The sequence below is a fragment of the Streptomyces sp. MZ04 genome, assembly GCF_004684775.1.
GTDB lineage: Bacteria > Actinomycetota > Actinomycetes > Streptomycetales > Streptomycetaceae > Streptomyces.
The window spans coordinates 1-55,967 of sequence record NZ_SRIC01000020.1 but is presented as its reverse complement, the minus strand read 5'-3'; the positions used below and the strand labels follow the sequence as shown (position 1 = coordinate 55,967).

Here is a 55,967-nt window from a genome sequence, read left to right as displayed (position 1 = left end):
ACGGCGCTCCTGACCACGGCCTGGCCACTTGGGGCCGTAGGTGTGTGCCGTACCCTCGTCCCCAGTCAGGTACCTAGGTTGAGGGACTCACGTGGCAGAGGCGGAGCGCATCATCGGTACGCCGGATATTCCTGAGGCGGCTGGGGCCGAGCCGGAGCAGTCCGACTCGGGCTCCGACGAGGCGGCGGGTCAGGACGCGCGGAGCGAGCGTGCCTCGCAGGAGGAGCAGGCTCAGGACGAGCGGGCTCCGCAGGCCTCGGAGGACGAGCAGGCCCCGGAGGACGAGCCGCGCCCCAAGGGCAAGCGGAAGATCCTGGTGCTGTTCGCGGTGGCCGTGCTCGCGTACGTCCTGGACCTCGTCAGCAAGATGATCGTCGTCGCGAAGCTCGAACACCACGAGCCGATCGAGATCATCGGCGACTGGCTCCGCTTCAACGCCATCCGGAACCCGGGCGCCGCCTTCGGGATGGGCGAGGCGTTCACCGTGATCTTCACCTGCATCGCGGCCGCCGTCATCGTCGTGATCGTCCGCCTGGCCCGCAAGCTCTACAGCCTGCCGTGGGCGATCGCGCTCGGCATGCTGCTCGGCGGGGCCCTCGGCAACCTCACCGACCGGATCTTCCGTTCCCCCGGTGTCTTCGAGGGCGCCGTGGTCGACTTCATCGCCCCGAAGGGCTTCGCGGTGTTCAACCTCGCGGACTCGGCGATCGTGTGCGGCGGCTTCCTGATCGTGATCCTGTCCTTCCGCGGCCTGGACCCGGACGGGACCGTCCACAAGGACTGATCCCCCGGGGCCTCCCGCGGGAGGCTTTGGTGCGGGAGTGTCGGTGGGCTCCTGCATACTCAATGGGTGAGCACGATTCCCGAGGTCCGCACCCTGCCCGTACCCGACGGCCTGGAGGGCGAGCGCGTCGACGCCGCCATCTCACGCATGTTCGGGTTCTCCCGCACGAAGGCCGCCGAGCTTGCGGCGGCAGGCAAGGTGCTGGTCGACGGCAGCGTGGTCGGCAAGTCCGAGCGTGTGCACGGCGGCGCCTGGCTTGAGGTCGAGATGCCGCAGGCGCCCGCCCCGGTGCAGATCGTCGCCGAGCCCGTCGAGGGCATGGAGATCATCCATGACGACGACGACATCGTGGTGATCGTCAAGCCGGTGGGCGTGGCCGCGCACCCGAGCCCGGGCTGGACCGGGACGACCGTGATCGGCGGCCTCGCGGCGGCGGGCTACCGGATCTCCACCTCCGGCGCCGCCGAGCGCCAGGGCATCGTGCACCGCCTGGACGTCGGCACGTCCGGCCTGATGGCGGTCGCCAAGTCCGAGCGGGCGTACACGTCCCTGAAGCGCCAGTTCAAGGAGCGCACGGTCGACAAGCGCTACAACGCGCTGGTGCAGGGCCACCCCGACCCGATGAGCGGCACCATCGACGCCCCCATCGGCCGCCACCCGAACCACGACTACAAGTGGGCGGTCACGGCCGAGGGCAAGCCCTCCGTGACGCACTACGACCTCATCGAGGCCTTCCGCGCGGCCTCGCTGCTCGACATCAAGCTGGAGACGGGGCGCACGCACCAGATCCGCGTCCACATGGCGGCCCATCGGCACCCGTGCGTGGGCGACCTGACGTACGGCGCGGACCCCACGATCGCCAAGCGGCTCGGACTGACCCGCCAGTGGCTGCACGCGGTGCGACTCGGTTTCGAGCACCCCGGGAACGGCCAGTGGGTCGAGTTCGAGAGCCAGTACCCCGACGACCTCCAGCAGGCGCTCGACCGCGTGCGGGCCGAGAGCTCGTGACCGCCGGGGCCGCGTTCGTCTGCCGGGTCGCCGTGGAACCCGGTGACCTGGAGGCCTGTTTCGCGGTCCGCAAGGAAGTCTTCGTCGTCGAGCAGCAGGTCCCCGAAGACCTCGAGTACGACGAGTACGACGCCGGGGCGGCGCATGTCATCGCGGTCCGCGCGGACGGACTGCCGCTGGGCACCGGCCGTCTGCTGAGCGGCGCGGCGGCCGCGGCGAAGAACGGCGGCGATGCCCGGGTGGGCGCGCTCGGCCGGCTCGCGGTGACCAAGGCGGCCCGTGGCCTCGGTGTCGGGGCGGCCCTGGTGCGGGCGATCGAGGACGCGGCACGCGCGCGTGGCCTCACCGCCGTCGACCTGCACGCGCAGACGCATGCGCTGGGGTTCTACGAACGGCTCGGTTATGTGGTGTACGGCCCGGAGTTCCCCGACGCGGGGATTCCGCACCGGGCGATGCGGAAGGCGCTGGGCTAGCGGGGAACAGGCACCCCCGCCGGTCTTGTCCGGTTCGGGCGGAATGCGTGGCAGGGTTGGGGCTTGATCGTCCGACTCGCCACCCGCCGGAGGGCACACCGTGGACCAACTGGCGCTGCTGCTCATTCTGTTGCTCGGCGCCGTGGTGACGGTGCCGCTGGGGGAGCGGCTCGGGCTGCCCGCGCCTGTTCTGATGACCCTGGCCGGGATCGTCCTCGCCTTTGTGAGCTGGGTGCCGAACGTCGAGATCCCGCCGGACTTCATCCTTCCGCTGGTGCTTCCGCCGTTGCTGTACGCGTCCGTCCAGCGCACCTCCTGGCGGCAGTTCGCGGCCAACAGACGCCCCATCTTCCTGCTAGCCGTGGCGCTCGTCTTCGTGACGACCGCGGCGGTCGCGGCGGTCGCGGGCTCGGTCGTTCCCGGGCTTCCGATCGCCGCGGCCGTCGCGCTCGGGGCGCTCGTCGCGCCGCCCGACCCGGTCGCCGCGACCGCCGTCGCCGGGTCGCTCGGGCTGCCCCGGCGGCTCGTGTCGATCCTGGAGGGGGAGGGGCTCTTCAACGACGTCACGGCGATCGTGCTGTACCACGTGGCGATCGCGGCGGCGGTCAGCGGAACGTTCTCCTGGCCGTCGGCGGTGGGGCAGTTGGTGCTCTCCGGGGTGGTCGCCGTCGCCGTGGGGCTCGCGCTCGGCTGGCTCACCAACAAGCTGATGGGTCTCCTCGGCGAAGCCACCCTGCAGACCGGCCTGACGCTGCTCGTGCCCTTCGTCAGCTATGTGCTGGCCGAGGAACTTCTTGGCTCGGGCGTGCTTGCCGTGCTGACCACCGCGCTCTACCTCGCGGAGCACGCCGCGGACGCCGACGACGTACAAGGGAGGATCACCGGGCAGGCGTTCTGGCAGATCGTCGACACCCTGGTCACCGGTGTCGCGTTCGGGCTCATCGGGCTCGAACTGCACAACGTCTTCGGCACGTCGGAGGGCCGCGAGCTCCAGATGTTCGGCTGGGGCGCGACGGTCGTGGCGGTCGTCGTCGGCGTACGACTGGTGTGGCTGCTGCCCGCGACGTGGGTCGCCAAGAAGCTGCACAAGCGCAGGGACTACGACGAGGACATTCCCACGACGTGGCGCGAGACCGTCGTGATGTGGTGGTCGGGGATGCGTGGCGTGGCGTCGGTCGCGCTGGCGCTCGCCATCCCCCTGAAGACGGACAGCGGGGATCCCTTCCCGGCCCGCGACGAGATCATCTTCATCGCCTTCTGCGTCATCATGGCGACCCTCGTGGTCCAGGGGCTCACCCTGCCCTGGCTGGTGAGGAGGCTCGGCGTGCGGGCGGACACCGACGCGGAGCGGGCCGTCGAGCGGGAGCTCGCCGTCCGCGCGGCCGGGGCGGCCAAGCGCAGGCTCAAGGAGATCGAGGAGGTCGAGGAGCTGCCGGAGGACGTCCAGGAGCGGCTGCACCGCGGGGCGTTCGACATCGGCGCCAGAATCAGCCCCGACATCGTCGACGACGAGCGGCGGGAGCGGTACGCCAAGCGCGTCGACCGGCTCAAGGCGGTCCAGCGCATCCAGCGCGAGATGATGTCCGCCGCCCGCCATGAGGTCCTCGCGGCGCGCAGCGAGCCCGGCGCCGACCCCGAGATCGTCGACCGCGTCCTGCACCACCTCGACGTACGCAGTCTGCGGTCCTGAGGCCGGCCTCCGGACGGGGTGTCAGCCCCGGCCCGTGCGCGGGACGATCGGCTGGGACGGATGCGGACGGTCGTCGTCCGGCGGCAGTTCGGCCCAGGCCGTGTTGACCCGCGGCAGCGCGTAGGGATGCTCCTCGGTCAGCCAGCGGATCAGCTGCTCGCGCACCGTGACCCGCACCGTCCAGATGTCGTCCGCGTCCTTGGCGGTGACCAGGGCGCGCACCTGGATCGTGTTCGGCGTCGTGTCCGTGACCGCGAGGCCCCAGTCCCTGCCGTCCCAGGCACCGCACTCGCGCAGCACGTCCCGGAGCTTCTCGCGCATCTCCTGCACGGGCGCGGTGTGGTCGAGCTGGAAGAAGACCGTGCCGGTCATCTGGGAGCCGCCGCGCGACCAGTTCTCGAAGGGCTTCGAGGTGAAGTACGACACCGGCATCGTGATCCGGCGTTCGTCCCAGGTCCGCACGGTCAGGAAGGTCAGCGTGATCTCGTCGATGGTGCCGCACTCCCCGTCCACCACCACCGTGTCCCCGAGCCGCACCATGTCGCCGAAGGCGATCTGCAGGCCCGCGAAGAGATTGCCGAGCGTGGACTGCGCGGCGACGCCCGCGACGATGCCGAGCACGCCCGCCGACGCGAGCAGCGACGTCCCGGCCGCCTGCATCGCGGGGAAGGTCAGCAGCATCGCGCCGATGGCCACCACACAGACGATCGCGGTGACCACCCGCTGGATGAGCGTGACCTGCGTCCGCACCCGGCGCACCCGGGCCGGGTCGTGGTGGGAGGCGGCGTAACGCGCGTACGAGGCTTCCACGACGGCCGCCGCGATGCGGACGAGCAGCCACGCCATGGACCCGATGAGCACCAGCGTGAGCGTTCTGCCGATGCCCGCCGAATGGTCCTCGGCGATCTGCGCCTGGTCGTACGAGCCGCGCAGCAGGGCGACGCACAGGACGACTTGGAGCGGCAGCCGGCAGCGGCGCAGGAGGCCCCACACCGGGGCGTCGGGGTGCCGTGCGTCGGCCCGGCGCAGCAGCACGTCGGCCAGCCACCCGACGGCCAGCGTGAGCACGACCGAGCCGCCGACCACGATCAACGGACGCAGTACGTTCTCCATGCCTCAGAGGGTAGGTGGCACGATGGCCCCATGAACATCATGCTTTTCCATTCGACGTACGGGCTGCGGCCCGCGGTGCACGCGGCGGCCGACCGGCTGCGCGCGGCGGGGCACCAGGTGTGGACCCCCGATCTCTTCGACGGGCGCACCTTCGACACCGTCGAGGAAGGCATGGCCTTCAAGGAAGAGCTCGGCAAGGACGAGCTCCTGAAGCGGGCCATCCTGGCCGCGGCGCCCTACTCCGAGCGGGGTCTCGTCTACGCCGGGTTCTCCTTCGGCGCGGCCACCGCGCAGACGCTCGCGCTCGGCGACGACAAGGCGCGCGGCCTTCTGCTCCTGCACGGCACCTCCGACATCGCGGAGAGCGCCACGGCGGACGAGCTGCCGGTGCAGCTGCACGTCGCCGAGCCCGACCCGTTCGAGACGGACGACTGGCTGAGCGCGTGGTACCTGCAGATGGGGCGGGCCGGGGCCGACGTGGAGGTCTACCGCTACGCGGGCGCCGGGCACCTGTACACCGACCCCGACCTGGACGACTACGACGCCGAGGCCGCGGAGTCGACCTGGCGGACGGCGATCGGCTTCCTGGAGACCCTCTAGCCGCGCCCGCCCGCCGAGCGTTCACGCGCGCGTGCAGCGCCCCACCGGTGCGCTCACGGGCGGCTTGCACAGCAGGCCGGAGTCGCCGCCGCTGGAGCTGAGATACCGCCCGATGCACGCGTCGCCGTCGGCCCTGCCGCGCTCGGCACAGAACCGCAGGGCGGCCCGGCCGTCCGCGAAGGGCCCGGGAGCGTAGATCACCCAGAAGCCCGGCCGCAGTGATGCGTACGCGTCGCTGCGCACATACGACGCCTCCGGAACGTCCTTGCGCACCGCCGCGAGCCTGCGGTCGCGGGCGGCCTCGCCCGAGCCGACGGGCTCGGAGAAGAGCTGGGCGATCCAGGTGCCCGAGGCGGGTGGGGCCTTGGGGGAGGACGCCGGTGGCGTGGTCGGGCCGGGGCTCTCGCCGCCCTTGTCCGCCTGCCGGCCGTGCCCGCCCGTATCACCCCCGCCCCGCAGCGCGAGCACCAGCGCGCCACCGGCGACCAGGGCGAGCGCCACGGCAGCCGCCGCGACGATCACGGGTGTACGTGTACGTGTACGTGTACGCGTTCGGGGCTCGGCGGGCGGCGGTCCCGCGGCGACGGCGGGCGGCGGTCCCACGCTGTCGGCGGGCCGCTCCGAAGTCGCCGTCGGCTGCCAGGTGATGCCGTTCTCGACCGCCGCGAGCATCGCGTCGAGCCGGTCCGCGTCCGGGCGCAGCGCCGGATCCCGCACCAGGAGGGCGCCGAGGACCGGCGCGAGCGGCCCGGAGCGGACCGGCGACGGCACCGGCTCGTCGAGCACGGCGGCGAGCGTCGCCAGGCTCGTGGCGCGGCGCAGCGGACTGACGCCCTCCACGGCCACGTACAGGACCAGACCCAGCGACCACAGGTCGCCCGCCGGGCCCTCGCCGGTGCCGCGGATCCGCTCGGGCGCGATGTACTCCGGAGAGCCGATCAGGTCGCCCGTGGCGGTGAGTTGCGTGGAGCCGCTCAGCGAGGCGATGCCGAAGTCGGTCAGGACCACGGAGGGGGCGCCTCCCGCGTCCTGCGGCGATCGCTCCCGCAGCAGGACGTTGGCCGGCTTGATGTCGCGGTGCAGGATGCCCGCGGCGTGCGCGACCCGCAGGGCCGACAGCAGCTCGCGGCCGATGCGCGCCGCTTCGCGCGGCGTCAGCGTGCCCTCCTCCAGGAGGTCCTGGAGGGTGCGCCCCGGCAGCAGCTCCATCACGAGCCAGGGGTGCGGAGACGTGGGAATGTCGACGATCTGATGGATCGTCACCACATGGGGATGATTGAGCCGGGCCAGCGCGCGGGCCTCGCGCAGCACCCTCTCCCGCAGGACGCGCGACTGCTCGGCCGTCAGCTCGGGCCCCGCGGGCCGCACCTCCTTGATCGCCACCTCGCGGTGCAGCACGGTGTCGCGCGCCCGCCACACCGTGCCCATGCCTCCGCTGCCGAGCCGCTCCAGCAGCTCGAAGCGCCCGTCGATCACGTCCCCCTGGCCACTCATGCCGCAAGAGTAAAGGGCGCCGGAAACACGCGTGATCCGGGTCAGCGCACCGGGGCGGCCACCCGCTCGACCTTCTGGGTGCCGCTGAGCGTGCGGTACGAACGGGCCCACGACGAGGTCGCCTCGGGGTCCTTGCGGTCGGACACTACGTAGTAGTCCATCTGCGAGCGCTCGGCCGTCACGTCCAGGACGCCGTAGCCGTGCGAGTCCATGTCCAGCCACTTCACATGGCGGTTGGCGGCCTTGATCGCGCCGACGGCGACCAGCGAGAGGGTGTGCGGGGCGACGTGCAGCATGTCGTCCACGTTGTCGGAGGTCACGGACGTGACCACGAACTCCGTGGCCGCGGACGGCGATCCGGGGTACGTGGCGGCCTTGACCGGCACGTCGTTCGCCCAGGCCATGTGGATGTCGCCGGTGAGGAAGACCGTGTTGCGCACGGCCTTGTCGACCAGGTGGGCGATGAGTTCCTTGCGGTCGTCGGTGTAGCCGTCCCACTGGTCGGCGTTGATGGCCAGGCCCTCCTTGGGCAGGCCGAGCAACTCCGCGAGGGGGCCGAGCAGATGGGCCGGTACGGACCCGAAGGCGACCGGCGAGATCATCACTGAGGTGCCGACCAGCTTCCAGGAGGCGTCCGAAGTGGCCAGGCCCGCCTTCAGCCAGTCGAGCTGGGCGCGGCCCGTGATCGTACGGTCCGGGTCGTCGACGTCACCGCTGCCGAAGCCCGCCTGCTCGGAGCGGAACGAGCGCAGGTCGAGCAGGTGCAGATCGGCCAGCTTGCCGAAGCGCAGGCGGCGGTAGACGGTGCCTTCAGTAGAAGGGCGTACGGGCATCCACTCGAAGTAGGCCTGCTTGGCGGCCGCCATGCGCTGCGCCCAGTCGCCCTCGGTCTCGGGGGAGTGGTTCACCGCGCCGCCCGACCAGGTGTTGTCGGCGAACTCGTGGTCGTCCCAGATGGCGATCACGGGGTGCGTCGCGTGCATCGCCTGCGCGTCGGCGTCGGTCTTGTGGACGCCGTGCCGGGTGCGGTAGTCGGCGAGCGTGATGATCTCGTGCTTCGGCTCGTGCGGGCGTACGACGTACTTGGCGGCCGGGTACTCGCCGCTCGGGTACTCGTAGACGTAGTCGCCGAGGTGCAGGACCGCGTCGAGTTCGGTGCGGGCCGCGAGATGGCGGTACGCGGAGAAGTAGCCGGCCTCCCAGTTGGCGCAGGAGACCACGCCGAAGCGGACGCCGGGAGCCGCCGCGTCGTGCGCGGGGGTGGTGCGGGTGCGGCCCACGGGGGAGTGCGTGTCGCCCGCGGAGAAGCGGAAGTAATAGGTGGTGGCAGGGCGCAAGCCCCTTACGTCTGCCTTGACCGTGTGGTCGGACGCGGCCCGCGCGGTGGTGCTGCCGCGGCCGACTGTCCGGTCGAAGCCCTTGTCCTCGGCTATCTCCCAACTCACCTCGGTGTCAGGCCCCTTGCCGGACCCCGGGACGGCCTCCGGCACCGGCGTCACGCGGGTCCACAGCAGCACACCGTCGGGCAGCGGGTCGCCGGAGGCCACCCCGTGGTGGAACGCGGGCCCCGAGGCGGCGTGTGCGAGGGGAGCGACGGCGAGCGGGGCCGCGAGGGCGGCGGTGGCGGCAGCGGCCTTGACGACCGTGCGGCGGCGCGGGGCCGAGGAGTTCAGAGGCGACTTGGCGCCGGTTCGACTGGTCACGGGCGATTACCTTACTGATCAGTAATCGCGAAGAGCGGGCGACTTGGAAAAAGTTCGCCCGCTCTTCCGCCATCAGCCGCTCAGCGTGCGGCTTTTGCGCTGGTTCAGCCCTTGGTCAGCCCTTGAGCGCCGCGTCGACGGCCTTCTTGTACTCCTCGACCGACGAGGGCGCGTTCTTCGGGTCGGCGCCGGTCAGCTTCTTGCCGTCCATGACGAAGGAGGGCGTTCCGTCGACCTTGTCCTTGTTGTCGTCGAACTTCTTCGACATCTCGATGGCCCAGCGGTCGTACGTGCCGTCCTTGACGTCCTTCTTGAAGGAGGCGCTCTTCTTGAGCTCGGGGACCTCATTGGCGATCTTCAGGAGGTACGAGTCCTCCTTGAACTTGTCGGTGGTCTCCTCGGGGTGGTTCTCCTTGGAGAACATCGCCTTCTTGTAGTCGAGGAACGCCTGGTCGCTCACGTTCAGGGCGGCGCCGAGCGCGCTGAGCGCGTTCTTGGAGCCCTCACCGGTGAGGTTGCGGTCGAGGAACGAGGCGCCGATGAACTGGATCTTGTACTTGCCGTCCTCGAGGTCCTTCTCGACGGTCGGGCCGACCGTCTGCTCGAACGCCGCGCAGACCGGGCAGCGCGGGTCCTCGTAGACCTTGAGGGTCTTCTTGGCGCTGTCCTTGCCGATGACGACCGTCGTGCCGTCCGTGCCCGTGGAGTTCGCGGGCTTGACCAGCTTCTCGTCCTTGGCGGCGTCCCAGTGGCCGGGCTTGTTGGCCTGCATGACGGCGTAGCCGACGCCTCCCGCGATCGCCAGGACCGCGACGATGGAGATGCCGACGATCGTCTGCCGCTTGCGCTGCTCGCGCTTGCGCTCGGCTTCCTGCTGGGCGCGGATCCGCTCGCGGGCCGCCGACTTGGCCGCCTGGCTGTTGCGCTTGCTCATGATGGTGTTCTCCGTAGGGGGTTACGTACGTGGGGACGGTCGTGCTCAGGCGAAGGCGGCCGAGCACGGCGGTCCACGCCGTCCCACGAAGTGCACGAGCAGCCGCGTACGCACGGCCGTGACCCGGCGTGCCGGGCGCGGCAGGCGGCGTACGGGGCGCGGCCGGATGCCCACCGCGGCGACCGCGATCAGCAGCGGCCGGAAGGTGGCGGCGGCCACCGCGCGAAGCAGCTGGGCCAGGGCGCGCTCGCCGCGCCGCAGCCAGGCCGCCGCGAGCAGGCCGACTCCGATGTGCGCGCCGAGCAGCAGCCAGGCGGTGCGCGGATCGGCGTCGGTGAGCAGGACCGCGGCGCGGTGCCCCTCGCCGCCGGCCATCCGGGCCAGTGGGGTGCCGACGCTGCCGCCGCACAGCACGTCGAGGCCGACGGTGCGCAGCGGGCCCGCGACGGGGCCGCCCGCCTGGCCGTAGCAGACGTGCTGTCCGGTGGTGAAGACCGTGTCGGCGGCGAGCTCCAGCGGGATCAGCAGCGCGGCGATGCGTACGTAGCCGCGCTCACGCCCCGCGAGCGCGTACGCGATGACGAAGACACCCGCGGCGATCGCGGCGACCGTGGCCAGCGGCAGCGGGGCGCGGGACAGCAGGACGTGCGACGCGGCGGAGAGCATCACGACCAGCGCCGTGAAGAGCGCCGCGCGCACGGCTCTGAAGTGGGTCCCGGATATGTCCATCGCGCAAGCGAGTGTGCCATGTGCTCCTGTAAGACAGCCCTAAAGGGTGTCTATGAGTTGCACGGGGGCGCATCACCCGGGGGCCTACAGGCCGGGGATCCGGCCGTTGCGGAACAGGTCCACGAAGATCTGGTGGTCGCGCCGCGCCCGTGCGCCGTACTCGTGCGCGAAGTCCACGAGCAGATCCCCGAAGCCGTCCTCGTCGGCCGCGATGGCGGCGTCGATCGCGCGCTCCGTGGAGAACGGCACCAGGTCGGAGTGGCCGCTCTCGTCGTCCGCCGCCGCGTGCATCGTGGCCGTGGCGCGGCCCAGGTCGGCGACGACCGCGGCGATCTCGTCCAGGTCGTCGATGTCCGACCAGTCCAGGTCCACCGCGTACGGCGAGACCTCGGCCACCAGCTGACCCGCGCCGTCCAGCTCGGTCCAGCCGAGCCACGGGTCGGCGTGCGCCTGCAGCGCGCGCTGCGAGATGACCGTGCGGTGGCCCTCGTGCTGGAAGTAGTCACGGATCGCGGCGTCGGTGATGTGCCGCGACACGGCAGGCGTCTGGGCCTGCTTGAGGTAGATCACGACGTCGTTCTCCAGCGCGTCGCTGTTGCCCTCCAGAAGGATGTTGTACGAGGGCAGGCCCGCCGAGCCGATGCCGATGCCGCGGCGGCCGACGACGTCCTTCACGCGGTAGGAGTCGGGGCGGGTGAGCGAGGAATCGGGCAGCGTCTCCAGATAGCCGTCGAAGGCGGCAAGGACCTTGTACCGGGTCGCGGCGTCCAGCTCGATGGAACCGCCGCCGGAGGCGAAGCGGCGCTCGAAGTCGCGGATCTCCGTCATCGACTCCAGGAGCCCGAAGCGGGTCAGCGAGCGCGCGTCGCGCAGCGCGTCCAGGAGCGGGCCCTGGGCGGTGTCCAGGGTGAAGGGCGGCACCTCGTCGCTCTTGGCGCCCGTAGCGAGGTCGTGGATCCGCTCGCGGTACGCCGCGGCGTAGATCCGCACCAGGTCGGTGATCTGCTCGTCGCTCAGCGCCTTCGTGTAGCCGATCAGCGCCACGGAGGCGGCGAAGCGCTTCAGGTCCCAGGTGAAGGGGCCGACGTACGCCTCGTCGAAGTCGTTCACGTTGAAGATCAGGCGCCCCTGGGCGTCCATGTACGTGCCGAAGTTCTCCGCGTGCAGGTCGCCGTGGATCCACACCCGGCCCGTGCGGTCGTCAAGGAACGGCCCACCGTGCTGCTCGCGCTCCAGGTCGGCGTAGAAGAGGCAGGCCGTGCCGCGGTAGAACGCGAAGGCGGAGGCGGCCATCTTCCGGAACTTCACCCGGAACGCGGCGGGGTCCGCGGCGAGCAGCTCACCGAACGCGGTGTCGAAGACGGAGAGGATCTGCTCGCCGCGCTGCTCAGCGGTGGCCTGCGGGTCCGACATCGCGGGGTGCCTCCATGTAACAGGTGGTGCCAGGTGGTGCATGACATGTGGGACAGGTGTTCCGTCCTGTCCAACGCACGACGGTACCCCTGAGTGCCCACCGGTTGTCAGTGCCGCGGATTAGACTTCCACGCTGTCCCCCCAGACTGTCCGCAGCCTGTCGCCCACCGTTCTCCGGAGGCCTCGAACCGTGACCAAGCCGCCCTTCACGCACCTGCACGTCCACACTCAGTACTCGCTCCTGGACGGTGCCGCGCGGCTCAAGGACATGTTCAATGCCTGCAATGAGATGGGCATGACGCATATCGCCATGTCCGACCACGGCAATCTGCACGGGGCGTACGACTTCTTCCACTCCGCGCAGAAGGCGGGCGTCACGCCGATCATCGGCATCGAGGCGTACGTGGCGCCGGAGTCCCGGCGCAACAAGCGGAAGATCCAGTGGGGCCAGCCGCACCAGAAGCGCGACGACGTCTCCGGTTCGGGTGGTTACACCCACAAGACGATCTGGGCGGCGAACAGGACCGGCCTGCACAACCTCTTCCGGCTCTCCTCCGACGCGTACGCCGAAGGCTGGCTCCAGAAGTGGCCGCGCATGGACAAGGAGACGATCTCCCAGTGGTCGGAGGGCCTGATCGCCTCCACCGGCTGCCCCTCCGGTGAGCTGCAGACCCGGCTGCGCCTGGGCCAGTTCGACGAGGCGGTGAAGGCCGCCGCCGAGTACCAGGACATCTTCGGCAAGGACCGGTACTTCCTGGAGCTGATGGACCACGGCATCGACATCGAGCGCCGGGTCCGCGACGACCTGCTCCGGGTCGGCAAGAAGCTCGGCATTCCGCCGCTGGTGACGAACGACTCGCACTACACGTACGCGCACGAGTCCGTCGCCCACGACGCCCTGCTCTGCATCCAGACCGGCAAGAACCTCTCGGACCCGGACCGCTTCCGCTTCGACGGCACGGGTTACTACCTGAAGACCACGGACGAGATGTACGCCATCGACTCCTCGGACGCCTGGCAGGAAGGCTGCCGGAACACGCTCCTGGTCGCCGAGCAGATCGACACCACCGGGATGTTCGAGAAGCGCGACCTGATGCCCAAGTTCGAGATCCCGGAGGGCTTCACCGAAGTCACCTGGTTCCAGGAGGAGGTCCGGGTCGGCATGAACCGCCGCTACCCGGCGGGTGTCCCCGAAGACCGCCAGAAGCAGGCGGAGTACGAGATGGACATCATCATCCAGATGGGGTTCCCGGGGTACTTCCTGGTGGTCGCCGACTTCATCATGTGGGCGAAGAACAACGGCATCGCGGTCGGTCCCGGCCGAGGCTCCGCGGCCGGTTCGATCGTGGCGTACGCGATGGGCATCACCGACCTCGACCCGATCACGCACGGCCTGATCTTCGAGCGGTTCCTCAACCCCGAGCGTGTCTCCATGCCCGATGTCGACATCGACTTCGACGAGCGCAGGCGCGTCGAAGTCATCCGGTACGTGACGGAGAAGTACGGCGCCGACAAGGTCGCCATGATCGGCACGTACGGAAAGATCAAGGCGAAGAATGCCATCAAGGACTCCGCGCGCGTGCTCGGATATCCGTACGCGATGGGCGACCGCCTCACCAAGGCGATGCCCGCCGACGTCCTCGGCAAGGGCATCGACCTCTCCGGCATCACCGACCCCAAGCACCCGCGCTACAGCGAGGCGGGCGAGATCCGGGGGATGTACGAGAACGAGCCGGACGTCAAGAAGGTCATCGACACCGCCAAGGGCGTCGAGGGCCTGGTCCGGCAGATGGGTGTGCACGCGGCCGGCGTGATCATGTCCAGCGAGCCGATCGTGGACCACGCGCCGATCTGGGTGCGGCACACCGACGGCGTGACCATCACGCAGTGGGACTACCCCCAGTGCGAGTCGCTCGGCCTCCTGAAGATGGACTTCCTGGGCCTGCGCAACCTGACCATCATGGACGACGCCGTCAAGATGGTCCGGGCCAACAAGGGCATCGACCTGGAGATGCTCGCTCTCGAACTGGACGACCCGAAGACCTTCGAACTGCTCTGCCGGGGTGACACGCTCGGCGTCTTCCAGTTCGACGGCGGCCCCATGCGCTCGCTGCTCCGCCAGATGCAGCCCGACAACTTCGAGGACATTTCCGCCGTCTCGGCCCTGTACCGGCCGGGCCCGATGGGCATGAACTCGCACACGAACTACGCGGAGCGCAAGAACGGCCGCCAGGAGATCACGCCGATCCACCCGGAGCTCGAAGAGCCCTTGAAGGAGACGCTGGGCCTCACCTACGGCCTGATCGTGTACCAGGAGCAGGTGCAGAAGGCCGCGCAGATCGTCGCCGGCTACTCGCTCGGCGAAGCCGACATCCTGCGCCGCGTGATGGGCAAGAAGAAGCCCGAGGAACTGGCGAAGAACTTCGTCCTCTTCCAGGAGGGCGCGAAGAAGAACGGCTACTCCGACGCCGCGATCCAGGCCCTGTGGGACGTCCTGGTCCCCTTCGCCGGCTACGCGTTCAACAAGGCGCACTCCTCGGCGTACGGCCTGGTCACCTACTGGACCGCCTACCTGAAGGCGAACTACCCGGCCGAGTACATGGCCGCGCTGCTCACCTCGGTGAAGGACGACAAGGACAAGTCGGCCGTCTACCTCAACGAGTGCCGCCGCATGGGCATCAAGGTGCTCCCGCCGAACGTGAACGAGTCCGTGCACAACTTCGCCGCCCAGGGCGACGACGTGATCCTCTTCGGCCTGGAGGCGGTCCGCAACGTCGGCACGAACGTGGTCGAGTCGATCATCCGCTCGCGCAAGGCGAAGGGGAAGTACACCTCCTTCCCCGACTACCTCGACAAGGTAGAGGCCACCGCCTGCAACAAGCGCACCACGGAGTCGCTGATCAAGGCGGGCGCCTTCGACACGATGGGCCACACCCGCAAGGGCCTCACCGCGCAGTACGAGCCCATGATCGACAACGTGGTGCAGGTCAAGCGCAAGGAAGCGGAAGGCCAGTTCGACCTCTTCGGAGGGATGGGCGACGAGGCCGCCGGGGACGAGCCGGGCTTCGGGCTCGACGTGGAGTTCTCCACGGACGAGTGGGAGAAGACGTATCTGCTCGCCCAGGAGCGGGAGATGCTCGGTCTGTATGTCTCCGACCACCCGCTCTTCGGCCTGGAGCACGTGCTGTCCGACAAGGCCGACGCGGGCATCGGGCAGCTCACCGGCGGTGACTACTCGGACGGTTCGATCGTCACCATCGGCGGCATCATCTCCGGCCTCCAGCGCAAGATGACCAAGCAGGGCAACGCCTGGGCGATCGCCACCGTCGAGGACCTCGCGGGCTCCATCGAGTGCATGTTCTTCCCGGCGACGTATCAGCTCGTCTCGACCCAACTCGTCGAGGACGCCGTGGTGTTCGTCAAGGGCCGCCTCGACAAGCGCGAGGACGTGCCGCGTCTGGTCGCGATGGAGCTCCAGGTCCCCGACCTGTCGAACGCGGGCACCAACGCGCCCGTCCTGATCACCATCCCGACGGTGAAGGTGACCCCGCCGATGGTCAGCCGCCTCGGTGAGATCCTCAGCCACCACCGGGGCAACAGCGAGGTGCGGATCAAGCTCCAGGGGGCGCAGAAGACGACGGTGCTGCGGCTCGACCGGCACCGCGTGCAGCCCGATCCAGCCCTTTTCGGTGATCTGAAGGTGCTGCTCGGCCCGTCCTGCCTGGCGGGGTAGTACCCGGCCCACCGCATGAAGGCCCACCGCATGTAGGCCCACCGCATGAAGGCCCACCGCATGAAGGCCCACCGCATGAAGGCCCACCGCATGAAGGGGCGCACCCGGAAGCCCGGGTGCGCCCCTTCATGCGGTGCCTGCGTGTACGTCAGTTGTGGCCGAAGCGGCGCTGGTGCTTGCGGGCGACCTCGGCGGGGCTGCCCTGCCCCTGCACGGCCTCCTTCATCCTCGACTCGGCCTGCTCCGCGGACGTCTTCGACTGCTCCTGCGCCTGCTCGGCGGACGAAACGCGACCCCGGTCCGAGACGCCGGTCTTGCGGTGCTGTTTCTTGGCCATTGTGATCTTCCTCCTGAGGGGGATCTGGGGGCCAGGACGCGACCAGATTCACATATACAAGTAAACCGCGCATTTCGGAGAATTACCGTGCGTAACAAGGGTTCTCGGGGTGCGAAGTCGAGACACGCCACGCCGAAGATCGAGTTCCGGCCGTTAACCTCCGCCGGGTCGGGCAGACTCGAAGGAAACCCGAAGCTTTACTTCCAGGGAATCTCCAGGGAAAGAGGGTGGATCGCGTGGACCGCTGCATCGTCCTGGTGGACGCCGGGTATCTGCTGGGTGCCGCCGCGAGTCTCCTCGCGGGCGAGCCGTCCCGGTCCCGGATCACCGTCGATCACGCCGCCCTGATCCAGGGCATCCGAGAGCGTGCCGAGTCCGACACCGAGCGCCCCCTGCTGCGTATCTACTGGTTCGACGGCGCCCCCGACCGCGTCCCGCAGCCGGAGCACCGAAGGCTGCGCGTCATGCCGCGCGTGACGGTCCGCCTGGGCGCGCTGACCCGCAGCGACGGGCGGTGGGCACAGAAGGGCGTGGACGCCGCCATGCACGCCGAGCTGACGGAGCTGGCCCGCAACCGCGCCTGCTCGGACGTCGTGCTCGTCACCGGCGACGGGGACCTGCTGCCCGGCATGATGGCCGCCAAGGAGCACGGCGTCGCCGTCCACCTGTGGGCCGTGCAGGCCGCCGACGGGGACTACAACCAGTCCGAGGACCTGGTCGCCGAGGCCGACGAGCGCCGCGTCCTCGACCGGGCCTGGATCACCAAGGCCGTACGCGCCAAGGAGCTCAGCGGCGCCTGCCCGCCGCCGCCCGCGCCCCGCCCGGAGATCGCCGCGATCCTCTCCGCGCCCCTTCCCGAGTCCGCGCTCGCGGCCAGCGCCCAGCGGGCCGCCGAGGAGGCCGCCGGGGTGCAGCACGCGGAGACCCCGGCCAACGGCGACAGCGGCGCCCCCCACCACATCCCCGCGGGCAAGGGCGTCCCCACCCCCAAGGACCTGGCCGCCCTGCGCGGCCCCGGCGCCCCGGCCGCCGCACAGCACCCCACCAACGCGACGCTGCGGTGGTCCTCCGACAAGGGCTGGGTCGAGCGGCCCGGCGGTGCCGCCGAGAGCGCGGAGGCCGCGGCGCTGCCGACGCTGGCCCAGCTGACCACGGCCGAGCAGCGCTGGGCCGACCGCGAGGAGGACATCACCACCGTCGGCGGTGACCCCTTCGAGGTGGGCCAGGTGTTCGCGCGCCGCTGGATGGCACGCCTGCCCGAGCAGCACAACCTGCAGAAGCTCTCGACGATGTACCCGCGCATCCCGCACCGCGTCGACGGCGAGCTGCTGCGGTACGCGGCCCGGTTCGGCCTGCTCGCCCACAAGGACGACCAGATCGACGAGCACGACCGGTACGCGATCCGGGCGGGCTTCTGGCGCGAGATCGACGTCCACACGGCGGTCGAACACGCGCCGGTGGGCGACCGTGCGGGGGAGTGACACAGGCGTACGGAGATGACCGATACAGGGCGTACGGGGCGCCCCGGGCGTCGCGGCGGGCACCGGACCCCGTACCCTCGTCCTTCGTGAGTACGCGCTCGGCACAGGGGGTCCGCCAAGGGCTCCGACAGGGTTACGGCAGCGATGCCGTCTGCGCGGTGCGCGACCTCGTCAAGACGTATCCCGCCGCCCGTGGCCGGCGCGGCACCCCCGCGACACCCGAAGTGCGCGCCACCGACGGCATCAGCCTCGACGTCGTGCGCGGCGAGATCTTCGGCCTGCTCGGGCCCAACGGCGCCGGCAAGTCCACCCTCGTCCGCCAGCTGACCGGCCTGATGCGGCCCGACAGCGGCGGCGTCGAGATCCTCGGCCACGACATCCTGCGCCACCCCGAGCGGGCCGCGCGGATCCTCGCCTACCTGGGGCAGGAGTCCACCGCGCTCGACGAGCTGACCGTCTCACTCGCCGTCGAGACGACCGCACGCCTTCGCGGCCTCGACGTGCGCCGGGCGCGGGCCGAGCGGGACGACGTACTCGAAGAGCTCGCGCTCATCCCGCTCGCGTCGCGGCCGCTGAAGAAGCTCTCCGGCGGGCAGCGCAGGCTCGCCTGCTTCGCCACCGCGCTGGTGGGGGAGCGGCCGCTGCTCGTGCTCGACGAGCCGACGACCGGCATGGACCCCATCGCGCGGCGCGCCGTCTGGGGCGCCGTCGACCGGCGCCGGGCCGAGCGCGGCACGACGGTCCTGCTCGTCACCCACAACGTCATCGAGGCCGAGACGGTCCTGGACCGCGTCGCCGTCCTCGACCACGGCAAGGTCATCGCCTGCGACACCCCGGCCGGGCTCAAGGAGCAGGTCGCGGGCGAGGTGCGGGTCGAGCTTGTCTGGCGGGAGCGGGCGCCGCTGGATGTCCCCGAGGTGGCGGCGCTGCGCTCGTCCGCGGTGGAATCCGGGCGGCGGTGGTCGCTGCGGCTCGCCCCCGACGAGGCGCGGGCCGCGGTCGGGGCGATCACCGGCGGGGCCGCGTTCGCCTCGCTCGACGACTTCACCCTGGCCACGCCCAGCCTGGAGGACGTCTACCTCGCCCTGGGCGGGAATGCCAAGGGGCTGGTAAAGGCGTGATTTCTGCCGGCGGGCGACGAGACAGGCACATGATCAGGAGGGGCGTCCGATGAGTGCGGTTCCTTTGGAAGCCGCGGTGCGGGCCGGGGACGACCACGAGCGGCAGGCGGCCGACGCCCCCGCGCCCCTCGGGCCCCGCGCGCGGCTGTTCCCCGCGCTCTCGGCCGTCTATCGCGCGCAGCTCTCCCGGGCGCGGGTGGCCCGCATCCCCCTGCTCTTCGTGGCGACCTTCCAGTCCGTCGGGATCATGATCCTGATGCGGGGCGTGGTCGACGGGGGCGGCGAGGCGCGTGCCGTCGTCGCCGGGTCCTCCGTGCTCGTCGTCGCGTTCGTCGCGCTCAACCTGCTCGCGCAGTACTTCGGGCAGCTGCGCTCCGACGGCGGGCTCGACCACTACGCCACGCTGCCCGTGCCGCCCGCCGCGGTGGTCCTGGGCGCCGCGGCCGCCTACGCCTCGTTCACCGTGCCGGGCACCTTCGTCACCGCGATCGTCGGATGCGGCCTCTTCGGGCTGCCCCTCACCCACCTGTGGGTGCTCGTCGCGGTGATCCCGCTGGCGGGCGCCGCGCTCGCGGGGCTCGGCGCGGCCCTCGGACTGCTCGCGCCGCGGCCCGAACTGGCCACATTGCTCGGCCAGTTGGGCATGTCGGCGGCGCTGCTGCTCGGTGTGCTTCCGGCCGAGCGGATGCCGGAGATCCTGCAGTACGCGCGTGACCTGCTGCCCTCGACGTACGGAGTCGAGGCGCTCGCCCGCACCTTCGGGCCCGATCCGGACTGGGCGGCCGTCGGCTTCGACCTGGCGGTGTGCGCGGGGGTCGGCGTCGCCTCGCTCGCGCTCGCGACCTGGGCGTACCGCCGGGCGGCTGTGCGGTGACGCGGTCCGTGGGCACTACTGGCACCATGTGTGGGTGACTGCACCGCTGACGCCTTCCCAACCGCCCCACGGCGAGCCCCCGCACGACCCCTGGCAGCAAGCCGCCAAGCCGTCCGGAGACGTTCCCCCGTCGGCTCACGAGGAGGACGGCCCCGGCATGAAGACCGAAGTGCGGCAGGCCGCGGTCATCGCGGTCGCGTTGGCCGTCTGCGGCGTCCTGCTCGGGCTGCTGTGGCTGTGGCTCGCGCCGCGCGTGCCGCTGGTCGCGGACAGCGACGCGGTGTACCTCAAGGACACCGAGAGTGAGCAGGCGATCGGGGTCGACGGAACGTTCACTCTGCTCGCGCTCGCCTTCGGCGCGGTGAGCGGGATCGTCGTCTTCCTGCTGCGCAAGCGGGGCGGAATCCCGCTGGTCGCCGGCCTGACGGCCGGGGGACTCCTCGGCGCGGTGCTCGCCTGGCGGCTCGGGATCTTCGTCGGGCCCGAGACGGATGTCGTCGCGCACGCGAAGGCGGTGGGCAAGGGCGTGGCGTTCGACGCGCCCCTGGAGCTCAAGGCCAAGGGCGCGCTCCTGGCGTGGCCCGTCGCGGCGCTGCTGGTGCACCTGGGTCTTACCGCGCTGTTCGGGCCGCGGGATCCCGAGCCGTACCCCCTCGCCTACGGGGATCCGGCTCGGCCCGAGGACAGCCCGAACCATTAGAGGGCAGCCCGAACCACTAGAGGGCAGCCAGAACCATTAGGCGGGGCGCCTCCCGTGGTTCGCCTTGCCCTTCCTCACCCGCCACTTCCTCTTGCGCGTCTTCTTCGACATGAGGGTGGTACTAGTCGAGGACAGGGCCCGCGTCGAGGGCGCTTTCACGCCTGATGCCGGGGGCTATTCGCGCCCGATCGGGGCCAGCACCGCGCCGGTCAGCGTCGCCAGGTCGGCCGGGGCGAGTTCCACCTCCAGGCCGCGGCGGCCCGCCGAGACACAGATCGTGGTGTGGCCCGACGCCGAGTCGTCCAGGACCGTACGCAGCTTCTTGCGCTGGCCGAGCGGGGAGATGCCGCCCCGGACGTACCCGGTGGTGCGCTCGGCGGCCGCCGGGTCGGCCATCACCGCGCGCTTGCCCGAGACAGCGGCGGCCAGGGCCTTCAGGTTCAAGGTGCCCGCCACAGGGACCACGGCCACCGTCAGTTCGCCGTCCACCTCGGCCACCAGGGTCTTGAAGACCCGGTCCGGGGAGACGCCCGTGGCCTCGGCCGCCTCGTCGCCGTACGAGGGGTGCGCGGGGTCGTGCTCGTAGGCGTGGACGGTGTAGCTGGTGCCCGCCGCGGTGAGGGCGACCGTCGCCGGGGTGCCGCCCGTGCCCGGCTGCTTCTGCTGTTTCTTCTGCTTCTTCGCCAAAGCGCTCGCGCCTTACGTCAGTTGAGGCTTGTGGTGCCGCGCGTGAGGTCCGTCGCGGGCAACGACGGCAGATTACGGATGATCGCGGTCTCCGCGCGAAGGAGTTTCAGCTCCTCGCGCAGGCGCGCCGCGGTGTCCGCGGACTCGAGCAGCCGCTGCTTGGTGGGGGTGTCGAGGACCGCTGCCGCCGCGACCAGGTACGACACCACGGACGGGTCGTCCGGCAGCTCGGCGCCGGTCGACAGGGACCGCTCGCGCGCCCCGGCGAGCCGCTTCTGGTAGGCGCGGAACGCCCGCAGGACGCCCGCGGCCAGCGTGCCCGCCTCCTCGCCCGGCTCCTCGGGCAGCTCCTCGACCTCGGCGGTCAGGAAGGCACCCGACGCGTCCACCGAGTGCACGCGCACCCGGCTCGTGCCGGTGGCCAGGACCTCGAAGCCGCCGTCGGCGCGCTCCCGGATCGTCGCCGCGTCCGCCACACAGCCCACCGCGTGGAAGGCCTTGAGCGGGTCGGCGCCGAAGCCCGCGGCGGGCCCCTGCTCGGGCTGCGAGGTCGGGTCCGGGAGGCCCGGGGCGCTCGGCGCCACTTCGAGGCCGTCGCGGATCGCGACGACGGCGAAGAGCCGCTGCTCCTCGTCGGGAGTCTTGAGCAGGGTGCGCAGCATGGCGCGATAACGCTCCTCGAACACGTTCAGCGGGAGCACGAGCCCCGGGAACAGCACCGAGTTGAGCGGGAAGAGCGGAAGCCGGACGGTGGTCACAAGCCAAAAGCCTAATGGTCGCCGCGGTGCGGACGTCCGCGCCCGGTGCGCAGCGGGGTCGTGGACGCCACTTCGATGCGTACGCCGTCGCGCAGTTCGAGGAACTGGCCGAGCGGATCGTCGGCGAGACGGTCCCACGGGAAGGACGTCGCGTACGGCCCGATGAGGCGCAGTTGCTCGAGGGCGTCGTGCCAGCGTTCCAGGCGGACCAGGATGTATACGAGGAGGTTGCGGACCTCGGCGGGCCAGGGGTCCCCGGCCTCGTACTCGTCGGACAGGGCGATGCCCAGGTCGGCCGCCGCGTCCAGGCGCTCTCGGGGCACGTTCCCCGACGCGCTGGTCAGATAGGCGAAGGCGGCGCGTGCGGGCAGCGCCTGGATCAGCGAACCGGGCAGCGCGTCCCGGGCCGCGCGCTCGGCGAAGTCGAAGCACTGGCGGTGCGAGCCGTACCAGGCCGCCGAGAGGTACTGCAGGGCCGAGGCATGGCAGCCGTAGTGGTGCGAGGAGCGGCGCACCGCCTCGGCCCACACCTCGTCGAAGACCGTCTGCGACGCGTGCGTGCCGCGGGCGTGGTCCAGGGCGATCCGCCAGGGCACGGGGTCGCGCGGGTCGGCCTCGGCGGCCGCGGTGAGCAGCGGTGCCGTCTCGCGGAGGAGTTCGGCGCGGGCGGGCGACTCCCAGCCGCGTACGACCGCGAGCTCGGCCTTGACGAGGAGCGCGTCCGGGTCGTGCGGGGCGGCGGACTGCCAGTCGTCGAACCACTCGGAGCGGGAGCGGGCGAAGGCGGCGAGGCGGGTGGTGTAGCGGTCGCGGTTCTCCCACTCGGCGGCCTCGCGGGTCATGGCGAGCAGCTTGGCGGCGGGGCCGTGATCGCCGCGTCCCGCGGCGACGAGCGCAGGGCCGAGCCGGTCGTCGGGCACGTCGAGGAGCACCTCGTCGTCGGGGGTCAGGCCGGCGGCGAGGAGCGGGGTGTGCTTGACCATCCGGGTGGTGCGGATCAGAGCGCGCAGCAAGTGCATGGTGTGGGTATTGAAAACCGCAGGTGGGAGCAGTACCAGGGGGTAGTTGGTGACGCTTTCGTATCGGTCGATCGGTTGCCTGGGGCCTGGTCAAGGGCAGGTAAAATCTGGAGCCCCGTGGGCCCGTCGGCGCCCCCTGGAGCCCTCCTCAGTTCCGGCGCAGCAGCCGTGTCGCCCCCGCCGCGACCGTCGTCGCGAGCACCCAGCCGAGCAGGATGAGGATCGCCGCGAACCACTGCCAGCCGCCGCGCAGCTGCCAGTAGCTGTCCTGGCCGAGGTCGATGACCGGGAGCAGCAGGTCGAGGGAGAACAGCGCCGGGTTCCAGTTCGGGTGCTCGCCCGGCTTGATCGCCGGATGGTCGGCGCGCGAGAAGGCCACCGCGCTCACCGCCCACAGCACCGCCATCCAGAGCGCCGCCCGGCCCGGCCGGTAGCCGTAGGCGACCGTCCAGTCCTGGGCGAAGCCCCAGAGCTTCGCCGCGAGCGGCAGGGTCTCGCGGCGTCTGCGCTGCTTGGCGAGCAGCACCTCGCGGGCGTCGGCGTCCTCGCCGCCGTTGCGCAGCACGGTGGCCAGCTTCTCGTACGGCTCGGGGTTGTACTCGGCGGTCGCGGCCGCCACCCAGCTCAGCCGCCGGGAGAGCGGGAAGCTGCCCTGCGGGACGAGGTTCTCGTAGGTGAAACCGCCCATCTGGAGTCCGCCGGGGCCGGGCCAGCTGGTCGACTTGTCGATGAGGTTGACGACCTTCGCGCCGGACAGGACGACCTTGCCGCGCTGCGGGGCCTCGCCGAGGAAGCGCAGCTCGGGGGTCTGGACGCGGCGCAGCGACACCTCCTGCTCGTTCTCCAGGGTGAAGCGCGCCTGCGCCAGGTCGATGGCGTCCCCGAACCGCCCGTCGTCGAGGCGCAGACCGCCCTGGCACTCGAAGCGCTGGACGCGGGTGCCGCGCGCGGGGGTCTGGCCGCTGCTCGTGATCGGGTCACCCGGCGAGGCGGGCGTCATGTAGAGCGTGCGCTCTACGGTCATCTGCGGGGCGTTGAGCGCACGGGGACCGTAGGGATTGGCGAGCTTGCTGCCGCGCAGGCTGAAGGAGACGCCGACTTTCGCGCCGCGCAGGCTCAGCTGGCCGTGCGACTCCATCAGCTCGGCCTGCAGGTCCTGCCCGACCGAGAGCCCGTCGCCCATGATCGATTTGCCCCGCCGGTCGCGGTAGATCACCGCCTGGTTGAGCAGCAGGTCGGTGCCGATCTGGGCGTCCGTGAGGCGCATGCCGTTGTGGATCCGGCAGCGCGGCAGATGCAGATCGCCCTCGGTGTGCAGGCGGGCCGCCTCCACCCGCGGGATCGAGCAGTTGACCAGGCGCAGGGTGGTGAACTTGGCCTCGGGGATGAGCAGTTCCTTCTCGAAGCGGCAGTGCTTCAGCTCGGTGTAGGGGAGGATCTCGCCGCCCGCGAGATCGAGTACGTCGGTGATCTGCAGGCCCGAGAGCTTCAGCGACGAGACCCGGCCGGAGAGCGCGGGAGGCCCGTCGAGCAGCAGCATGCACACGATGCGCGCGCGTACGCTGCGTTCCGGACTCCAGGGATGGCCGCCGTGCGGATCGTCCGCCATCGGATCTCCCGACCGGAGGTCGTAGACGCTGCCGTTGCGGAAGGCCTGCCACATGCCGATCTCGGCGGCGGTCAGCCAATCCGGCGGCTCTCCGGTGTCGGTGCCGTCGACCACTGCTGTTGTCCTCCCCGTGCTGCGATTCCGTGCCGCGCTGCGTTTGTGCCTCGTACGCCTGTTTAATGCCCGCTCAGTGAGCAGCTGAACGCTAGTGGTGAACGTGAGCTCCCGGGATCTATATCAGCCAGTGATACGGGCGTCCGGCGAAGAATGTGGGTCTGAGAGAATTGGCCATGTGATCTCTCGAATCGATCTGCGCGGCGACGCCCTCCCCGAGGGCCCCGCCCTGCGCGCCCTGCTGCCCCGTGCCGACTTCGACGTCGCGGCCGCCCTGGAGAAGGTGCGGCCCATCTGCGAGGCCGTGCATCATCGGGGCGACGCGGCGCTGATCGACTACGCGGAGAAGTTCGACGGCGTACGGCTCGAGCAGGTCCGCGTCCCCGCTGCCGCGCTCGCCGAGGCCCTCGCGGGTCTCGAGCCCGCCGTGCGCGAGGCGCTCGAGGAGTCGATCCGGCGCGCCCGCATCGTCCACCGCGAGCAGCGCCGCGCCCCGCACACCACGCAGGTCGTGCCCGGCGGCACGGTCACCGAGAAGTGGGTGCCGGTCGAGCGCGTCGGCCTCTACGCGCCGGGCGGCCGCTCCGTCTACCCGTCCTCCGTGATCATGAACGCGGTCCCGGCGCAGGAGGCCGGCGTCGCGTCGATGGCGCTCGCGTCCCCGCCGCAGAAGCCACGTTTTGAAGGAGACACAGCCGGCGGCCTTCCGCACCCCACCATCCTCGCCGCCTGCGCGCTCCTCGACATCGACGAGGTCTACGCCGTCGGCGGCGCCCAGGCCGTCGCGATGTTCGCGTACGGCACCGAGACCTGCGCCCCGGCCAACATGGTCACCGGGCCCGGCAACATCTGGGTCGCGGCCGCCAAGCGGTACTTCACCGGACGCATCGGCATCGACACCGAAGCGGGCCCCACCGAGATCGCGGTCCTCGCGGACGACACGGCCGACGCGGCGCACGTCGCGTCCGACCTGATCAGCCAGGCCGAGCACGACCCGCTCGCGGCCGCCGTACTCGTCACCGACTCCGTGGACCTGGCCGACGCGGTCGCCAAGGAGCTGGAACCGCAGGTCGCCGCGACCAAGCACGTCGAGGACCGGATCGTCCCCGCGCTCGCGGGCCGCCAGTCCGCGATCGTCCTGGTCGACGGCCTGGACGAGGGCCTGCGCGTCGTCGACGCGTACGGCGCCGAGCACCTGGAGATCCAGACCGCGGACGCCGCCGCCGTCGCGGAGCGCGTGAAGAACGCGGGCGCGATCTTCGTCGGCCCCTGGGCGCCCGTCTCCCTCGGCGACTACTGCGCGGGCTCCAACCACGTCCTGCCGACCGGCGGCTGCGCCTGCCACTCCTCGGGGCTCAGCGTCCAGTCGTTCCTGCGCGGCATCCACATCGTCGACTACACCCGCGAGGCGCTCGCCGACGTCGCGCACCACGTGGTGACGCTGGCGGAGGCCGAGGACCTGCCCGCGCACGGTGCGGCGATCAAGGCGCGTTTTGCCGAGGGTGAACAAAACTGGCACAGCGGATGGAAGGTGCCCACCAAGTGACGATCCGGATCGACGACCTCCCCGTACGCGACGAACTGCGCGGCAAGTCCCCCTACGGGGCGCCCCAGCTCGACGTACCCGTGCGCCTGAACACCAACGAGAACCCCTACTCGCTCCCCGAGCCGCTCGTCGAGCGCATCGCCGAGCGGGTCCGCGAGGCCGCCCGCGACCTCAACCGCTACCCCGACCGGGACGCGGTCGAGCTGCGCACCGAGCTCGCGCGCTACCTCACCCGCACCGGCGGCCACGAGGTCACCCTCGCCAACGTGTGGGCGGCCAACGGCTCCAACGAGGTCATCCAGCAGCTCCTGCAGACCTTCGGCGGGCCAGGACGCACCGCGATCGGCTTCGAGCCCTCGTACTCGATGCACGGCCTCATCGCGCGCGGCACCGGCACGAGCTGGATCTCCGGCCCCCGCGGCGACGACTTCACGATCGACGTCGAAGCGGCGACGAAGGCCATCGCCGAGAACCAGCCCGACGTCGTCTTCATCACCACGCCCAACAACCCCACGGGAAACGCCGTCTCGGCCGAGACGGTCCTCGCGCTCTACGAAGCCGCGCAGGCCGCCAAGCCGTCGATGGTCGTGGTCGACGAGGCGTACGTCGAGTTCAGCCATGGAGACTCGCTCCTCCCCCTGATCGAGGGACGGCCGCATCTGGTCGTCTCGCGCACCATGTCGAAGGCCTTCGGCGCGGCCGGACTTCGCCTCGGCTATCTGGCCGCCGCCCCGGCGGTCGTCGACGCCGTACAGCTCGTACGCCTGCCGTACCACCTGTCGGCCGTCACCCAGGCCACCGCGCTCGCCGCCCTGGAGCACACCGACACGCTCCTGAAGTACGTCGAGCAGCTCAAGGCCGAGCGCGACCGGCTCGTCACCGAGCTGCGTGCGATCGGCTACGAAGTGACCGATTCGGACGCCAACTTCGTGCAGTTCGGGCGGTTCGAAGACGCCCACACGGTCTGGCAGCGGATCCTCGACCGGGGCGTCCTGGTCCGGGACAACGGAGTGCCCGGATGGCTGCGGGTCAGCGCCGGAACCCCCGAAGAGAACGACGCGTTCCTCGATGCGGTACGCGAACTGAAGAAGGAGCAGCAGGCATGAGCCGCGTTGGACGGGTCGAACGCACCACGAAGGAGACGTCGGTCCTCGTCGAGATCGATCTCGACGGCACCGGCAAGGTCGAGGTGTCGACGGGTGTCGGCTTCTACGACCACATGCTCGACCAGCTCGGCCGCCACGGCCTCTTCGACCTCACGGTCAAGACCGAGGGCGACCTGCACATCGACACCCACCACACCATCGAGGACACCGCCCTCGCGCTCGGCGCCGCCTTCAAGCAGGCGCTCGGCGACAAGGTCGGCATCTACCGCTTCGGCAACTGCACGGTCCCGCTCGACGAGTCGCTCGCCCAGGTGACCGTCGACCTCAGCGGCCGCCCCTACCTCGTGCACACCGAGCCCGAGACCATGGCGCCGATGATCGGCACGTACGACACGACGATGACCCGGCACATCCTGGAGTCCTTCGTCGCGCAGGCCCAGATCGCCCTGCACGTGCACGTGCCGTACGGCCGCAACGCCCACCACATCGTGGAGTGCCAGTTCAAGGCCCTGGCCCGCGCCCTGCGTTACGCCTCCGAGCGTGACCCGCGCGCCGCCGGGATCCTCCCCTCCACGAAGGGCGCGCTGTAAAACCATGACCGGTCTCAACACCATCCTCATCGTCGTCGGCCTCTTCCTGATCGGCGGCATCATCTCCTTCGTCAAGCAGGGGATGCCGAAGAGCCTGATCACGCTCCTGTCCATCGGCGCCGCCATGTGCCTGGCCGCGGGCGTCCTGCGGCTCGACTACTGGAACTGAGGAGGACGCAGCGATCATGAGCACTCCCCAGAATCCTCAGAAGCCCCAGAAGAAGGTCGTCGTCTTCGACTACGGCTTCGGGAACGTCCGTTCCGCCGAGCGCGCCCTCGCGCGCGCGGGAGCCGACGTCGAGATCACCCGTGACTACGACAAGGCCATGAACGCCGACGGCCTGCTCGTCCCCGGCGTCGGCGCCTTCGCCGCCTGCATGCAGGGGCTCAAGGAGGCGCGCGGCGACTGGATCGTGGGCCGCAGGCTCGCGGGCGGCCGCCCGGTGATGGGCATCTGCGTCGGCATGCAGATCCTCTTCGCGCGCGGCATCGAGCACGGCGTCGAGACCGAGGGTCTCGACGAGTGGCCCGGCACCGTCGAGCCGCTCAAGGCCGACATCGTGCCGCACATGGGCTGGAACACGGTCGAGGCGCCCGAGGACTCCCAGCTCTTCGCGGGCCTCGACGCCGACGCCCGCTACTACTTCGTGCACTCGTACGCCGTGCACGACTGGGACTTCGAGGTCGGCAACCCCGCCTTCCGCGCCCCCAAGGTCGCCTGGACCACGCACGGCGAGCCGTTCGTGGCCGCCGTCGAGAACGGCGCGCTGTGGGCCACCCAGTTCCACCCCGAGAAGTCCGGCGACGCCGGCGCCCAGCTCCTCACCAACTGGATCGGAACCCTCTAGGGATGTCAGGGATTTCTGTGAGCAAGCTCGAACTCCTCCCCGCCGTCGACGTCCGCGACGGCCAGGCCGTGCGCCTCGTCCACGGCGAGTCCGGATCGGAGACCTCCTACGGCTCCCCGCTGGAGGCCGCCCTCTCCTGGCAGCGGTCGGGCGCCGAGTGGCTGCACCTGGTCGACCTGGACGCCGCGTTCGGCACCGGCGACAACCGCGCGCTGATCGCCGAGGTCGCGGGCGCGATGGACATCAAGGTCGAGCTGTCCGGCGGCATCCGCGACGACGCGTCCCTGGAGGCCGCCCTCGCCACCGGCTGCACGCGCGTGAACCTCGGTACGGCGGCCCTGGAGACCCCGGAGTGGGTCGCCAAGGTCATCGCGTCGCACGGCGACAAGATCGCGGTGGGCCTCGACGTACGCGGCACGACCCTGCGCGGCCGCGGCTGGACCCGCGACGGCGGCGACCTGTACGAGACCCTGGAGCGCCTCAACTCCGAGGGCTGCGCCCGCTATGTCGTCACCGACATCGCCAAGGACGGCACGTTGCAGGGCCCGAACCTGGAGCTCCTGCGCAACGTCTGCGCGGCGACGGACCGTCCGGTCGTGGCATCGGGCGGCGTCTCGTCCCTCGACGACCTGCGTGCGATCGCCGAGCTGGTCCCGCTGGGCGTCGAGGGCTCGATCGTCGGCAAGGCGCTGTACGCGAAGGCCTTCACCCTGGAAGAGGCCCTCGCAGCGGTGGCGTCATGAGCGACATCGTCCGCAGGGTGAGCTCGGGCGGACCGTGGGAGGAAGCCATCGGCTACTCCCGCGCCGTCGAGCTCCCGGGCGGCCTTGTCCTGGTGTCGGGTTGCACGTCGGTGGTGAACGGCGTCATAGACGCCGGGACGCCGTACGAGCAGGCGGCCAACGCGTTCCACGTAGCCGTCGAGTCCCTCAAGAAGCTCGGCCTGGGCCGCGAGCACGTCGTACGCACCCGCATGTATCTGACCCACGCGCGGGACGTGGACGAGGTCGGCCGGGCCCACAAGGAGCTCTTCGACGACGTCCGCCCCGCCACATCCATGATCATCGTCTCCGGCTTCATCGACCCGAGCCTGGTCGTCGAGGTAGAGGTCGAGGCGTACAGGGGAGCTGAGACCTCATGACCCTGGCCGTACGAGTGATCCCCTGCCTGGACGTGGACAACGGCCGCGTCGTCAAGGGCGTCAACTTCCAGAACCTGCGCGACGCGGGCGACCCCGTCGAAATGGCCAAGGTGTACGACGCCGAGGGCGCCGACGAGCTGACCTTCCTGGACATCACGGCGTCGTCGGGCAACCGCGAGACCACGTACGACGTGGTGCGCCGCACCGCCGAGCAGGTCTTCATCCCGCTGACGGTGGGCGGGGGAGTGCGCACGGCCGAGGACGTCGACAAGCTCCTGCGTGCGGGCGCCGACAAGGTGGGCGTGAACACGGCCGCCATCGCGCGCCCCGAGCTGATCCGCGAGATCGCGGAGCGGTTCGGCCGCCAGGTGCTCGTGCTGTCGGTGGACGCGAGGCGGACCCCGTCCGGCGGCTTCGAGGTCACGACCCACGGCGGCCGCAAGTCCGCCGGGATCGACGCCGTCGAATGGGCCCACCAGGCCGCCGAGCTGGGCGCGGGGGAGATCCTGCTGAACTCGATGGACGCGGACGGCACCAAGGACGGCTACGACATCGAGATGATCACGGCGGTACGCCGCCACGTCACGGTGCCGGTGATCGCCTCCGGCGGCGCGGGCCGCCTCGACCACTTCCCGCCGGCGATCGAGGCGGGCGCGGACGCGGTGCTCGCCGCGTCGGTCTTCCACTTCGGGGATCTGCGGATCGGTGAGGTGAAGGAGACGCTGCGGGGGGCGGGGCACCCCGTCCGCTAGGGCGAACTCCGGTTCTGCCGCCGCGGCTTGCGCCCTGCGCAGCCGTGGCGGCATTGCTTTCCCGAGATGCAAAAGATTTGTTGCGCAATTTTTCTTTCGTATCTACGGTGAGGGCATGACCGACAAGCAGACCCGCCGGATCACCGACCTGGGCACGCTCAAGGCCTTCGGCCATCCGCTGCGGCTGAAGATCTACGGCACGTTGCGCGTGGCGGGCCCCGCGACCGCCTCGCACCTGGCCGCGCAGGTCGACGAGGCGGTCTCCCTTGTCAGCTATCACCTGCGCAAACTCGCCGAGCACGGCCTCATCGAGGAGGCCGAAGTCCAGAGCGAAGACGCGCGGGAGCGGTGGTGGCAGGCCGCGCAGGACACCGTGAGCTTCCGGCACGAGGACTTCAAGGACACGCCGGAGGGGGTCGCGGCGCACTCGGCGGTCATCCGGCAGATGATCGCGTTCCGTCGCGAGCAGTACGAGACCTACCTGGACCAGCAGGCGGCATGGGGCGCCGAGTGGCGCAAGGCCGCCGACCAGTCGGACTTCCTCGCCCGCCTGAACCCCGCCGAACTCGCCCGGCTCAACACCGAGATCCACGCCCTGGTCAAGACGTACGAGGAGCGGGGCAAGGCCGCCGAGGCGGCGGGCGACACCGAGCGGCGCGAGAACGTCGCCGTGCATCTGGCCAGCTTCCCGTTCCGTCTCTGAGAGGGCCGCTCCCGTGACCGCCGCTCCCGTGACCGCCGCGATATCCGCACCTCCAGCGATCGAGCGTCCCGCCCACCGCGACGGCAACGTCCTGCGCTGGCTGGCCGCCTACACGGCGTCGATGGTCGGCGACAGCGTCTATTTCGCGGCGCTCTCCTGGGCCGCCGCCCGGAGCGGCAGCCCCGCGCAGGCCGGTCTCGTCCTCGCCGTCGGCTCCCTGCCGCGGGCCGCGCTCATGCTCGGCGGCGGCGTGATCGCCGACCGCTTCGGGCCCCGCCGGGTCGTCATCGCGAGCGACGCGGTGCGCTGCGCGGTGATCCTCGCCGTGACGGTGCTGCTCCTGGTGACCGCTCCCGGGATCTGGCTCCTGGTCCTCGTCGCCCTGGTCTTCGGCGCCGTCGACGCGCTGTTCCTGCCGAGCGTCGGCGCCCTGCCGGCGCGCATCACGGCGCCGGGGCAGCTCGGCAGGGTGCAGGGCATGCGGGGGTTCGCGCAGCGGGTCGCCACCGTCGCCGCCGCGCCCCTTGGCGGTCTCGCGGTGGCGCTGGGAGGGCCCGCGGCCGGGTTCGGCGTGGCCGGGGCGCTCTTCGCGGTCTCGCTGGTGCTGCTGATGGCCGTACGCGCCGGGGAACTCGTCCCGGACGAGGCGGCGGGGACGGCCGAGAGCGCGGGGCGCCAGCTCGTGGACGGACTGCGGTACATCTGCGGGCACCGGGTGCTCGCCCCGCTGCTTCTGGTCGCCGCGGTGATGGAGCTGGGTTTCGCCGGGCCCGCCAACATCGGGGTCGTGCTCCTCGCCGACCAGCGAGGCTGGGGCGCCGCCGGTCTCGCGTGGACCATGGGCGGCTTCGGCGTCGGTGCCGGTGCGGCGGCGCTGCTGCTCGCCGTGCGGGGGCGGATCGGCAGGGCCGGAGCCGTGCAGTCCTGGGGCGTGGTGGCGGGCTCCGTCGCGCTCGCCGGGATCGGCTTCGCCCCCTCGGTCGGCGTCGCGGCGGCGGCCGGACTCTGCGTCGGCCTGTGCACCGGGCTCGGCGGCGCGCTCATCGGGGCCCTCGTCCAGACCGTCACCGAGCCCGCCTACCTGGGCCGCGTCACCTCCGTGGCGACGCTCTTCACCGTGGGTATCGCCCCGATGACGTACCCCGTGGTCGGTGCGGCGATCGGCACCTGGGGCATCGAGCCGGTCTTCGCCGTGAGCGCGGCGGTCAGCGCGGCGGGCGGAGTGCTCGGACTCTGCTCCCGCGCCCTGCGCCGCGCCGAACTGCCGGGCTGAACTCCCCGCTCAGATCCCCAGCTGCTTGGCCTCATGCAGCTTCGCCACCGCGTCCTTCTCGCCGTCCAGTTCGACCTTCGCCGCGTCCTGGCGGCCGTACGCGAACAGCACGAGCTCCCCAGGATCGCCGGTCACCGTCACCACCGGTGTGCCCTTGCGTGCCACCGCCGTCTGGCCGTCGGGGCGGCGCAGGACCACGCCCACGGGGGCGCCGCGGCCCACCAGGCGGGCCATCCGCTCCAGCCGTGACCAGAGCGCGTCGGAGAAGACGGGGTCAAGATCGCGCGGCGTCCAGTCGGGCTGTGCGCGGCGCACGTCCTCGGTGTGGACGTAGAACTCGACGGTGTTCGACGCCTCGTCGATCTGCTTGAGGTTGAAGGGCGAGAAGCGCGGCGGTCCCGTCCTGATCAGCTGGATCAGTTCCTCGTACGGCTTCGCGGCGAACTCGGCCTGCACCCGCTCGAGCCGCGCCGCGAGCTGCTTGATCAGGACCCCGCCCGCGGCGTCCGCGCGGCGCTCGCGCACCACCACATGGGCCGCGAGATCACGGGCGTTCCAGCCCTCGCAGAGGGTGGGCGCGTCCGGACCCGCCGCCTCCAACAGATCGGCGAGGAGAAGTCGTTCACGCTTCGCATGGGTCGACATACCCCCAGCCTACGACCGAGTAGGCCGTCCGCGCAGTGGACGCGGGCCGACCGGGCCACTCCGGCGCGGCACAATGGCCGTATGACCGCCACACCCCCGCCCAGCAGCCTCGCCCCCGAGATCGCCGCCCGCCTCAAGCGCGGCGCGGACGGCCTCGTCCCCGCCATCGCCCAGCAGTACGACACCGGCGAGGTGCTGATGCTGGGCTGGATGGACGACGAGGCGCTGCACCGCACGCTCACGACCGGGCGCTGCACCTACTGGTCGCGCAGCAGGCAGTCGTACTGGGTGAAGGGCGACACGTCGGGCCACTTCCAGTACGTGAAGTCCGTGGCCCTGGACTGCGACGCGGACACCGTCCTGGTCCAGGTCGACCAGATCGGCGCCGCCTGTCACACGGGCACCCGCACCTGCTTCGACACCGACACCCTCACGGTCACCTTCACCGGCACCGAGGAGTGACCGAGGCGCCGCTCACCGGCACCGCAGTGTGATCGTCTCGCCGTCCCGGAGCACGATGCCGGACGGGTCGCCGGGCAGCCGGCGCCCCGCGAGATCGGCGCGGCAGTTGTCCCGTACACGATCGCGTACGTCCCATTCGGTCAGCAGCTGGCCCAGCGTGAAGTCCTGCCACCGCTCCGACTCGACGTGCAGCGTGCCGCTCGTGTCGTGCGTGTGCAGCGGGCTGTAGCGCGGCTTCGGGCCCGACCGGTCGATGCCGAGGTCCGCGGGGACCGTGACGGGGCGGCCGTCGGAGTACACCTTCAGGGTCGTGTGGATGTGCATGTCCATCGCCTCGGCGTCGAGCATCTCCAGGCCTGCCGCCCGGACCCGCTCCGGTACGTCCTTGGGGGCGGGCCACACCACCGGTCCCGGCGCGGCGGCCGCGAACGCGGTCGTGGCCAGCAGGAGGGCGAGGGGGAGAGGGGAGAGTGCGCGGCGTCCGGTCGTCTTCATCGTCCCCTTCTAGTGGCTCACGTTTCCCGCGGGTGCCATCGACACCGGGCCCCACCCGCACGGCCGTAAGCTCCTCCCATGGATCTCGAGACCTTCCGCAAGTTCGCGAGCGACCGCCGAGTGATCCCCGTCAGCCGCAGGCTTCTTGCGGACGGCGACACTCCGGTCGCGCTCTATCGCAAGCTCGCCGCCGAGCGGCCCGGCACCTTCCTCCTGGAGTCCGCGGAGAACGGCCGCTCGTGGTCTCGCTACTCCTTCGTCGGCGTCCGCAGCGCCGCCACCCTCACCACCCGCGACGGCGAGGCCCACTGGCTCGGCACCCCGCCCATCGGCGTCCCCACGTCCGGCGACCCGCTCGAGGCCCTGCGCGCCACCGTCCAGACCCTGCACACCCCGCACGACCTGGGGTCGGGGATGCCGCCCTTCACCGGCGGGATGGTCGGCTATCTCGGGTACGACATCGTGCGCCGCCTGGAGAAGATCGGCCCCGGAGAGCGGGACGACCTCCAGTTGCCGGAACTGACCATGCTGCTCACCAGCGACCTCGCCGTCCTCGACCACTGGGACGGATCCGTGCTGCTGATCGCCAACGCGATCAACCACAACGACCTGGAGACGGGCGTCGACGAGGCGTACGCCGACGCGGTCGCCCGGCTCGACGCGATGGAGGCCGATCTGTCGCGGCCCGTCGCCCAGCCTCCGGCCGCGCTGCCGCCGTCCGAGCTCCCCGAGGTCACGTCGCTGTGGGGCGGAAAGCAGTACCAGGCCGTCGTCGAGGACATCAAGGAGCGCATCCGCGCGGGCGAGGCCTTCCAGGTCGTCCCCTCGCAGCGCTTCGAAACCCCTTGTGAAGCAAGCGCGTTGGACGTCTACCGCGTGCTGCGGGCGACCAATCCGTCGCCGTACATGTACCTCTTGCGCTTCGACGGCTTCGACGTGGTCGGCTCGAGCCCCGAAGCGCTCGTCAAGGTCGAGGACGGCCGCGCCATGGTGCACCCCATCGCCGGGACCAGGCCGCGCGGCGCGACGCCGCAGGAGGACCAGGCGCTCGCCGACGAACTCCTCGCCGACCCCAAGGAGCGGGCCGAACATCTGATGCTGGTCGACCTGGGGCGCAACGACCTGGGCCGGGTCTGCGAGCCCGGTTCGGTCGAGGTCGTCGACTTCATGTCGATCGAGCGGTACTCGCACGTCATGCACATCGTGTCGACGGTCACAGGACAGGTCGCCGAAGGACGCACCGCCTTCGACGTCCTCACCGCCTGCTTCCCGGCGGGCACCCTCTCCGGGGCGCCCAAGCCGCGCGCGATGCAGATCATCGACGAGCTCGAACCGTCCCGGCGGGGCCTGTACGGCGGCTGTGTCGGCTACCTCGACTTCGCCGGCGACTCCGACACCGCCATCGCCATCCGCACCGCGCTGCTGCGCGACGGCACGGCATATGTGCAGGCGGGCGCGGGAGTCGTCGCCGACTCCGACCCGGTCGCCGAGGACACCGAGTGCCGCAACAAGGCGGCCGCTGTCCTGCGGGCCGTCCACACGGCGAACCGGCTGCGGCGCACGGATGGACGTGAGGGATAGTGGAGGGGTGACTTCTGCCGTACCAACGCCACGATCCGACGCCGCCGAGGCCGACGCCGAACCCGAGACCCCGGCCAGGCGCGGCGGCCGCCGCAGCATCGCCGCGGCCCTGCTGTTCGGCGCCGTCGGCGCGGCCCTCGCGCTGCTCGCGTCCCGCCAGGCCTGGGCCCACGGCACCGCGTCGGTGGCGGGCGGCGACCTGCCGCTGACCGCCACGGGCAGCGATGTCACGGGCGTGCCCGCGGCCCTGGCGATCGTGGGCCTCGCCGCCCTCGTCGCCGTCTTCGCCGTCCGCAAGGCGGGCCGGATGCTCGTCTCGCTGCTGCTCGCGCTGAGCGGCGCGGGCACGGTCGCCGCCGCCCTGCTCGCCGCGAACGACAGCGGCGCGCTCGACGAGAAGGCCGCCGAGGCCTCCGGCGACGCGGCCGCGCGGATCGGTGATCTCAGCCACACCGGCTGGCCGTACGCCGCGGCCGCCGCGGGCGCGCTGATCCTGGTCGCCGGGCTGCTCGCCCTGACGTACGGCAAGTCCTGGCCCGCGATGTCCGGGCGTTACGAGCGCGACGGCGCCCCCCGCCCCCGCAAGGCGGCGCCCACCGTGGACCCCGACCGGCCCGAGGACCTGTGGAAGGCACTCGACCGCGGCGAGGACCCGACGCGCGAGGCATGACCCCCCCGCTCACGGCTTTCCCGCGAGTACGGGACAATGGAGCGGTGAGCGTCCGACTCACCACCACGCATACAGCAACGAGGAGCAAGTCATGGCGGGCAGCAGCCACGGACACACCCCGGCCGCCTGGACCGGTGTCATCATCGCCTGCATCGGTTTCTGCGTATCGGGTGCCTTCATGGTGATGGCGAACCCGCTCGGATTCTGGGCCGGCCTGGTCATCATCGGCGCCGGCGGCCTCGTCGGTCTCGCCATGCGCGCCGCGGGCCTCGGTCAGGCCCCCAAGCGACAGGCGCAGGCGACGGCGCGGCTCGCGCACTCCGAGAGCTGACTCCTCTCGTACGTACGTGAATGAGGCGGTCCGGCAGCAGCCCGGGCCGCCTCATTCGCGTCTGCGCGCGGGCGGCCGCCTCCCCCGGAGGGCAGAATGCGTCGGGTGAACGCTGAACCCGGGAGCACGGCACCGGCCGCCGGCCTCGCGCTGCGGCGCCTGGCCGTGCCCGTCGGTGTGCTCGGCTCGGTCGTCGCCGCCTTCGCGTACGTGGGGACGGTCGACCCGAACGAGCCGGGCCACTACCCGGCCTGTCCGCTGCTCCGGCTCACCGGCATCTTCTGCCCCGGCTGCGGCGGACTGCGCAGCGCCCACGCCTTCATCCACGGCGACATCGGCACCGCGCTGGGCGCCAACGCGCTCGCCGTCGCCGGGTACGCCGTGTTCGCCGTGGTGTGGACCCTGTGGGCGGCGCGGGCGGTGCGCGGGCGGCCGCTGCGGATCTCGCTGGGAACCGCACAGCTGTACGGCGTCGGGGCGCTGATCGCGGTGTTCACCCTCGTACGCAATCTGCCGTTCGGGGCATGGCTGCACCCTTGATTGAACGGTGAACGCGCAGGCCCGGGGGGTTGCGGGGTGTCCAGGACGTGGGACTGGTGTCAACCGGATGCGGGGCCTTCGCTCTCCTGCGGATACCATCGCAGTGACCAACGGAATGCCTGATCAGGCAGCCGGACAGCTTGAGGTTCAAACAGCAGCTTCACCGTCAGGGAAGGGGACCGCTCGCGTGAGTGTGCTCGACGAGATCATCGACGGAGTCCGTGCCGACCTAGCGGAACGGCAGGCGCGCGTCAGCCTCGACGAGCTCAAGGAGCGCGCGGCGAAGGCTCCGGCGGCCAAGGACGGCGCCGCCGCACTGCGCGGCGACGGGGTCAAGGTCATCTGTGAGGTCAAGCGCTCGAGCCCGTCCAAGGGCGCGCTCGCCGCGATCGCCGATCCGGCGGGGCTCGCCGCCGACTACGAGGCGGGCGGCGCGGCCGTCATCTCCGTACTGACCGAGCAGCGCCGCTTCGGCGGCTCGCTCGCCGACCTGGAGGCCGTCCGGGCCAGGGTCGACATCCCGGTGCTCCGCAAGGACTTCATCGTCACCTCGTACCAGCTGTGGGAGGCACGGGCGTACGGCGCCGACCTCGCCCTGCTGATCGTCGCCGCCCTCGACCAGGCGGCCCTGGAGTCGCTCATCGAGCGCGCCGAGTCGATCGGCCTCACGCCGATCGTCGAGGTGCACGACGAGGACGAGGCCGAGCGGGCCGTGGACGCGGGGGCGCGGGTCATCGGCGTCAACAACCGCGACCTCAAGACCCTCAAGGTCGACCGCTCCACCTTCGAGCGCGTCGCCCCCGAGCTGCCGGACAGCGTCGTCAAGATCGCCGAGTCCGGTGTGCGCGGGCCGCACGACCTGATCGCCTTCGCCAACGCGGGCGCCGACGCGGTGCTTGTCGGCGAGTCCCTGGTGACCGGCCGCGACCCGAAGTCCGCCGTCTCCGACCTGGTCGCCGCGGGCGCGCACCCGGCCCTGCGGCACGGACGGAGCTGACCCCACCGATGTCCATCGCCGCCCGCCTCGCACCCGGCTGCCGCCCCCGCGGCTGCCGGGCGCCTGCGCGACGCGTGCGGGGCAGGCGAGTGCGCTACCACATCGGCTCGGAGCCGGGCCAGATTCCTGGGATGCGATGGCAGGGCGGCGCCTTGAACGCCGCCGCGAGCTGAAGCGCCCCTGAAAGGGGCGCGGGGAACTGCGCGATCAGCCCAAGAGGGGCCGCAGTCGCGACAGAACCGTGACCAGCTACGGCGTCAGGGCGTACTCATGCCAATCGACACCGCCAGCCATAGCGAGGTTTCCGCATGCCCAGCAACTTCTTCATCCCGGACCCGGAGGGTCAAGTCCCCACCGCCGAGGGCTACTTCGGCGCGTTCGGAGGGAAATTCATCCCCGAGGCCCTCGTCGCCGCGGTCGACGAGGTAGCCGTCGAGTACGAAAAGGCCAAGAACGACCCCGCCTTCGCCGCCGAGCTCGACGACCTCCTCGTCAACTACACGGGCCGTCCCAGCAGCCTCACCGAAGTCCCCCGTTTCGCCGCGGAAGCGGGAGGCGCCCGCATCTTCCTCAAGCGCGAGGACCTGAACCACACCGGCTCGCACAAGATCAACAACGTGCTCGGCCAGGCCCTGCTCACCAAGCGCATGGGCAAGACCCGCGTCATCGCGGAGACCGGCGCGGGCCAGCACGGCGTCGCCACCGCCACCGCCTGCGCGCTCTTCGGCCTCGACTGCACCATCTACATGGGCGAGATCGACACCCAGCGCCAGGCCCTGAACGTGGCCCGCATGCGCATGCTCGGCGCCGAGGTCGTGGCCGTGAAGTCCGGCAGCCGCACCCTCAAGGACGCCATCAACGAGGCGTTCCGCGACTGGGTCGCCAACGTCGACCGCACCCACTACCTCTTCGGCACCGTCGCGGGCCCGCACCCCTTCCCCGCCATGGTCCGCGACTTCCACCGGGTCATCGGGGTGGAGGCCCGGCGGCAGATCCTGGAGCGCGCCGGACGCCTGCCCGACGCCGCCGTCGCCTGTGTGGGCGGCGGGTCCAACGCCATCGGCCTCTTCCACGCCTTCATCCCGGACGCCGACGTACGCCTCATCGGCTGCGAGCCCGCCGGGCACGGTATCGAGACCGGCGAGCACGCGGCCACGCTGACCGCGGGCGAGCCGGGCATCCTGCACGGCTCACGGTCGTACGTCCTCCAGGACGAGGAGGGCCAGATCACCGAGCCCTACTCGATCTCCGCCGGACTCGACTACCCCGGCATCGGCCCCGAGCACGCCTTCCTCAAGGACAGCGGCCGCGGCGAGTACCGCGCGGTCACCGACGCCGCGGCCATGCAGGCGCTGCGCCTCCTGTCGCAGACCGAGGGCATCATCCCGGCCATCGAGAGCGCCCACGCGCTGGCCGGGGCGATCGAGATCGGCAAGGAGCTCGGCAAGGACGGGCTGATGATCGTCAACCTGTCCGGCCGCGGCGACAAGGACATGGACACGGCAGCGCGGTACTTCAGCCTGTACGACACGGACGCCACCGTCGAGGCGGACGCGTCCGCCACCGGTGCCGCGGAGATCGAGGGGGACGCCAAGTGAGCGGCAACATCGAGCTGTTGAACGACACCCTCGCGGCAGCGAAGTCCGAGGGCCGGTCCGCCCTCATCGCCTACCTGCCGGCCGGGTTCCCGACCGTGGACGGCGGCATCGCGGCGATCAAGGCCGTCTTCGACGGCGGCGCGGACGTCGTGGAGGTCGGTCTCCCGCACAGCGACCCCGTCCTCGACGGCCCCGTCATCCAGACCGCCGACGACATCGCGCTCAAGGCGGGCCTGAAGATCGCCGACGTCATGCGCACGGTCCGCGAGGCTCACGAGGCGACCGGCAAGCCGGTGCTGGTCATGACGTACTGGAATCCGATCGACCGCTACGGCATCGAGCGCTTCACCGCCGAGCTCGCGGAGGCGGGCGGCGCGGGCTGCATCCTGCCCGACCTGCCCGTCCAGGAGTCCGCGCTGTGGAGGGAGCACGCCGAGAAGCACGGCCTGGCGACGGTCTTCGTCGTCGCGCCGAGCAGCAAGGACGAGCGCCTCGCCACCATCACGGCGGCCGGTTCCGGCTTTGTGTACGCGGCGTCCCTGATGGGCGTCACCGGCACCCGGGAGTCCGTCGGTGAGCAGGCGCAGGAGCTGGTGCGGCGCACCAAGGCCACCACCGACCTGCCGGTCTGTGTCGGCCTCGGCGTCTCCAACGCCCGCCAGGCCTCCGAGGTCGCCGGGTTCGCCGACGGCGTGATCGTCGGCTCCGCGTTCGTCCAGCGTCTCCTGGACGCCCAGGCCGCCGGGGACGCAGCCGCGGGGCTCGCCGCGGTCCGCGCGCTCGCGGTTGATCTCGCCAAGGGCGTGCGCGGAGACGCGTAACTCGTACGGGTGGACCTGGGACCGGGGAGGCATGCTCGTGCCTCCCCGGTTCGTTGGCGGGGTGTGAGCGAGAAGAACCGTGAGGGAAAGCGCGCGGCCCGCGACCGGCTGGCGGAAGAGCGAGAGCGGCAGAAGTCGCGGGACAAGCAGCGCAGGGTGTTGATCGTGGGGGCCGCCGTCGTCGGCGTCCTCGCGCTGGCCGCCGTGGCGGGTCTGCTCGCCGCCAACTCGGGCGACGACAAGGACACCTCGGGTCTTGTCGCGATCCCGCAGGGGGCGAACGGCAAGGATCAGCTCGCGATCCCCGTGGGCAAGGACAGCGCCAAGTCGAACCTCACCGTCTGGGAGGACTTCCGCTGCCCCGCGTGCAAGTCGTTCGAGGACGCGTACCGCACGACGATCCATGAGCTCACCGACAAGGGCCGGCTCAAGGTCGAGTATCACCTGGCCACGCTCATCGACGGGAACATGGGCGGCAGCGGCTCGCTGCGCGCGGCCAACGCGGCGGCGTGCGCCCAGGACGCCGGGAAGTTCACGCCGTACCACGACGTGCTGTTCAAGAACCAGCCCGCCGAGACGGACGACGCCTTCGCCAAGAACAGCAGGCTGCTCGAGCTCGCGGGCCAGGTCGACGGGCTCGACACCGCCTCCTTCAAGAAGTGCGTCGAGGACGGCGCGCACGACAGCTGGGTCACGAAGTCGAACAAGGCGTTCCAGGACGCGGGCCTGCAGGGCACGCCCAGCGTGCTGCTCGACGGGAAGAACATTTTCGCGGACCAGAAGAATCCGCTGACCCCGGCGAAGCTGAAGGCGATGGTGGAGAAGGCGAACGGGGCGTAGGCGACGAGGCGTAGTTATGGAGCCGTAGCCGGGCTGGTTGCCTTGGGCACCACCCGGCACGGTAGCGTCGGACCTGCCATGGACCTTGCCTTCATTCCCAGCCCGTCGCGCGGTGTGGTCGAACTCGGACCCATTCCGCTGCGCGGCTACGCGTTCTGCATCATCATCGGCGTCTTCGTCGCCGTCTGGCTCGGCAACAAGCGGTGGATCGCTCGCGGGGGCCGCCCAGGCACCGTGGCCGACATCTCCGTCTGGGCCGTGCCGTTCGGCCTCGTCGGCGGGCGTCTCTACCACGTGATCACGGACTACCAGCTGTACTTCAGCGAGGGCCGTGACTGGGTGGACGCCTTCAAGATCTGGGAGGGCGGCCTCGGTATCTGGGGCGCGATCGCGTTCGGCGCGGTCGGTGCCTGGATCGGCTGTCGCCGGCGCGGGATCCCGCTGCCCGCCTGGGCCGACGCGCTCGCCCCCGGCATCGCCTTCGCCCAGGCCATCGGCCGCTGGGGCAACTGGTTCAACCAGGAGCTGTACGGCAAGGCCACGGATCTGCCGTGGGCGCTGAAGATTACGTCGGCGGAGGACGGCCGGGTACCCGGCACCTACCACCCGACGTTCCTCTACGAGTCCCTCTGGTGCATCGGCGTCGGCTTCCTGGTCATCTGGGCCGACCGCCGCTTCAAGCTCGGACACGGCCGGGCGTTCGCCCTGTACGTGGCGTCGTACTGCGCGGGGCGCGGCTGGATCGAGTACATGCGCGTCGACGACGCCCACCATGTCCTCGGCCTCCGCCTGAACGTCTGGACCGCCATCGTGGTCTTCATCCTCGCGGTCGTCTACTTCATCCTGTCGGCGAAGCTGCGCCCTGGCCGGGAGGAAGTGGTGGAACCGGGGGCTTCCGACGACCCGGACGAGGGGGAACCGTCCAAGGACGGGGCGGAGCCGTCCGCCTCCGGCGAGGGAGAGCCGTCCGAGGACGAGGGGGCGCTGTCGCTGGAGAAGAAGGACGAGGCCGAAGCCGAGGCGGAGTCCGGGTCCGGGTCCGCCAAGAAGGGCTAGCCGCCCTTTTCGTACGTAGATGGGGCCGCCGGATCGCTTGATCCGGCGGCCCCTTCGCGTTGATCGGGCAGGCCGGTCAGAGTTGGCGGTGCGTAAGGGAGAGGGTCCGCCGAGCGCCCTCCACCACCGCCGCGTCCACGAATGTGCCGTCCGGCAGGGCCAGCGCCCCCGACTCCGTTGCCGCCGCCTTGAGGATCTGCTCGGCCCGGTCCACCTCCTCCGGGGTGGGGAGGTAGGCCCGCTCGATCACCGGGAGCTGGCGGGGGTGGATCGCCGCGCGGCCCAGGAAGCCGAGGCCGCGGCCGTGGGCACAGGAGGCGGCCAGGCCCGGCAGGTCGCGGATGTCCGGGTACACCGACTGCGCGGGCGGGGCGAGGCCCGCCGCCCGCGCGGCCACCACCACGCGGGCCCGCGCCCAGTCGAGGCCCGCGTCGTCCCGTACTCCCAGATCCGCGCGGAGATCCGCCTCGCCGATGGACAGGCCGTGCAGGGCCGGGTGCGCGGTGGCGATGGCGTACGCGTGCTCGAGACCGACGGCCGACTCGAGCAGGGCGTGCAGCGCCGGGGCGCCGCCGTCCGCGGGGGCCGCCCGCTCGGCGACGCGGACGACGTCGGCGGCGGACGTCACCTTCGGCAGGCGAAGCCCGGAGACTCCGGGAAGGTGCGCGATCGCCCGGAGATCGGCCCCGGCGAGCGGGCCGTCCAGGGCGTTCACGCGGACGTGCACGGGGACCGGCGGGGGCTCGGCGAGAAGCTCGGCCGTCGCCGATCTCGCGTACTCCTTGCGGTCGGGGCCGACCGCGTCCTCCAGGTCGACGATGACGGCATCGGCGCCCGCGAGCAGTGCCTTCGCCACGACCGAGGGACGGTCGCCGGGGGCGTACAGCCAGGTCAGCGGGGTGTCTCTCACAGCGCTCCCGCCTTGCGCAGCTCGGTGATCTCCCCTTCGGACAGGCCGAGTTCCGTGAGGACCGCGTCCGTGTCCGCGCCGTGCGGGCGGCCCGCCCAGCCGATGCCGCCCGGCGTCTCGGAGAGACGGAAGAGGACGTTCTGCATGCGCAGGGGGCCAAGCTCCGGGTCGGGGACGGTGGTGAGCGTGTTCAGGGCCTGGTACTGCGGGTCCGTCATGACGTCGCGTACGTCCTGGATGGGAGCCACCGCCGCCTCCGCCTTCTCGAACGCCTCGATCACCTCCGCGCGGGTGCGGCGGCCGATCCAGCCGCCGACCGCATCGTCGAGCACGTCCGCGTGGCGGGCCCGTTCCGCGCCGCTCGCGAACCAGGGCTCGTCGATCAGGTCGGGGCGGCCCACCAGGCGCAGCACGCGCTCCGCGATCGACTGCGCGGAGGTGGAGACGGCGACCCAACTCCCGTCCGCCGTGCGGTAGGTGTTGCGGGGCGCGTTGTTCGTCGAGCGGTTGCCGGTGCGCGGCTGAACATGGCCCAACTGGTCGTACCAGAGCGGCTGCGGGCCGAGGACCGTGAGGATCGGCTCGATGATCGCCATGTCGACGACCTGGCCACGGCCCGTGCGGTCGCGCGCCGCGAGCGCCGTCATCACCGCGTACGCCGTCGCCAGACCCGCGACCGAATCGGCGAGACCGAAGGGGGGAAGGGTCGGCGGCCCGTCCGGTTCGCCGGTGATCGCGGCGAAACCGCTCATCGCCTCGGCGAGCGTGCCGAAGCCGGGCCGGCGGGCGTACGGGCCGAACTGGCCGAAGGCCGTGACGCGGGTCAGGACCAGGCGGGGATTGGCCGCGCTCAGCTCCTCCCAGCCCAGGTCCCACTTCTCCAGGGTGCCGGGGCGGAAGTTCTCGATGATCACGTCGGCGGTCGCGGCGAGCCGCAGGAGCGTGGCGCGGCCGCCGGGCGTCGACAGGTCAAGGGTCATCGTGCGCTTGTTGCGGCCGAGCAGCTTCCACCACAGGCCGACGCCGTCCTTCGACGGGCCGTGGCCGCGGGACGGGTCGGGGCGCGTGGGGTGCTCGACCTTGACGACCTCCGCGCCGAAGTCGCCGAGCATCGTCGCGGCGAGCGGTCCTGCGAAGAGGGTCGCGAGATCGAGGACGCGCAGACCCGTGAGGGGTGCCTGTGCTGTCATGACGCCGCGCCGTTCGCCGCGGTGTCGATCTCCGAGCGGTACGGCATGGACGCCGCCGCCCCGGGGCGCTGGACGGAGAGCGCGGCCGCCGTCGACGCCCACGCGAGCGCCTTCGGCACCGAGCGGCCCTCGGCGAGTGCCACCGCGAGGGTGCCGACGAAGGTGTCGCCCGCGCCCGTCGTGTCCACGGCGGTGACCTGCGGGGCCTCCACGAGGACCGGCTCGGCGCCGCGGGCCGCGTACAGACTGCCGCGCGCGCCCAGAGTGACGACGACCTCGGGGACCTGGGCGAGCAGCGCCTTGGCCGCCGCGCGCGGTTCGGTGATGCCGGTGAGGGCGGCCGCCTCGTGCTCGTTGGGCACCAACAGGTCGGTGGCGGCGAGGAGTTCGGGCGGCAGCGGCTGTGCCGGAGCCGGGGTCAGGATGGTGCGTACGCCGTGCCTGCGGGCGGCCTGCGCCGCGGCGAGCACCCCTTCGACGGGGATCTCCAGCTGGAGCAGCAGGGTGTCGGCCGAGGCGATCAGGCCCTCGTCGCCGGGGGCGAGGGCGGTGAGGGTGCCGTTGGCGCCGGGGATGACGATGATCGCGTTGCCGCCCTCGTCGTCGACCACGATGTGGGCTGTGCCGGTGGCCGCGGTGTCGACGGTGCGCAGCAGGTCGGTGTCGACGCCGGAGTGCTCGAGCGTGCTGCGGAGCTGGGTGCCGAAGGCGTCGGCGCCGACCGCGCCGATCATCGAGACGTTGTCGGCGCCCGCGCGGGCCGCGGCGACGGCCTGGTTGGCGCCCTTGCCGCCGGGGAGCGTGCGGAACTCCCGCCCGGTGACGGTCTCTCCGCGCTGCGGCGCCTTGGCGACGTACGCGATGAGGTCCATGTTCGTGCTGCCGAGCACGGCGATGTGGGTCATGGGAGGTCTGTCTCCTGGATCGCGTTGGTCTCGTTGGTCTCGTTGGTCTCTTGGGCGAGTTCGGTGGTGAGGTCCGCGAGGGTGTCGAAGCCGATGCCGTCGAAACCGGCGACCGAGCTGGCGACGCGGTTCTCGAGCGGGGACGTCCAGCGGTCCGGGAGCGCGTCCGGGTGGCCTGCGAGCAGGCCCGCGATCGAGCCCGCGGTGGCGCCGTTCGAGTCGGTGTCCCAGCCGCCGGAGACGGCGCGGGTGATGGAGCCGGTGAAGTCGCCTTCGGCGTGGGTGAGGGCGGCGGAGAGGAGGGCGGCGTTGGGGACGACGTGCACCCAGTGGTAGTGGCCGTAGGTGGTGTGCAGCTCGTCCACGATGTGGTCGAACTGGCTCTGTTCCCTGGCCAGTTGGATGCTATGGCGGACGGCTCGGGCGAGGCGGGATTCCGGGGGTACGACGGTGAGGCCGGTGCGCAGGCAGTGGTGGACGTCGCCGGTCCCCGCCGCGGCCTCGGCGATGGTGGCCGCCGCGAACATCGCGCCGTACACGCCGTTGGCGGTGTGGGTGAGGGCCGCGTCGCGGTGGGCCTGTTCGGCGGCTTTCGCGGGGGCGCCGGGGTTGGTCCAGCCGTGCACGTCGGCGCGGATCAGGGCGCCGATCCACTCCCGGAAGGGGTTGTGGTGGGTGGCGGTGTGCGGGGGCTCGATGCCGTTGAGGAGGTTGCGGTAGGCGATGCGTTCCGCGGTGAAGGTGCGGGCGGCGGGGAGCTCGTCCAGCCAGAGCCTTGCCACGTCCGTGGTGGTGAAGGTTTTGCCGTGGCGTTGGAGGAGGCGGAGGTTGAGGAGGGGGTAGTTGAGGTCGTCGTCCTCGGGCATTCCCTTGATGTTTTCCGCCAGGGATGTCGTGGCGGAGCGCTTGTTCCAGGGGTAGGCCTGCTTGAGGTCCCGGGGGACGCCTTCTGCCGTGAACCAGGTGTTCAGGGGCCAGTTGCCTGTTGCTTTGGCGAGGCTTCGGATGCCGGTGAGGGGGAGCTTCTCCACTGGTTTGCCGAGGAGGCAGCCTGCGGCTCTGCCCAGCCAGGCGGCGTGTAGGCGGTGGCGTAGGGCCTTGGGCCGGTGGGTGGCGTTGTGCCCACCCGTTCCGCCCTGCGGAACGCCTGCCCACAACGGGGGCGGCCGTTCGGTCAGTTCGGCCAGTAGGTGTTCTGCCAGTGCTCGCAGGTGTGGGGAAGCCGGTGTCGGCGATGCGCCGGATCGGGGTGGGGTCAGGGAGCCGCCTGCTGCCAGCCAGCGGGCTCGTACCGCTGATGTGTCGCGGCCCTCCTCCTGCGCCTGGCGGAGTTCGTGGCCCAGCAGGTCCTCCGGCTGGACCCAGGTGAGGCGGATCATGGGTTGGCCGTCAGGGATGCGTACGCCGACTCGTGGGTGCGGCGGCGGTGTACGTCCCGGGTGAAGATCTCCTGGGTGATCTCCGTGAGGGTGGTCGCGGGGGCGTGCAGGTCCAGGCGGCTGGCCTCCGCCACCGTCTTGGCCCACTCGGGCGGGGCGCCCGAACCCAGCGCGCCCGCGATCGCGCCGCTCATCGTGGCGATGGAGTCGCAGTCCCGGCCGTAGTTGACCGAGCCGAGGACGGTGTGGCGGTAGTCGCCGTCGCCGATCAGGAGCATGGCGAGGGCGATGGGGAGTTCCTCGATGGAGTGGAGGCGTGAGGGACGGCGGGCGCCGAGGGACGGGGCGCGGTAGTCGGGGCCGACCGTGTCGAAGGGGGTGATCGCGGCGCGGAGGGGGACGAGCGCCGACTCGAACTCCCGGTGCCGGGCGGCCACTTCGGCCACCGCCTCGATCGCGGACCGTGTTCCGTCCTTCGCGAGGGAGAGGGCGGTGTCGATCACGGAGGTGGGTGTGGCGCCCGGCACGCACGCCGCAGCGACCGCCGCCGCCAAGACTCCGGCGGCCTCCCGTCCGTACGACGACTGGTGCGTGCCCGCGACGTCGAGCGCCTCCGCGTACGCGCCCGCGGGGTTCGCCGCGTTGACGAGGCCGACCGGCGCCATGTACATCGCGGCGCCGCAGTTCACGATGTTGCCGGTGCCCGCCTCGCGCGGGTCGATGTGGCCGTAGTGGATGCGGGCGACGAGCCACTTCTCGGCGAGGAAGATCCGCTGGAGGGGGAGGGCGTCGGCCTCCAGTTCCGGGATCCAGCGGGGGTTCGTCATGAGGTCGGGGACCAGGTGGTCGGCGACCGCGTAGGCGTCCAAGTGGTCGCGGACGGCGGCGTACACGCGGATCAGCGCGTGGGTCATCAAGGTGTCGTCGGTGACGTGTCCGTCGCCCTTGTGGTACGGCGCGATGGGGCGCGCGGTGCGCCAGTGCTCGGCGTTCCAGGGGCCGACGATGCCGTGTACGCGGCCGCCGTGCCGTTCGAGGATCTGCTCGGGGGAGTAGCCCTCGACGGGGCCGCCGAGGGCGTCGCCGACCGCGGCGCCGACGAGGCAGGCGGTGACGCGTTCAGGGAGAGATGCCGCTGTCGGTTCCATTGCTTGCGTCATGTCGGGATTGTCCTCCTGGAGTGGTCAGTTCCGTGGCTGCCAGGTGCCCGGCGAGTTCCACCAGGTCGGTGCCGGCCAGGCGGGGGAGCGCGCAGCCGGAGAGGGTGCGGCAGGCGTCGCGCCAGGCTTCGGGGATGGCGGTCGCCGTGCCGAGCGCGCCGGTCAGCGCGCCGGCGAGGGCGGGCGCGGAGTCCGCGACGCGCGACAGGCACGCGGCGGCGGGCACCGCGTCGCGGATGCGGCCGCGGGCGGCGGTGGTCAGGGCGAGGGCGACCGGGACGGTCTCGGCGGCGGCGATGCCGTAGCTGTAGACGTGGTCGACGATCTGGTGCTCCAGGAGGGGGACGAGGCCGAACGCGCCGTCCTCCTCTGCCTGGGTGCGGGCGAGTTTGACGGCGTGCCAGGCGTTGCGGCCGATCTCGGTGTGTTCGGGGAGCAGGGCGAGGGCGGCGTCCACGGACGCGTCGACGTCGGCGCCGCCGAGTGCTGCCGCGATCGCCGCGGCCATGGCGCGGGCGCCGTGCACGCCGTCGCCGTCCTGGGTGTAGCGGGCGTCGAACTCGGCCAGTTCGGCGGCCTGTTCGGGGTCGCCGGGGTGGACCAGGGCGAGGACACAGGCGCGTACGCAGGCGGCGTCGTCGAAGAAGTGCGGGTTGTCGTGGCCGGTGGCGGGTGGGCGCAGGCCTGCGGCGAGGTTGCCTAGGCCCGCGCGTACGGAGATGCGGGCGCGGAGGGGGAGTACGGCGGATTCGACTTCGGGGGCGCGGGCCGCTGCCGCGGCGATTTCGCCGGCGAGGGCGCCCCAGGCAAGGTCCAGGGCCGCGCGGACCCGGCGGTCCGGGGGCAGCTGGGGGTCGAGCGTCCCGTCCGCCGCGCGGAGCAGTGATTCGGCGGCGAAGGCCGCCCATTCGGCGTCGTCCGAGGGGCCGAGGCGGAGGGGTTCCGGGGGCTGGTTGAGTGCGATGGGGACGGGGAGGGTGGTCGTTGCGTTCTGCTCGGCGAAGGTGTCGAGTTCGCGGGTGAGGCGGCGGGTCCACTCGGGCATGCGGGCTGCGCGGTGCCTGGCCGCGGGCCAACCGGCGGCGTCGCCTGCGGCGAGGCCAAGGAGCAGGCCCTCTGTACGACTTGCCCCGCTTTCCTGGACGCCCCGTCCATCGACCCCCGGCATCAGGGGCTGTGCCCACCCGTTCCGCCGTGCGGAACGCCTGCCCACAGCGGGGGCGGGGGTGAAGTGGGCACCGCAGGGTGATCGAGGGGGAGTGGGAAAGGGTGGCCGCCGAGGGAAGCTACTCCCGCTCGCCCAGCAACGGCCGCAGCTCCTCCGGCAGGAGGTCCTCGCAGGCCTGCTTCGATGTAGTCGTCAGCGCGTCGTTCACGCACGTGTAGTAGTCCCGGTACACCAGCTGCGCGGCAAACGTCGCCGCCACCATCGCCAGCGCCAGCGAAGCCGTCACCAGGCCGCTGATCGCCGCGGTCGTCTGCGGCTTCCTGCTCGAGGCGTCGGCCGCGGAGCCCTGCTTGGCGGGAGTGGGAGTGGGAGAGGGAGCCGGAGCCGTCGGGTCCGGAGCCTTCGGCTTCGCCCGCAGTGCGCTGATGCCCCAGTTCAGCGCCAGCGCACCCAGCAGCAGCGCCACGTACCGCCAGCCGAAGAGGGCGAAGAAGAAGGCCCACATGCCGGAGAGCAGGGCGTAGCGCGCGCGGCGCTGGGCCGGGTCCGTCGGGTCCCAGCGCATGCCGGAGCCGGAGCCGGAGCCGGAGCCTGAACCGGAGCCGGAAGGACCGTCGGGGCCTTGCCCCTGCTGCCCGGGCCGCTCGCCGAAGCCGCCCTGGGAGCGGCCGGGCTGCCGGTCGCTCCACTGGCTGCCCCACGGGGAGTGCCCCTCCGGAGAGTCGCCGCCGTTGCCGGGACGCGGCCGCCACGGCTGGTCCGGGGTGCCCTCGGGCGGCGGCGCGAAGGGATTGTCGTCCTTCTCGCCGGGGGAGTCCGACGGCTCCGGCGAGCCCGACGAGCCCGACGAGCCGGAGTCCTGGGAGTCCTGCGGCGGGGACGACGGGCGGCCGTCGCGCAGCAGCGTCGAGCCGCGCCCCCCTCCGTGCGTCAACCCGAACGCGAAGGACAGCGGGAGGCGGAGGCTACGGTCCGGCATCAGGTGTGCGTCTTCCCCTTGGTTGAGCGAGCTGGTTACGAGAGCTGGTTACGAGCTTCTGCAGCGCCATGGCGCCCTGGCACAGACGCTACCTCCCGGCCGCGCCCCCGTCCCGTGAGGGGCGCCTCCGTGTGCCGGTATCGTTGCTGACGGTCGGCCGCTTCGTAGAGTTCCCCGTATCGCGGGGCACGAAGCCTTTGTATGACCGTACAAAGATGCCGTACAAAGCCGCCGTACACAGACGCACCTCCCGAGAAAGGGCCCCGCTGTGGCCAAGAGCCCTGTGGCCAAGCGCCTCGTCGTGCTGGTCTCCGGATCAGGCACGAATCTGCAGGCTCTGCTCGACAAGATCGCGACGGACGGGACGGCCGGCTACGGAGCCGAGATCGTCGCCGTCGGTGCCGACCGCGAGGGCATCGCGGGGCTCGAGCGGGCCGAACAGGCCGGGATTCCCACCTTCGTGTGCCGGGTCAAGGACCACGCGACCCGTGACGCGTGGGACGCGGCGCTCGCCGAGGCCACCGCCGCCTACGAGCCCGACCTGGTCGTGTCGGCCGGGTTCATGAAGATCGTGGGGAAGGAATTCCTCGCACGGTTCGGCGGCCGGTTCGTGAACACGCACCCCGCCCTGCTGCCCAGCTTCCCCGGAGCCCACGGTGTGCGCGACGCGCTCGCGTACGGCGCGAAGGTCACGGGATGCACCGTCCACTTCGTCGACGACGGCGTCGACACCGGCCCGATCATCGCCCAGGGCGTGGTCCCGGTCGGGGACGAGGACGACGAGAGCGCTCTGCACGAGCGCATCAAGGAAGTCGAGCGAAGGCTGCTCGTCGATGTCGTGGGGCGTCTGGCCCGCAACGGCTACCGCATTGAGGGACGAAAGGTACTTATCCCGTGACCGCCGAAGGTACGCACGGTTCGCAGCGCCCGATCAAGCGCGCGCTCATCAGCGTCTATGACAAGACCGGGCTCGAGGAGCTCGCGCGCGGGCTGCACGCGGCCGGCGTCGAGCTCGTCTCGACCGGTTCGACCGCCGCGAAGATCGCCGCCGCCGGGGTGCCCGTCACCAAGGTCGAGGAGCTCACCGGCTTCCCCGAGTGCCTGGACGGCCGGGTCAAGACGCTGCACCCGCGCGTGCACGCCGGGATCCTCGCCGACCTGCGCCTCGAGGACCACCAACGCCAGCTCGCCGACCTCGGCATCGAGCCGTTCCAGCTGGTCGTCGTGAACCTCTACCCCTTCAAGGCGACCGTCGCCTCGGGCGCGACGCCCGACGAGTGCGTCGAGCAGATCGACATCGGTGGCCCCTCGATGGTCCGCGCCGCCGCCAAGAACCACCCCTCGGTGTCGGTCATCACGAGCCCTTCCCGGTACGCCGATGTGCTCGCCGCGGTCCGTGACGGCGGGTTCGACCTGACCGCACGCAAGCGCCTCGCCGCCGAAGCGTTCCGGCACACCGCCGAGTACGACCTCGCGGTCGCCTCCTGGTTCGCGGACGACTACGCCGCCGACGGCTCGGCCTTCCCCGAGTTCCTCGGCAGCGCCTACGGCCGCAAGAACGTCCTGCGCTACGGCGAGAACCCGCACCAGAACGCGGCCCTCTACGTCGACGGCAATGGCGGCCTCGCCGAGGCCGAGCAGCTGCACGGCAAGGAGATGTCGTACAACAACTACACGGACACGGACGCCGCGCGCCGTGCCGCGTACGACCACGCCGACCCCTGTGTCGCGATCATCAAGCACGCCAACCCGTGCGGCATCGCGATCGGCGGGAACGTCGCCGAGGCGCACCGCAAGGCGCACGCCTGTGACCCGCTCTCCGCGTTCGGCGGTGTGATCGCCGTGAACCGCCCGGTCACCAAGGAGATGGCCGAGCAGGTCGCCGAGATCTTCACCGAGGTCATCGTCGCGCCCGAGTACGAGGACGGCGCGCTCGAAGCCCTCACCAAGAAGAAGAACATCCGCGTCCTGCGTGCCCACCGGGCGCCGTCCAACGCGGTCGAGGTCAAGCAGATCGACGGCGGCGCGCTGCTCCAGGTCACCGACCGGCTGCAGGCCGACGGCGACAGCCCGGCCAACTGGACGCTGGCCACCGGCGACGCCCTGAACCCGGGCGAGCTGGCCGAGCTGGAGTTCGCCTGGAAGGCGTCCCGCGCGGTGAAGTCCAACGCGATCCTGCTCGCCAAGGACGGCGCCTCGGTCGGCGTCGGCATGGGCCAGGTCAACCGCGTCGACTCCGCGAAGCTCGCCGTCGAGCGGGCGGGTGCCGAGCGCGCGCACGGTTCGTACGCCGCGTCCGACGCGTTCTTCCCGTTCCCCGACGGCCTGGAGATCCTCACCGAGGCGGGCGTCAAGGCCGTGGTCCAGCCCGGCGGTTCGGTCCGCGACGAGCTGGTCATCGAGGCGGCGCGGAAGGCCGGAGTGACGATGTACTTCACGGGTACGCGGCACTTCTTCCACTGACCTCGCCAGACACCACAACGGGCCGTGCCCCCCTCAAGAGGGGGGCACGGCCCGTTGGTTGACCGCTCGCCTCAGTAGCGGGGGCGGGCGAACCAGGCGGTGCCGCTGGGCACGACCGGGGCGATCGTGATGATGGCGGCGAAGGTGACCCAGATCAGCGGGCCGATGATCGCGGTCGCGAATCCGGTGTCCAGGCCGACGAAGAGGCCGATCAGACCGACGATGCCGCCGAGCGCGCCGTAGACGACCGTGGTGATCCGGACGCCCTGGCCGCCGCGGCCGAACTTCACGCCGAGCGTGATGGAGAGCGTCGCGAGCGCGGCCGCGACGAGCGCGGCGACGATCGCGATGGCGGCCACGTCGTCACCGACGTCGCCCATGCCGCTGAGGCCCAGGTCCTCGGCGCTGTCACCGGCGTCGCTCGCGACCGCGCCCGCGTACAGGTAGATGATCGCGACGAGGATCTGCACCGCCGAGATCAGGAACAGGAAGACGCGAGCGGTCACCAGAAGCCCCGGCATCGTCTGCGGCATCATGTTCCCGCCCGGGTAGCCGGGGTAGGCCGGCTGCTGCGGGTAGCCGTAGGCCTGCTGCGGCGGGATGCCGGGCGGGCCCTGCTGGGGATAGCCGTATCCGGGAGCGGCCGGGGGCTGCTGGGGCGGCTGCCCGTAAGGGTTGTTCGGGTCGCCGTAACTCATGGCGGTCTTCCTCCGTCGGGTAGTGCGGGGACGACGCGGCACATCACGGAGGAAGGTCTACAGATGCGGTCCGTCCCCCCGACACTGCCCGCGGCACTGTGCCGCATATCGTTCTTTAGCCCGGGCTTATTTGTCCAGCCGCACTCCGTATGTGTTGTGCAAGTGCAACAGAGCTGGTCAGGTCTCGGGACACAGCCGGGACACAGCCGGGTTGCGGGGGCGCCCTGATTGGTATCGGGCGGGCCTCATCCGGGAAGATGGGGTCATGACCGCCCAGATTCTCGATGGCAAGGCCACCGCAGCCGCGATCAAGTCCCAACTGGCCGTCCGCGTGGCGGCCCTCAAGGAGAAGGGCATCACCCCCGGACTCGGCACCGTCCTGGTCGGTGACGACCCGGGCAGCCAGAAGTACGTCGCGGGCAAGCACCGCGATTGCGCGCAGGTGGGCATCGCCTCCATCCAGCGCGAACTGCCCGCCACCGCGACGCAGGACGAGATCGAGGCCGTCGTCCGCGAGCTCAACGAGGACCCCGCCTGCACCGGCTACATCGTGCAGCTCCCGCTGCCCAAGGGCATCGACGAGAACCGCGTCCTTGAGCTGATGGATCCGGCCAAGGACGCCGACGGCCTGCACCCGATGAACCTCGGCCGCCTCGTGCTCAACGAGCCGGCCCCGCTGCCCTGCACGCCGAACGGCGTGATCACGCTGCTCCGCCGGCACGGCGTGGAGATCAACGGCGCGGAGGTCGTGGTCGTCGGCCGCGGCGTGACGATCGGCCGCTCGATGCCGCTGCTGCTCACCCGCCGCTCCGAGAACGCGACAGTGACGCAGTGCCACACCGGCACGCGCGACCTGGCCTACCACCTCAGGAAGGCCGACATCATCGTGGCCGCGGCGGGTGTTCCGCACCTGATCAAGGCCGAGGACGTGAAGCCGGGCGTCGCGATCCTGGACGTCGGCGTCTCGCGCGACGAGACCGGCAAGATCGTCGGCGATGTGCACCCGGACGTCTACGAGGTCGCCGGATGGATCTCGCCGAACCCGGGCGGTGTCGGCCCGATGACGCGCGCCCAGCTGCTCGTCAACGTCGTCGAGGCGGCCGAGCGCGCCGCCGCTGCCGCGAGCTGACCGGGAAGAGGGCGAGCCCATGAGCGTAGGCGCGAAGGGCGGGAACGGAGCGGCGGCGTCGTCGTCCGGGTCGGATGCCGCCGACGAGAACGGGGCCGCGGCGTCCGAACCGGGGGCCACGGAGCCGGAGATGTCCGAGCCGCGGGCCGAGCCGCGGGCCGAGGAGAAGGCCGAGGAGAAGGCCGAGGAGAAGGCCGAGGAGAAGGCCGAGGGGCATGCCGAGGGGCAGGTCGGTGCGACCGGCTCCGGCGGGCAGGCCAAGCGGACCTCGCGGCGCTTCCCGCTCTTCACCCGCGACACCGCGCGGCCCGAGGGCGGCGGCCGCGCCGCGAGCGGTGACGCGCCCGCGCCCGCACGGCAGTGGCCGCTGCTCTGCGTCATCGCGACGGTGGTGATCGGGCTGCTGCTCACCGCCCTCGACGTGTTCCGCGTCGGCACGATACTGATCGGCCTCGCCCTGGTCGCGGGCGCCGTGCTGCGCTGGGCGCTGCCTGACGTCGGCATGCTCGCGGTGCGCTCGCGCTTCACGGACATGGTGACGTACGGCGTACTCGGCGTCGCCATCGTGCTGCTCGCCCTGATGGCGCAGCCCGATCCGTGGCTGCGGATCCCGTTCCTCAGCGACACACTGCACCGCACGATCACCACCTGAGGTGACCCCGGAGCGCGTGAAGCGGCGCCCGTCCTCTCCCCCGATGAGGACGGGCGCCGCTGGTATGTGGGGCTGCCGTGGTCAGGTCAGCGGCAGTTGACCCACTTGTTGGAGAGGATCTTCAGCTTGTGGTTGGCGTTGCCCTTGGTGCCGAGCTTCTGCGTGCCGATGTACTGCGTGTAGTTCTTGCCGGCGTAGAGCGCCACGTCGCACTTGCGGCCGTGGTTGTAGCCGGACCAGGCCCCCGCGAACACGGCGTACCGGGACAGGTCCTTGTTGTTGTACTTGACCTTTTGCATCCGCCCGGTGAAGTTCTTCCCGGACCAGACGCACAGCCAGCCCTTGGGAAAGGCCGACGCGCCCAGCTCATGTCTTCCCCCGAAGTCATGGTGGTGTGGAGGGCGGCGCGGGGTGGACCGCGCCGCCCGTTGTGCATTGATGACGATGCCGGGCGCCGGGTGCGGACCGCCAGATCTGTCGGCGCGGTCAGGCACGCGCGGGACGTCCCGGGCGCTGACCTGCGCGTCTCTGGTGCGTGGGACGGCTCGGGCGGGACGGTTCGGACAACGACGATGCGGAGCGGCCGGTTTCGGCAGGGTGCAGGAACTGCCGCCGAGTGTTCGGGCATCCTCTCTTCCAAGGGAACTGAAGGACATGGGGTGGAACATGTCTCGATGGAAGGAGCTGCCCGACTCGCTTGACCCGCGGGTGCGGCAGTTCGTCGTAAGGCTGCGCAGGCTCAAGGACCACAGCGGCCTTGGCCTGGCGGCGTTGGCGTCCCGGACGGGGTACAGCCGCTCGTCCTGGGACAGGTATCTCAACGGCAGGTCGCTGCCTCCCGCCGAGGCGGTCGAGGCGCTCGCGCGGGCCTGCGACACCGAACCGGCGCCGCTTCTCGCACTGCGCGAAGTGGCCGCGGAGGGCTGGGAATCAGACATCGATGGGGACGGGGATGGGGATGGGGA

General features: G+C 71.3%; 58 protein-coding genes (1 of these 58 running past the window's edge). 36 read left to right on the top strand and 22 right to left on the bottom strand.

Features of this window, described 5'->3' with window-relative positions; genetic code table 11:
- The 5 genes from E2651_RS07400 to E2651_RS07380 form a co-directional block, all read left to right on the top strand.
- A protein-coding gene (locus E2651_RS07400; RefSeq protein ID WP_135330210.1) for a TraR/DksA C4-type zinc finger protein crosses the window boundary here: on the top strand, positions 1-13 show its end. It extends 968 nt beyond the left edge of the window; only the last 13 of its 981 coding nucleotides appear in the window; its start codon lies off the left edge, out of view; the stop codon is at positions 11-13.
- 78 nt (positions 14-91) lie between these two features.
- Positions 92-784, top strand: a complete 693-nt coding sequence (lspA, locus tag E2651_RS07395) for a signal peptidase II (protein WP_135330209.1) — start codon at positions 92-94, stop codon at positions 782-784.
- A 66-nt stretch (positions 785-850) separates the two neighbouring features.
- Positions 851-1,792, top strand: a complete 942-nt coding sequence (locus tag E2651_RS07390) for an RluA family pseudouridine synthase (protein ID WP_135330208.1) — start codon at positions 851-853, stop codon at positions 1,790-1,792.
- On the top strand, positions 1,789-2,265 hold the full coding sequence (locus E2651_RS07385; protein WP_135330207.1) for a GNAT family N-acetyltransferase: 477 nt from the start codon (positions 1,789-1,791) through the stop codon (positions 2,263-2,265). Before E2651_RS07390 ends, E2651_RS07385 begins: the two co-directional genes overlap by 4 nt.
- 100 nt (positions 2,266-2,365) lie before the next feature.
- Positions 2,366-3,955: a Na+/H+ antiporter gene (locus E2651_RS07380; RefSeq protein WP_135330206.1), complete on the top strand. Its 1,590-nt coding sequence runs from the start codon at positions 2,366-2,368 to the stop codon at positions 3,953-3,955.
- A gap of 21 nt (positions 3,956-3,976) precedes the next feature.
- On the opposite strand, the gene E2651_RS07375 is transcribed toward E2651_RS07380, so the two are convergent.
- The gene (locus tag E2651_RS07375) at positions 3,977-5,068 is read right to left on the bottom strand and encodes a mechanosensitive ion channel family protein (RefSeq protein ID WP_135330205.1); all 1,092 of its coding nucleotides are present in this window, start codon (positions 5,066-5,068) and stop codon (positions 3,977-3,979) included.
- A gap of 30 nt (positions 5,069-5,098) precedes the next feature.
- Between E2651_RS07375 and E2651_RS07370 the strand changes: the two genes are divergently transcribed.
- Positions 5,099-5,668: a dienelactone hydrolase family protein gene (locus E2651_RS07370; RefSeq protein WP_135330204.1), complete on the top strand. Its 570-nt coding sequence runs from the start codon at positions 5,099-5,101 to the stop codon at positions 5,666-5,668.
- 21 nt (positions 5,669-5,689) lie between these two features.
- Here the strand turns inward: E2651_RS07370 and E2651_RS07365 are convergent, their stop codons facing one another.
- The 5 genes from E2651_RS07365 to E2651_RS07345 form a co-directional block, all read right to left on the bottom strand.
- Positions 5,690-7,162, bottom strand: coding sequence for a serine/threonine-protein kinase (locus tag E2651_RS07365; protein ID WP_135330203.1), 1,473 nt, complete (start codon positions 7,160-7,162; stop codon positions 5,690-5,692).
- 41 nt (positions 7,163-7,203) lie between these two features.
- A complete protein-coding gene (locus tag E2651_RS07360) occupies positions 7,204-8,865 on the bottom strand; it encodes an alkaline phosphatase D family protein (protein WP_245238630.1) in 1,662 nt (553 codons plus the stop codon).
- A 115-nt stretch (positions 8,866-8,980) separates the two neighbouring features.
- Entirely contained in the window at positions 8,981-9,799 is an 819-nt protein-coding gene (locus tag E2651_RS07355; RefSeq protein WP_135330202.1) for a thioredoxin domain-containing protein, read from the bottom strand.
- 45 nt (positions 9,800-9,844) lie between these two features.
- On the bottom strand, positions 9,845-10,528 hold the full coding sequence (locus E2651_RS07350; RefSeq protein ID WP_135330201.1) for a hypothetical protein: 684 nt from the start codon (positions 10,526-10,528) through the stop codon (positions 9,845-9,847).
- 84 nt (positions 10,529-10,612) lie between these two features.
- Positions 10,613-11,941, bottom strand: a complete 1,329-nt coding sequence (locus E2651_RS07345) for a DUF2252 domain-containing protein (RefSeq protein ID WP_135330200.1) — start codon at positions 11,939-11,941, stop codon at positions 10,613-10,615.
- 190 nt (positions 11,942-12,131) lie between these two features.
- Between E2651_RS07345 and dnaE the strand changes: the two genes are divergently transcribed.
- Positions 12,132-15,674 carry a DNA polymerase III subunit alpha gene (gene dnaE, locus E2651_RS07340; protein ID WP_135330199.1) on the top strand — a complete coding sequence of 1,181 codons (3,543 nt, stop codon included), beginning with the start codon at positions 12,132-12,134 and terminating at the stop codon, positions 15,672-15,674.
- Positions 15,675-15,822: 148 nt separating this feature from the next.
- On the opposite strand, the gene E2651_RS07335 is transcribed toward dnaE, so the two are convergent.
- Positions 15,823-16,011 (bottom strand): hypothetical protein, encoded by a 189-nt coding sequence (locus E2651_RS07335; RefSeq protein ID WP_135330198.1) that lies wholly within the window; start codon positions 16,009-16,011, stop codon positions 15,823-15,825.
- A gap of 236 nt (positions 16,012-16,247) precedes the next feature.
- Between E2651_RS07335 and E2651_RS07330 the strand changes: the two genes are divergently transcribed.
- The 4 genes from E2651_RS07330 (at position 16,248) to E2651_RS07315 (ending at position 20,187) form a co-directional block, all read left to right on the top strand.
- A complete protein-coding gene (locus E2651_RS07330; RefSeq protein WP_135330197.1) occupies positions 16,248-17,492 on the top strand; it encodes an NYN domain-containing protein in 1,245 nt (414 codons plus the stop codon).
- Positions 17,493-17,650: 158 nt separating this feature from the next.
- On the top strand, positions 17,651-18,613 hold the full coding sequence (locus E2651_RS07325) for an ABC transporter ATP-binding protein (RefSeq protein ID WP_245238632.1): 963 nt from the start codon (positions 17,651-17,653) through the stop codon (positions 18,611-18,613).
- Positions 18,614-18,662: 49 nt separating this feature from the next.
- The gene (locus E2651_RS07320) at positions 18,663-19,487 is read left to right on the top strand and encodes an ABC transporter permease (protein WP_135330195.1); all 825 of its coding nucleotides are present in this window, start codon (positions 18,663-18,665) and stop codon (positions 19,485-19,487) included.
- A 34-nt stretch (positions 19,488-19,521) separates the two neighbouring features.
- Positions 19,522-20,187 carry a DUF2567 domain-containing protein gene (locus E2651_RS07315; protein WP_209446087.1) on the top strand — a complete coding sequence of 222 codons (666 nt, stop codon included), beginning with the start codon at positions 19,522-19,524 and terminating at the stop codon, positions 20,185-20,187.
- 174 nt (positions 20,188-20,361) lie between these two features.
- Here the strand turns inward: E2651_RS07315 and ybaK are convergent, their stop codons facing one another.
- The 4 genes from ybaK to E2651_RS07295 all read right to left on the bottom strand — a co-directional run bounded on the left by ybaK (position 20,362) and on the right by E2651_RS07295 (position 24,314).
- Positions 20,362-20,874: a Cys-tRNA(Pro) deacylase gene (gene ybaK / locus E2651_RS07310; protein ID WP_135330194.1), complete on the bottom strand. Its 513-nt coding sequence runs from the start codon at positions 20,872-20,874 to the stop codon at positions 20,362-20,364.
- A 17-nt stretch (positions 20,875-20,891) separates the two neighbouring features.
- On the bottom strand, positions 20,892-21,632 hold the full coding sequence (locus E2651_RS07305) for an LON peptidase substrate-binding domain-containing protein (protein WP_135330193.1): 741 nt from the start codon (positions 21,630-21,632) through the stop codon (positions 20,892-20,894).
- Positions 21,633-21,643: 11 nt separating this feature from the next.
- Complete coding sequence (locus tag E2651_RS07300; RefSeq protein WP_135330192.1) at positions 21,644-22,651, bottom strand: hypothetical protein; 1,008 nt, start codon at positions 22,649-22,651, stop codon at positions 21,644-21,646.
- A gap of 148 nt (positions 22,652-22,799) precedes the next feature.
- Positions 22,800-24,314: an oxidoreductase gene (locus tag E2651_RS07295; protein WP_245238631.1), complete on the bottom strand. Its 1,515-nt coding sequence runs from the start codon at positions 24,312-24,314 to the stop codon at positions 22,800-22,802.
- A 238-nt stretch (positions 24,315-24,552) separates the two neighbouring features.
- On the opposite strand from E2651_RS07295, the gene hisD reads away from it, so the two are divergent.
- From hisD to E2651_RS07250, 10 genes are all read left to right on the top strand, one after another.
- Positions 24,553-25,920, top strand: a complete 1,368-nt coding sequence (gene hisD / locus E2651_RS07290; RefSeq protein ID WP_135330190.1) for a histidinol dehydrogenase — start codon at positions 24,553-24,555, stop codon at positions 25,918-25,920.
- Complete coding sequence (locus tag E2651_RS07285) at positions 25,917-27,026, top strand: histidinol-phosphate transaminase (protein ID WP_135330189.1); 1,110 nt, start codon at positions 25,917-25,919, stop codon at positions 27,024-27,026. Before hisD ends, E2651_RS07285 begins: the two co-directional genes overlap by 4 nt.
- The gene (gene hisB, locus E2651_RS07280; protein ID WP_135330188.1) at positions 27,023-27,616 is read left to right on the top strand and encodes an imidazoleglycerol-phosphate dehydratase HisB; all 594 of its coding nucleotides are present in this window, start codon (positions 27,023-27,025) and stop codon (positions 27,614-27,616) included. Before E2651_RS07285 ends, hisB begins: the two co-directional genes overlap by 4 nt.
- A gap of 4 nt (positions 27,617-27,620) precedes the next feature.
- Positions 27,621-27,785: a hypothetical protein gene (locus E2651_RS43800; RefSeq protein WP_167828722.1), complete on the top strand. Its 165-nt coding sequence runs from the start codon at positions 27,621-27,623 to the stop codon at positions 27,783-27,785.
- Positions 27,786-27,801: 16 nt separating this feature from the next.
- Entirely contained in the window at positions 27,802-28,464 is a 663-nt protein-coding gene (hisH, locus tag E2651_RS07275; RefSeq protein WP_135330187.1) for an imidazole glycerol phosphate synthase subunit HisH, read from the top strand.
- Between the two features lie 17 nt (positions 28,465-28,481).
- Entirely contained in the window at positions 28,482-29,207 is a 726-nt protein-coding gene (priA, locus tag E2651_RS07270) for a bifunctional 1-(5-phosphoribosyl)-5-((5-phosphoribosylamino)methylideneamino)imidazole-4-carboxamide isomerase/phosphoribosylanthranilate isomerase PriA (RefSeq protein WP_135330213.1), read from the top strand.
- Complete coding sequence (locus tag E2651_RS07265) at positions 29,204-29,605, top strand: RidA family protein (protein ID WP_135330186.1); 402 nt, start codon at positions 29,204-29,206, stop codon at positions 29,603-29,605. Before priA ends, E2651_RS07265 begins: the two co-directional genes overlap by 4 nt.
- Positions 29,602-30,357 carry an imidazole glycerol phosphate synthase subunit HisF gene (hisF, locus tag E2651_RS07260; RefSeq protein WP_135330185.1) on the top strand — a complete coding sequence of 252 codons (756 nt, stop codon included), beginning with the start codon at positions 29,602-29,604 and terminating at the stop codon, positions 30,355-30,357. The genes E2651_RS07265 and hisF overlap by 4 nt, the downstream gene beginning before the upstream one ends.
- Positions 30,358-30,472: 115 nt before the next feature.
- Positions 30,473-31,060 (top strand): helix-turn-helix domain-containing protein, encoded by a 588-nt coding sequence (locus E2651_RS07255; RefSeq protein WP_135330184.1) that lies wholly within the window; start codon positions 30,473-30,475, stop codon positions 31,058-31,060.
- Between the two features lie 28 nt (positions 31,061-31,088).
- Complete coding sequence (locus E2651_RS07250) at positions 31,089-32,333, top strand: MFS transporter (protein ID WP_135330212.1); 1,245 nt, start codon at positions 31,089-31,091, stop codon at positions 32,331-32,333.
- A 9-nt stretch (positions 32,334-32,342) separates the two neighbouring features.
- Here E2651_RS07250 and E2651_RS07245 read toward each other — a convergent pair whose 3' ends face one another.
- On the bottom strand, positions 32,343-32,978 hold the full coding sequence (locus E2651_RS07245; RefSeq protein ID WP_135330183.1) for a TIGR03085 family metal-binding protein: 636 nt from the start codon (positions 32,976-32,978) through the stop codon (positions 32,343-32,345).
- Between the two features lie 81 nt (positions 32,979-33,059).
- On the opposite strand from E2651_RS07245, the gene hisI reads away from it, so the two are divergent.
- Positions 33,060-33,440: a phosphoribosyl-AMP cyclohydrolase gene (hisI, locus tag E2651_RS07240; RefSeq protein ID WP_135330182.1), complete on the top strand. Its 381-nt coding sequence runs from the start codon at positions 33,060-33,062 to the stop codon at positions 33,438-33,440.
- Between the two features lie 12 nt (positions 33,441-33,452).
- Here the strand turns inward: hisI and E2651_RS07235 are convergent, their stop codons facing one another.
- Entirely contained in the window at positions 33,453-33,935 is a 483-nt protein-coding gene (locus tag E2651_RS07235) for a hypothetical protein (protein WP_135330181.1), read from the bottom strand.
- A gap of 78 nt (positions 33,936-34,013) precedes the next feature.
- On the opposite strand from E2651_RS07235, the gene E2651_RS07230 reads away from it, so the two are divergent.
- The 9 genes from E2651_RS07230 (at position 34,014) to lgt (ending at position 42,369) form a co-directional block, all read left to right on the top strand.
- Positions 34,014-35,516 carry an anthranilate synthase component I gene (locus E2651_RS07230; RefSeq protein ID WP_135330180.1) on the top strand — a complete coding sequence of 501 codons (1,503 nt, stop codon included), beginning with the start codon at positions 34,014-34,016 and terminating at the stop codon, positions 35,514-35,516.
- A 7-nt stretch (positions 35,517-35,523) separates the two neighbouring features.
- A complete protein-coding gene (locus E2651_RS07225; RefSeq protein WP_245238629.1) occupies positions 35,524-36,186 on the top strand; it encodes a TIGR02234 family membrane protein in 663 nt (220 codons plus the stop codon).
- 91 nt (positions 36,187-36,277) lie between these two features.
- Positions 36,278-36,517, top strand: coding sequence for an HGxxPAAW family protein (locus E2651_RS07220; protein WP_135330178.1), 240 nt, complete (start codon positions 36,278-36,280; stop codon positions 36,515-36,517).
- A gap of 96 nt (positions 36,518-36,613) precedes the next feature.
- On the top strand, positions 36,614-37,057 hold the full coding sequence (locus E2651_RS07215; protein ID WP_135330177.1) for a DUF2752 domain-containing protein: 444 nt from the start codon (positions 36,614-36,616) through the stop codon (positions 37,055-37,057).
- 187 nt (positions 37,058-37,244) lie between these two features.
- Positions 37,245-38,054, top strand: a complete 810-nt coding sequence (gene trpC, locus E2651_RS07210) for an indole-3-glycerol phosphate synthase TrpC (RefSeq protein ID WP_135330176.1) — start codon at positions 37,245-37,247, stop codon at positions 38,052-38,054.
- 308 nt (positions 38,055-38,362) lie between these two features.
- Positions 38,363-39,652 carry a tryptophan synthase subunit beta gene (gene trpB, locus E2651_RS07205; protein WP_135330175.1) on the top strand — a complete coding sequence of 430 codons (1,290 nt, stop codon included), beginning with the start codon at positions 38,363-38,365 and terminating at the stop codon, positions 39,650-39,652.
- Positions 39,649-40,473, top strand: a complete 825-nt coding sequence (gene trpA, locus E2651_RS07200) for a tryptophan synthase subunit alpha (protein ID WP_135330174.1) — start codon at positions 39,649-39,651, stop codon at positions 40,471-40,473. The genes trpB and trpA overlap by 4 nt, the downstream gene beginning before the upstream one ends.
- Positions 40,474-40,536: 63 nt before the next feature.
- Positions 40,537-41,313 carry a thioredoxin domain-containing protein gene (locus E2651_RS07195; RefSeq protein WP_135330173.1) on the top strand — a complete coding sequence of 259 codons (777 nt, stop codon included), beginning with the start codon at positions 40,537-40,539 and terminating at the stop codon, positions 41,311-41,313.
- A gap of 78 nt (positions 41,314-41,391) precedes the next feature.
- Entirely contained in the window at positions 41,392-42,369 is a 978-nt protein-coding gene (gene lgt / locus E2651_RS07190; protein WP_135330172.1) for a prolipoprotein diacylglyceryl transferase, read from the top strand.
- 76 nt (positions 42,370-42,445) lie between these two features.
- On the opposite strand, the gene E2651_RS07185 is transcribed toward lgt, so the two are convergent.
- The 7 genes from E2651_RS07185 to E2651_RS07155 form a co-directional block, all read right to left on the bottom strand.
- Positions 42,446-43,279: a CoA ester lyase gene (locus E2651_RS07185; protein WP_135330171.1), complete on the bottom strand. Its 834-nt coding sequence runs from the start codon at positions 43,277-43,279 to the stop codon at positions 42,446-42,448.
- Positions 43,276-44,469, bottom strand: coding sequence for a CoA transferase (locus E2651_RS07180; protein WP_135330170.1), 1,194 nt, complete (start codon positions 44,467-44,469; stop codon positions 43,276-43,278). Before E2651_RS07180 ends, E2651_RS07185 begins: the two co-directional genes overlap by 4 nt.
- Positions 44,466-45,374 carry a ribokinase gene (gene rbsK / locus E2651_RS07175; RefSeq protein ID WP_135330169.1) on the bottom strand — a complete coding sequence of 303 codons (909 nt, stop codon included), beginning with the start codon at positions 45,372-45,374 and terminating at the stop codon, positions 44,466-44,468. Before rbsK ends, E2651_RS07180 begins: the two co-directional genes overlap by 4 nt.
- Complete coding sequence (locus tag E2651_RS07170) at positions 45,371-46,753, bottom strand: ADP-ribosylglycohydrolase family protein (protein ID WP_135330168.1); 1,383 nt, start codon at positions 46,751-46,753, stop codon at positions 45,371-45,373. The genes rbsK and E2651_RS07170 overlap by 4 nt, the downstream gene beginning before the upstream one ends.
- Positions 46,750-47,913, bottom strand: coding sequence for an ADP-ribosylglycohydrolase family protein (locus tag E2651_RS07165; RefSeq protein ID WP_135330167.1), 1,164 nt, complete (start codon positions 47,911-47,913; stop codon positions 46,750-46,752). Before E2651_RS07165 ends, E2651_RS07170 begins: the two co-directional genes overlap by 4 nt.
- Positions 47,873-49,081: an ADP-ribosylglycohydrolase family protein gene (locus tag E2651_RS07160; protein ID WP_135330166.1), complete on the bottom strand. Its 1,209-nt coding sequence runs from the start codon at positions 49,079-49,081 to the stop codon at positions 47,873-47,875. The genes E2651_RS07165 and E2651_RS07160 overlap by 41 nt, the downstream gene beginning before the upstream one ends.
- 118 nt (positions 49,082-49,199) lie before the next feature.
- Entirely contained in the window at positions 49,200-50,060 is an 861-nt protein-coding gene (locus E2651_RS07155) for a hypothetical protein (protein ID WP_135330165.1), read from the bottom strand.
- A gap of 268 nt (positions 50,061-50,328) precedes the next feature.
- Between E2651_RS07155 and purN the strand changes: the two genes are divergently transcribed.
- Both purN and purH read left to right on the top strand, forming a co-directional pair.
- Entirely contained in the window at positions 50,329-50,958 is a 630-nt protein-coding gene (purN, locus tag E2651_RS07150; protein ID WP_135330164.1) for a phosphoribosylglycinamide formyltransferase, read from the top strand.
- The gene (gene purH, locus E2651_RS07145; protein WP_135330163.1) at positions 50,955-52,523 is read left to right on the top strand and encodes a bifunctional phosphoribosylaminoimidazolecarboxamide formyltransferase/IMP cyclohydrolase; all 1,569 of its coding nucleotides are present in this window, start codon (positions 50,955-50,957) and stop codon (positions 52,521-52,523) included. Before purN ends, purH begins: the two co-directional genes overlap by 4 nt.
- Positions 52,524-52,594: 71 nt before the next feature.
- Here purH and E2651_RS07140 read toward each other — a convergent pair whose 3' ends face one another.
- Positions 52,595-53,221, bottom strand: coding sequence for a hypothetical protein (locus tag E2651_RS07140; RefSeq protein ID WP_135330162.1), 627 nt, complete (start codon positions 53,219-53,221; stop codon positions 52,595-52,597).
- A gap of 265 nt (positions 53,222-53,486) precedes the next feature.
- Here E2651_RS07140 and E2651_RS07135 point away from each other — a divergent pair, with 265 nt between their 5' ends.
- Positions 53,487-54,350, top strand: coding sequence for a bifunctional methylenetetrahydrofolate dehydrogenase/methenyltetrahydrofolate cyclohydrolase (locus tag E2651_RS07135; protein ID WP_135330161.1), 864 nt, complete (start codon positions 53,487-53,489; stop codon positions 54,348-54,350).
- A 19-nt stretch (positions 54,351-54,369) separates the two neighbouring features.
- Positions 54,370-55,002 (top strand): DUF3017 domain-containing protein, encoded by a 633-nt coding sequence (locus E2651_RS07130; protein ID WP_245238627.1) that lies wholly within the window; start codon positions 54,370-54,372, stop codon positions 55,000-55,002.
- Between the two features lie 86 nt (positions 55,003-55,088).
- Here the strand turns inward: E2651_RS07130 and E2651_RS07125 are convergent, their stop codons facing one another.
- Positions 55,089-55,496, bottom strand: coding sequence for a peptidase inhibitor family I36 protein (locus tag E2651_RS07125; RefSeq protein ID WP_245238626.1), 408 nt, complete (start codon positions 55,494-55,496; stop codon positions 55,089-55,091).
- Between the two features lie 172 nt (positions 55,497-55,668).
- Between E2651_RS07125 and E2651_RS07120 the strand changes: the two genes are divergently transcribed.
- A partial coding sequence (locus E2651_RS07120) for a helix-turn-helix transcriptional regulator (RefSeq protein ID WP_135330159.1) occupies positions 55,669-55,967 on the top strand: 299 nt, incomplete at its 3' end.

Bases quoted from the DNA above. Each gene is read 5' to 3' on its own strand.
- E2651_RS07375 (WP_135330205.1), bottom strand. From the start codon at position 5,068: ATGGAGAACGTACTGCGTCCGTTGATCGTGGTCGGCGGCTCGGTCGTG.
- E2651_RS07170 (WP_135330168.1), bottom strand. From the start codon at position 46,753: ATGATCCGCCTCACCTGGGTCCAGCCGGAGGACCTGCTGGGCCACGAA.
- E2651_RS07320 (WP_135330195.1), top strand. From the start codon at position 18,663: ATGAGTGCGGTTCCTTTGGAAGCCGCGGTGCGGGCCGGGGACGACCAC.
- E2651_RS07180 (WP_135330170.1), bottom strand. From the start codon at position 44,469: ATGACAGCACAGGCACCCCTCACGGGTCTGCGCGTCCTCGATCTCGCG.
- E2651_RS07255 (WP_135330184.1), top strand. From the start codon at position 30,473: ATGACCGACAAGCAGACCCGCCGGATCACCGACCTGGGCACGCTCAAG.
- hisI (WP_135330182.1), top strand. From the start codon at position 33,060: ATGACCGCCACACCCCCGCCCAGCAGCCTCGCCCCCGAGATCGCCGCC.
- hisF (WP_135330185.1), top strand. From the start codon at position 29,602: ATGACCCTGGCCGTACGAGTGATCCCCTGCCTGGACGTGGACAACGGC.
- E2651_RS07295 (WP_245238631.1), bottom strand. From the start codon at position 24,314: ATGTGGCAGGCCTTCCGCAACGGCAGCGTCTACGACCTCCGGTCGGGA.
- E2651_RS07235 (WP_135330181.1), bottom strand. From the start codon at position 33,935: ATGAAGACGACCGGACGCCGCGCACTCTCCCCTCTCCCCCTCGCCCTC.
- lgt (WP_135330172.1), top strand. From the start codon at position 41,392: ATGGACCTTGCCTTCATTCCCAGCCCGTCGCGCGGTGTGGTCGAACTC.
- hisB (WP_135330188.1), top strand. From the start codon at position 27,023: ATGAGCCGCGTTGGACGGGTCGAACGCACCACGAAGGAGACGTCGGTC.
- E2651_RS07345 (WP_135330200.1), bottom strand. From the start codon at position 11,941: ATGTCGGACCCGCAGGCCACCGCTGAGCAGCGCGGCGAGCAGATCCTC.
- E2651_RS07265 (WP_135330186.1), top strand. From the start codon at position 29,204: ATGAGCGACATCGTCCGCAGGGTGAGCTCGGGCGGACCGTGGGAGGAA.
- hisH (WP_135330187.1), top strand. From the start codon at position 27,802: ATGAGCACTCCCCAGAATCCTCAGAAGCCCCAGAAGAAGGTCGTCGTC.
- E2651_RS07130 (WP_245238627.1), top strand. From the start codon at position 54,370: ATGAGCGTAGGCGCGAAGGGCGGGAACGGAGCGGCGGCGTCGTCGTCC.
- E2651_RS07135 (WP_135330161.1), top strand. From the start codon at position 53,487: ATGACCGCCCAGATTCTCGATGGCAAGGCCACCGCAGCCGCGATCAAG.
- E2651_RS07350 (WP_135330201.1), bottom strand. From the start codon at position 10,528: ATGGACATATCCGGGACCCACTTCAGAGCCGTGCGCGCGGCGCTCTTC.
- E2651_RS07370 (WP_135330204.1), top strand. From the start codon at position 5,099: ATGAACATCATGCTTTTCCATTCGACGTACGGGCTGCGGCCCGCGGTG.
- E2651_RS07140 (WP_135330162.1), bottom strand. From the start codon at position 53,221: ATGAGTTACGGCGACCCGAACAACCCTTACGGGCAGCCGCCCCAGCAG.
- E2651_RS07245 (WP_135330183.1), bottom strand. From the start codon at position 32,978: ATGTCGACCCATGCGAAGCGTGAACGACTTCTCCTCGCCGATCTGTTG.
- E2651_RS07230 (WP_135330180.1), top strand. From the start codon at position 34,014: ATGGATCTCGAGACCTTCCGCAAGTTCGCGAGCGACCGCCGAGTGATC.
- E2651_RS07300 (WP_135330192.1), bottom strand. From the start codon at position 22,651: ATGCACTTGCTGCGCGCTCTGATCCGCACCACCCGGATGGTCAAGCAC.
- E2651_RS07365 (WP_135330203.1), bottom strand. From the start codon at position 7,162: ATGAGTGGCCAGGGGGACGTGATCGACGGGCGCTTCGAGCTGCTGGAG.
- E2651_RS07220 (WP_135330178.1), top strand. From the start codon at position 36,278: ATGGCGGGCAGCAGCCACGGACACACCCCGGCCGCCTGGACCGGTGTC.
- E2651_RS07165 (WP_135330167.1), bottom strand. From the start codon at position 47,913: ATGACGCAAGCAATGGAACCGACAGCGGCATCTCTCCCTGAACGCGTC.
- rbsK (WP_135330169.1), bottom strand. From the start codon at position 45,374: ATGACCCACATCGCCGTGCTCGGCAGCACGAACATGGACCTCATCGCG.
- E2651_RS43800 (WP_167828722.1), top strand. From the start codon at position 27,621: ATGACCGGTCTCAACACCATCCTCATCGTCGTCGGCCTCTTCCTGATC.
- E2651_RS07335 (WP_135330198.1), bottom strand. From the start codon at position 16,011: ATGGCCAAGAAACAGCACCGCAAGACCGGCGTCTCGGACCGGGGTCGC.
- trpB (WP_135330175.1), top strand. From the start codon at position 38,363: ATGCCCAGCAACTTCTTCATCCCGGACCCGGAGGGTCAAGTCCCCACC.
- E2651_RS07160 (WP_135330166.1), bottom strand. From the start codon at position 49,081: ATGCCGGGGGTCGATGGACGGGGCGTCCAGGAAAGCGGGGCAAGTCGT.
- E2651_RS07355 (WP_135330202.1), bottom strand. From the start codon at position 9,799: ATGAGCAAGCGCAACAGCCAGGCGGCCAAGTCGGCGGCCCGCGAGCGG.
- E2651_RS07155 (WP_135330165.1), bottom strand. From the start codon at position 50,060: ATGCCGGACCGTAGCCTCCGCCTCCCGCTGTCCTTCGCGTTCGGGTTG.
- E2651_RS07215 (WP_135330177.1), top strand. From the start codon at position 36,614: ATGCGTCGGGTGAACGCTGAACCCGGGAGCACGGCACCGGCCGCCGGC.